The organism is Gemmatimonadaceae bacterium (genome assembly GCA_036504815.1).
Taxonomy (GTDB): Bacteria; Gemmatimonadota; Gemmatimonadetes; order Gemmatimonadales; family Gemmatimonadaceae; genus PNKL01.
The window spans coordinates 1-56,865 of sequence record DASXUN010000025.1 but is presented as its reverse complement, the minus strand read 5'-3'; the positions used below and the strand labels follow the sequence as shown (position 1 = coordinate 56,865).

Sequence of the window (56,865 nt, the reverse complement as noted above, 5' to 3'; positions counted from 1 at the left end):
ACAACAATCCGGTGATGATGCCGCGCTCCTCGCGGGCCGACCTGCTCACCGTGCAGGTGGGGATCGCTTACAAGCGGCGTTAGCGCGTCGCGTCAGGCCTTGGGGATGGCGTGGCCGCCGGTGGTGCGCATCGCGATCATCTCGCGCGCGCGCCGCACGGCGGCTTCGACGGTCGGCACCAGGTTGTCGTCGCCGATCTCGTCGAGCAGGTCGCTCTTGCCGAGCGCGATCATCGGCTGCGAATGCACCCCGCTCAGGATGAGCGACGTCCGGTCGTGCCGCCCCTTCTTGACGAGGTCGCGGATGACGCCCAGCCCCGTCGCGTCGAGCACGTTCACCCGCGCCACGTCGAGCACCAGCACCTTGGGCGCCCGTTCGATCTCCGCCATCGTGTCGCGGAACTTCTCGGCCGCGCCGAAGAAGAACGGTCCGTCGATCTCGTAGATCAGCACGCCGGGCGGCACGTCGAGGGCTCGCAGGGCGCGATCGGCGTCATCGTCCGTCACCGACCGCACGGTGGTGGCCTCGCCCATCTGGCGGATGAACAGGAACGACGCGAGCACCATGCCCACGCCGAGCGCCACCGTGAGGTCGACGAAGACCGTCAGGAAGAACGTGGTCAGCAGCACCGCCACGTCGCCGCGCGGCGCGTTCAGCAGGCCGCGGAAGGTCCGCCACTCGCTCATGTTGTACGCGACGACCATCAGGATGCCCGCGAGCGTCGGCATCGGGATGTAGGCCGCCCACTTCCCCGCGAAGAGCGTGATGAGCAGTAGGGTGACGGAATGCACGATCCCCGCCACCGGCGTCCGTCCGCCAGCGCGAATGTTCGTGGCGGTGCGCGCGATGGCGCCGGTCGCCGGGATGCCGCCGAAGAACGGCGTGACGACGTTCGCCACGCCTTGGGCGACGAGTTCCATGTTCGAGCGATGCCGGCTGCCGATCATGCCGTCGGCCACGACGGCGGAGAGGAGCGACTCGATGCCGCCAAGGGCGGCGATGGCGAAGGCCGCACCAACGAGCGACAGGATCGTCGACAGCGAGACCGACGGGATGTGCGGCGCGGGGAAGGACGCGTCGATGGTCCCGAACCGGCTGCCGATCGTCGCGACGTCCAGCGGCAGCAGCTGGGCGGCGGCCGTCGTGAGCACCAGCGCGATGAACGGCGACGGGATGCGCGTCGTGAACCGGTGCGCCGTCTGCACGATGGCCACGGTGACCACCGCGAGCGCCACGGCAGTGACGTTCGCCGTCGACGCATGCTCGGCGAGCGCCTCGATCTTGAGCACGAACTCCGCCGGCACCCGCTCGAGCGCCAGCCCGAAGAAATCGCGGACCTGTCCGCTGGCGATCACGACGGCGATGCCGCTCGTGAAGCCGACCGTCACCGGATGGGGGATGTACTTGATGACGCCCCCCATCTTCGCCAGGCCCAGCGCGATCAGGATCACCCCGGCCATGATCGTCGCCACCGTCAGGCCGCCGACGCCGTGCTGCTGCACGATGCCGTAGACGATGACGATGAAGGCGCCGGTGGGACCGCCGATCTGCACGCGGGAACCGCCGAACGCGGAGATCAGGAAGCCCGCGATGATGGCCGTGTAAAGCCCCGCTTGCGGGCCGACGCCGCTGGCGATGGCAAAGGCGATGGCGAGCGGCAGCGCCACGATGCCGACAATCACGCCGGCGGCGAGATCCTTGGAGAATTGCGCACGATCATAGCCGCGCAGGGTGGTGACCAGCTTCGGAAGTATCATCAGTCGTCGCCGCGGTAACGCCGGTCGCGCTTCTTCGCGCCCGCGATCCGCTTGGTGGTAAGCCGGCGTTCCACCGAGGAACGCGTCGGACGCGTCTTCTTGCGGGCGCGCTTCACGACCAGTGCGCGTCGCACGAGCGCGGCGAGGCGCTCTTCGGCCAGCTCGCGGTTCTGCCGCTGGCTCCTGGTGTCGCTCGCCACCACGCGCAGCGCGCCGCTGGCGTCGAGGCGCGTGGCGAGCGCCACCAGCACGCGCGCCTTCTGTTCGTCGCCGAGTGCGGCCGTGGTTCGGACGTTCCACGTGACCTCGATCCGCGTCGATGAGGTGTTCACGTGCTGTCCCCCCGGGCCGCCCGCTCGCGAGGCGCGCACGTCCAACTCCGTGCGCGGTATGGCCACGGTTTCATTCACGGCGAGCGGGTCGTCAGGTGCCATGACGGCGACTCAGGGCGGGAGAGAGGGGGCGGCGTCGCCCAGCCACGTAATCTAATAGTGGCGCGACCGAGACTGTTCTTGCATAATGCGTCGAGCTTCCCCATCCTGAATTTCTTGCATCCTGCAACAGTCCCCGGCCCGGAGGACGATGCGCGCGAATTTCTTCCAGACCGCTGACGACAAGGTTCGGGGACTGCTCGATCCTCGCCGGGTGGTGCGTTGGCTCTATCTGGCGCGCTTCACGCTGGCCACGTCCATCTATGTGGCAGCCATTCGGGTCTGGCAGATCACGGATCCGGAGAACACGCTCGTCGCGTCGCTGGCCTTTGCGCTGACGATGGTGGTGACGGTCCCGTCGGCCATCTGGACCGGCGTCCAGCGCAAGTCGCCGACGATCGCCTTCATGTACGGCCAGTTCGTCTTCGACGTGCTGATCGTGACGTCGGTCGTGCACGTGACTGGCGGCTTGGCCTCCGGATTTGCCGCGCTCTACATCCTCGTGAATGCCGCCGCCGCGCTGCTCCTTCCCACTCGCGGTGCGCTGCTCGTCGCCGGGCTTGGAAGCACGTTCTATGTCGCCGACGTCATCGTCGTCGGGGCAGGTCCGCTTTCGCTCGCCCTCACGCTGCAACTGGTGGTCTTCGTCACCGTGGCGTTCGGCACCAGTTCCATCGCCGCGCGGCTGCGCGAACGCGGGCAGGGGACGGAGCGGCTGGAGGCGGAACTCGCCAGTGCCCGGCTGCGCGCCGCCGACATCCTCGCAAACATCCGCTCCGGCATCCTGACCGTCGATGAGTTCGGCGCGCTCCAGTACGCCAACCCGATGGCCAACGAGCTGCTGGGACTCCCGCTCGACCTGGCCATCGGCCGTCCGGTGCTCGCCGACCTGCGCCGGGTGGCGCCGGTGGTGGGGAACGCCCTCGACCACGCGCTGCGCGACCACGTGCATCTCAGCCGGGCCGAGGGATTCCTCACGCGCGGCGGCGCGGTCTTCCCGGTGGGCGTGACGACGACCTCCGATGCGGGCGACGGACAGCACGTGCCGCGCTCGGCAACGGCCATCTTCCAGGACATCAGCGACCAGAAGCGGCTCGAACAGCTCAACCTGCGCGCGCAGCGGCTCGAGGCGGTGGCCGAATTGTCGGCCTCGCTGGCCCACGAGATCCGCAACCCGCTCGCGTCGATCCAGAGCGCGGTCGAGCAGATGTCGCGCCGGCCCGCGGCCACCGAGGACGAACGCATTCTCGGCAACCTGATCGTCCGCGAGTCCGGACGGCTCTCGCGCGTCCTGACCGAGTTCCTCGACTTCGCGCGCGTGCGCGTGACGCGCATGGAAAACGTCGACCTGGGCCAGATCGCGCGCGGTGCGGCCACGCTGGCGCTCGCCCATCCGCATCACGCCGAGAACGTCCGGCTCGACGTCGAGGTCGATGGCGACGCGCTCTCCTTCCTCGGGGATGAGGACCTCCTGCACCGCGCCATCTTCAACCTCATCCTCAACGCGCTCCAGGCGTCGCCCGCGGGCAGCACCGTGCGTGTCACGGCCCGCGCGGTGGAACGCCGCCAACTGCCGTCGGGAGTTTCGTTCGACGGCGGCGCCTTCGAAATCGCCGTCACCGACGAGGGGCCTGGGATCGCCCCCGAGATCGCCGAGCGGCTGTTCGAACCGTTCAGCACCACCAAGGTCGGCGGCACCGGCCTCGGCCTCGCCGTGACGCATCGCGCCGTCGAGGCGCACAAGGGCTACGTGCTCGTCGACACGGCCGCCGCCGGCACGCGCTTCTCGGTGCTGCTGCCGCGCACGCCCCACTCATCTGGAGATTCCGCGTGAACGCCATCGGCCGGCCCACGGTCCTCATTGTCGATGATGAGACGGGCATTTTGGAAACACTCGAGATCCTGCTGCGCAGCGAGGGCTTCGCACCGCAGGTCGCGCAAGGCGGACGCGCCGGTCTCGAGGCATTGGAGCGGGGCGCGCACGACATCGTCCTGACCGACGTGCGGATGCCGCAGGTCACCGGCGTGGAGATCCTTGCCGCCGCGCGTCGCAAGGATCCGGACGTGCCGGTCATCCTCATGACCGCGCAGGCGACGCTGCAGACGGCGGTGCAGGCCGTCAACGAGGGCGCCTTCTACTACATCCAGAAGCCGTTCCGCAACGATGAACTCATCGCCATCCTGCGGCGCGCGGCGGAGCACCGGAACCTGCGCGTCGAGAACACGACGCTGAAGAAGGAGATTCGCCGGCGCGACCGCGCCACTGAGGGCGCGCCGATCGGCGGCAGCAAGAAGTGGCTGGAAGTGATGCGCATGGCCGAGGCGGTCGCGGGGACGGAGTCGACGGTGCTGATCACCGGCGAGTCCGGCACCGGCAAGGAAGTGGTGGCCCGCTACCTGCACGACCTGTCGGCGCGGGCGGATGGGCCGTTCCTCTCCATCAACTGTGGCGCGCTCCCCGAAGGGCTGCTCGAGAGCGAACTGTTCGGTCACGTGAAGGGGTCCTTCACCGGCGCGGTGAAGGACAAGTCGGGGCTCTTCACGGCCGCCGCGGCCGGCACGTTCTTCCTCGATGAGATTGGCGAGACGACGCAGGCCACGCAGGTCAAGCTCCTGCGCGTGCTGCAGCAGCGCGAGATCATCCCGGTGGGCGCCACCGACGCCGAGCCGATCGACGTGCGCATCATCGCGGCCACCAACCGCGATCTCGAGGAGGAGATCAAGCGCGGTGCGTTCCGGCGCGATCTCTTCTACCGGCTCAACGTCATCGCCATTCACCTGCCGCCGCTGCGCGATCGGCGCGACGACATCCCGCTGCTGGCCGAGGCCTTCCTGCAGGCCGCCGCCGTCCAGCGGGGCGAGCCGCCCAAGCGTCTCAGCGAGGATGCGCTGGAGATGCTCGGCGAGTACGCGTGGCCCGGCAACGTGCGCGAACTGGAGAACGCGCTCGAACGCGCGGTGATCCTGAGCACCGGGCCGGTCATCGGGGTGATGGCGCTGCCGGAGCGGCTCGCCGAGCGCCGGGCGGAACCGCTGGTCGCGGAGCGCCCGACGCCCAATCCCACGCTCGACACGATTGAACGCGCGTACATCCTGTGGGTCCTGCAGAGCGAGCAGGGCAACAAGACGCGCGCCGCCGAGACGCTCGGCATCGATCCCTCCACGCTGCACCGCAAGCTGGCGCGCTACGGGGTGGAGACGTGACGGACACCGCGGCGCGCCGCGGCGCGCCGCAGTGGGCGTCCGTTCGTCCGCCATGGCTGGCGGCGGGAATCGCCGCGCTCGTGGTGCTCGCGTGTGCGATCGCGAACGTCACGCCCAGCCCCATCGGCGTCTTCTGGGACGACGGCGTCTACCTGCTGTCTGCCAAGGCGATCGCGGCGGGTGACGGTTATCGCTACACGTACCTGCCGGGCGCGCCGCCGGCCATTCACTACCCGCCGCTCTTCCCGCTGGTGCTCGCGGCGCTGCTCAAGGTGACGCCCGAGTTTCCCGCGAACGTCGCGATCCTGAAGCTGCTGAACCCGGTCTTCCTCGCGGCCGGGGTGTACGGCGCGGCGCGCCTCGCGACGCGGTACCTGTCAAACGGCGCCGGCCCCGCCGCGCTCGCGGTGGCCATCTGCGCGCTGACCGCGCCCGTGCTGGTGCTGTCCAATGTATTGCTGAGCGAGCCGTTCTTCCTCGCGGTCCTCGTGGGCAGCCTGTGGCTTGCCGAGGATGCCGTGGAACGCGGTGGCACGCAGCCGGCCATCCTCGCCGGCCTCGCGATCGCCGCGCTCACGCTGGTGCGCACGCTGGGCGGCGTCCTGCTCCCCGCAACGCTGCTCGCCCTCTGGTGGCGACACCGACGCCGCGAAGCTGCGGTCGTGGCCGCCTGCGCCGTCGTCGCGCTCGCGCCATGGCAATGGTGGGTATGGCAGGCGTCGCGGGGCTTTCCGGATGAGCTGCGTGGCAGCTACGGCCCGTACCTCGAGTGGGTGATTGCCGGCTACCAACGGGAGCCGGCGCTCGCCTGGGACGTCCTCGTGCGCAACGCGAGCGATCTCTGGCGCGCGTTTGGGCTGGTCTTCGCGCCCGGTCTTCCCCGCCTGGTGCAATGGCTCGCTGCCTCGACGGTCGTCCTGACGCTTGGCGCGGGGCTCGCGGCGCTGTCGCGTCGAGCGAGCGTCATCGCCGCGTTCCTGCTGGCGTACGGTGCGGTCGTCTTGCTCTGGCCGTACAATCCCGAGCGCTTCGTGTGGGCCGTCTGGCCGATGGCCGGCATCGTGCTCGTCGCGGGCGCGCGTGCCGTGGGCCACGCGTTCGCGGGGCGATGGCCGGTCGCTCCAAGGGCGGCGGTGCTCGTGGTCGCCCTGCTGCTCGTTGGACAGGGCGGTTACGCACTGCGCGGACTGGCGCGCGGATGGGCGGGAGCGCCGCAGGCGGAGATGACCCGCCGCCTCTGGCCGCTCGTCGAGTGGACCGCCACGCATGCGGCGCCAACCGACCTCGTGGCCAGCGATGGCCACGTGATGATTGCGCTTTACACCGGACGCCGAACGATGCCGGTGTCGATGCTGACTCCCGCCGAGCATGTGCGGGACAAGCCGTTGCCGCAGTACGCGCGCGAGTTCGGCGCGCTCGCGGCGCGCTTTCACCCCCACCTGCTCGTGCTGTCGCGCGGCACGGCGGAAATTGACGCCGTGCCGCTCTGGGCCGCGCGTTCCGATGCGCCGGCGGTCACCGCACTGCCGGCGGTTCCGGGCGGCGGATCGGCCTTCGCCCTGCGGGAGCGCCCATGAACGACGACCCCCTCGCCCTCGAGCGCCGCGCCGCGATGGCCACGGCGGCCATCGCCCTGCTGCTCGGCCTCTTTGCGATGAATGCGCTGCCGGTCGGCTTCTTTCAGGACGATGGCCACTACCTGATCCTCGCACGGGCCCTCGCGCACGGCGATGGCTACCGGTACATGAACCTGCCGGGGGCACCGGCCGCCGCGCATTTCCCGCCCGGATACCCCCTGCTGCTTGCACCGATCTGGTGGATGGCGCCGAGCTTCCCGGCCAATGTCGTGTACTTCAAGCTCGTCAACATCGTCCTTCTGCCAGTGGTCGCGCTCGCGATCCGCGCCCTCGGGCGTCGCTCCGGCGGGCTCGGTCCGATTGCCGCGTCGGTCGTGGCCATCGCGAGCGTCGCGAGTGTCCCGGTGCTCTTCCTCAACGGCCTGCTCTTTTCGGAGACGGCCTTCATGGCGGCGCTGTTCGGGCTGCTGCCCGTCGTTGATCGTTCGCTCGAGGCCAACGCGCGCCCTTCGCCGCGTCTGCTCCTCTCGCTGGGGCTCGCCACGGGCGCGCTCGCCCTGCTGCGCACGGTCGGCATCGCCCTGCTGCCCGCGGCACTCGTGATGCTCGGCCTCCGCCGTCGCTGGCGCGACGCGGCGCTGCTGCTCGCGGGCGCGCTCATCGTCCTCGTCCCGTGGCAGCTCTGGGCCTCCGCGCATGCACGCGCCGTTCCGGATGCCGTGGCCGGTGCCTACGGCGCGTACGGGCCCTGGCTGGGCGATGCGTGGCGCACCGGCGGCGTAGCGTTCGTGCGCGAGGTGATCGCCGTGAACCTGCGCGGCCTGCTGATCCCGCTCACGCTCTTCGGCCTGTCCGGCAGCCACTGGCTGGTGCAGGCCACTGCGATCGTCGTGCTCGTCGCGCTGGCGCGTGTTGGCGCGCGCCGCCTCTGGCCGCGCGCATCCGCGACACTGCTTCTCCTGATTCCGTACGGGGCGCTGCTCCTCGTCTGGCCGTTCCCGCCGGATCGCTTCCTCTGGCCGCTGTGGCCCATCGTCCTGATCGCCGTCGCCGCTGGGGCTGGCCACGTGAGCAGTGGCGACCGTTCCGCCTCGGTCCGCCACATCGGACGCGCCACCACCGCCGCGCTCTCGCTGCTGTTCGTTGTCTGGCACGTTCGCACCTGGCCCACGCGCATGTGGGAATCAGGCGAACAGGCCAATGCGCACATGGGCGTGTCGGCGGCCAAGGTGGCCGCGGCCCTGCCGCGCGATGGTCTCGTCGCCTCCGATCAGGACGCGATGGTGCACCTGTATGCGGGACGTCCGGCGGTTCCGCTCCTCGCCCTCACCGCCGTGCAGCACGTGCGCGAACGGACCGATGCCGAGGTGGCGGCACAGATGCAGAGTGTGCTGGATGCGTATCACCCCCGCTGGGTGCTCGTGGCGGAGCGTGAGTCGCTCCGCGCCGCCCATCAACTGGTGCAGCGCGGCCGCCTGAAGCTCGTCGCCGCCGACACGTCGGGTGTGATAGTGTATGATGTAGTCCGCTAGGACCTGTCGGCCCGCCCACCGCCTTCGACAACCCATGCCTGCCACCCCGACCCACGTTCCCTCCATTCCCCGCATGCGAGGCCGCACGCCGATCAATGAAGGCGACCTCGTCCTGTCGGTCCTCATCCCGGTCTACAACGAGCAGTCAACCATCGAGCTCATCCTCGATCAGGTGCATGCCGTCAGCGTCCGCAAGCAGGTGGTGTGCGTGGATGACTGCTCGACCGATGGCACGTGGGCGAAGCTCGGGGAGCTCAAGGAGGCGGGACGCATCGACGTGCTCCTCCGCCACGAGGTCAACCGGGGGAAAGGGGCGGCGATCCGGACGGCGCTGGCCGCGAGCACGGGCAACGTGGTCATCGTGCAGGACGCCGACCTGGAGTACGACCCGGCCGACTGGCCGACGCTGCTCGGCCCGATCGTCGACGGGCGCGCCGACGCGGTCTTCGGCTCGCGGTTCCTCAGCGGCCCGCATCGCGTGCTCTACTACTGGCATTCGGTGGGCAACTGGCTGCTCACCCTCCTCAGCAACATGGCGACGAACCTGAACCTCACCGACATGGAGACGTGCTACAAGGCGATCCGTGGCGACCTGGCGCGCTCGCTGCGCCTCACGAGCGACCGGTTCGGGTTCGAGCCCGAGGTGACGGCGCGCCTCGCGCAGGCCAACGTCCGCATCTTCGAGGTGCCGATCAGCTATTCGGGACGCACCTACGCCGAGGGCAAGAAGATCGGCTGGCGTGACGGCGTGGCGGCGTTCTGGCACATCGTGCGCTTCAACTTCTTCTCGTGACGGCACCGTCGGCGAACGCGTCCGCGAGCGGCGCGGCACGCGCCGGCGCGGGTCCCACCCGACCCGCGCCACTCCCGGATCCACGATGGGGACTGCTGGCGCTGCTGGTGGCGGTGCTCGCGCTCGCGGCCGCGGCGACGAGCCTGCGCAACGGCTTCACGTACGACGACCGTTGGATCATCGCCGAGAACGGCCGGGTGCACGCCCTCCGTCCGCTCTGGCGGTACTTCGAGGAGTCGTACTGGCCCATGCAGAACGGAGCGGGGCTCTACCGTCCCTTCGTCATCTTCGCCTACTCGCTGCAATGGGCCATCGGCGGCGGATCGCCGTTCGTCTTCCATCTCGTCAACGTGGTGCTGTCGGCCGCCGGCGCGGTGGCACTGTTCTGGACGCTCGGCTTCCTCGTCCCGACGCGCGTGGCGTGGCTCGCGGCGGCACTGTTCGCGGTGCATCCCGTGCACGTCGAGGCGGTCGCGAACGTCGTGGGCCAGGCCGAGCTCTGGGCCGCCCTGTTCATCCTCGGGGCCGTCGGCTGCTACGCGCGCGACCGCCGCACGGGACCGCTGCGACGTGAAACCGGCCTGGGAATCATCGCCCTCTTCCTCGGCGGCATCTTCACCAAGGAACACGTCATTGTCCTCCCCGCGCTGCTGATCGCGGCCGAGCTGCTGCTCTATCGCGACGCGCCTGTCATGCCGCGCCTTCGTCGATTGCGCCTGCTGCTCTGGCCGATGGTGATCATTGCGGGCGCCTTCCTCGTCGTGCGCGTGCGCGTGCTGGGCGCCATCGGGGGCGACGTGCCGCATCCGTCGCTGCTGCATCAGGGCGTGATCGAGCGCGCGTTCATCATGCTCAACGTCCTGCCCGAGTACGGGCGGCTCATGCTCGCGCCGCTGCGCCTGTACGCGGACTACTCGCCACGCCAGCTCGAGGTGCACCACACCCTCGACGCGTCGCATCTGGGCGGCATCCTCCTGTTGGTGAGCACCACGGCGCTGTTCCTCCTCACCATGCGGCGCCGGCCGGCGGTGGCCTTCGGCATCGCCTGGTTTGTGCTCCTCGTGGCCCCGGTGAGCAACGTGTTGCTTGCGACGGGCATCTTGCTGGCCGAGCGCACGCTCTATCTGCCGAGCGCGGGGGCGATGCTTGTGGTGGCCTGCGGCGTGGACGCGGTGCGTGAGCGGTTGCGCGCCCTGCGCTCGCCGCTGCGTCCGCTGGTGCCGGCGGCGTGCGTTGCGGCCCTCGTGTTCGGCGTGACGCGCAGCACGCAGCGGAATCCGTTCTGGCACGACACCGACTCGGCGTTCGAGCTGATGGCCGCCGAGTCGCCGCTCAACTTCAAGGCGCACTACGCGCTGGGTGGCCAGTATTTCCTGAAGAACAGGTACCGCGACGGCGAACGCGAGTGGCAGATGGCCATCGCACTGATGCCGGACTACCACGCGCCGTACATGGATCTTGCGCACCGGTATCGGCAGGCCCACCTCTGCGAGGCGGCCATTCCGCTGTACCGGAAGGCGCTGTCGCTCGAGCCCGAACTGGCCCTGGCGACGGTCTCGATTGCCGCCTGCCAGCTTGAACTGGCGCAGTGGCGGCGTGCCCGCACGACGTCACGCGTGGCCATCGCGGACGGGATGTACCGGCGGGCGTTTCAGTACATCATTGAGCGGGCGGACAGCGCGTTGGTTGCCAATGACAGCCTGGACCCCACCATCGGGGCCAAATGGCTGGCTCGGCGGGGCTCCGGTGCACGCTAGCTGGCTCAGGTGCAAGCGAGCTGTGCAGTTGTGTGACAACGAGACAACTGTAAAAAAACACGACGAACAGGATCTTTCATCCCTCTGGCGATCTGCGTTTTCGAGAGGCAAAGCGCGCCGAGTGCAAACGGTAACGGAATCAGTTGATGATGTGTAACTTGTTATATATCATTATCTTATGCACATAGAATCGCTCTGGCAAGGCAATTGCATTGTTACGGCACGCGAATCCGAACGTCCGTTCGATGCGCTGTTTCAGGCGCCGAACCTCACCCCACACGCGTTGGAGACCAAACGAATGCTTTCGAACAAGAAAGGCTTCACCCTGATTGAGCTCCTGATCGTCGTCGTGATCATCGGCATTCTGGCCGCCATCGCGATCCCGAAGTTTGCGAACACGAAGGAAAAGGCCTATGTGGCCTCGATGAAGTCGGACCTTCGTAACCTCGTGACGGCTCAGGAAGCGTACTTCTCGGACAACAACAGCACGTACGCGGCGTCGATCACCGCCATGGGCACGAACTACAAGGCCTCGAGCGGCGTGACGGTCACGATGGGCACGGTGACGGCGACGGGCTGGTCCGCGACGGCCGGCCATGCGTCGACGACGAAGACCTGCGCCATCTCGGTGGGCGGCACGGCGACGAACGAAGGCGAGCCGGTCTGCAACTGATTTCGCTGCAGCGAGCGTAACGTAGCTTGACCTGGCGCGCTGGGGCCTCCCGGCGCGCCGGTGTTCTTTAGGAGGGGTTACCTGTCACTCCTCCGCAGCCAGCACCGCAGCACGACAGTTGCGAAGCACCGCCGCGTGGCGTGGTGCCAGACGATGCACGGCATCGCCTGCACCCGCGCCACGCGGCGTCACTTTTTCCGGAGCTGCACATGTTGTCACATCGCAAGGGCTTCACGCTCATTGAACTCCTGATCGTGGTTGTGATCATCGGCATCCTGGCCGCGATCGCGATTCCGAAGTTCGCGAACACGAAGGAAAAGGCCTATGTGGCCTCGATGAAGTCGGACCTCCGCAATCTCGTCACCGCGCAGGAGGCATACTTCTCGGACAACAACAGCAGCTATGCCTCGTCGATCACCGCCATGGGCACCAACTACAAGGCGTCGAGCGGCGTGACGGTCACCATGGGCGCCGTGACGGCGACGGGCTGGAGCGCGACGGCCGGCCACGCGTCGACCGCACGCACGTGCGCCATCTCGGTGGGCGGCACCGCCACCAACGAAGGCGAGCCGGTCTGCAACTGACCTGATTGCGCTGTGGGGCACGATGGGCCGGGAGCGATCCCGGCCCATCGTCGTTGCGGGCCCCGCGGGCGCATTCGATGCGCGGCGTGATGGAACGGTGATGCTCCGCCGCGAAGGCACGGTACGCTGGGCGCATGACCAATCGCCGAGCCTTCTCCGTCGTTGAGCTCCTCACGGCGCTCGTGCTCCTCACCGTCGGACTCGCCGCCTACGTGCGCGCCGCCGGCGCGCTGGCGCGGCTCGAAGGGGACGCACGCCTGCGACATCGCGTGGCGGCCGCCATCATCGCGCGTCTCGATTCGCTGCAGGGCCGATCCTGCGGCGCCGCCCTGTCCGGGGTGGCGCAGGGGGACGGGATCCGGGAGCGGTGGACCGTGGCGACGGCCAATGGGCAGTTCGCGTTTCGCGACACGATCGAAGTCCCGGCGCGCCCCGCGCTCGCGCGCGGCCTGCAGGCGACCATCGGCTGCGAACCATGAGATCACGACGGGGGATGGGACTTGCGGAGCTGCTGGTCTCCCTCGCGCTGGGAGCCGTGATTTTGGCGGCCGTGACGCGCGGCCTCGTGCAGCAGGTTCGTCTGCAGCGTGACCGCACAGCGCAGGCGCGGGCCGACGAGATCGTCCGGGAGGTCCACGAGGTGCTGCGTGCCGAGGTGAACCATGCCGCGGGGACCGTCGCGGTGCTGGGCGACACCGCGCTGGACCTGGCGTCGCTGCGCCTGTTCGCCCGCGCGTGCGATCACGATGCCGCGCGCCTGATTGTGTCGGCGTCGGAGGCATGGTGGAGTCCCGCCCGGGCCGGTGATTCCCTCGCGCTGGTGGATACCAGCCTGCACGCGGAGTGGCGCGCCACGATCGCGGCCGTGGGCACCCAGCAGGCCTCGGCCTCCTGCCCGGCCGGTGGGACGCGGCTCCTGCTAGGCGCCGTGGTCCCGACGACCGTCCCGGCGCTTGCGGTTCCCGTGCGCGTCTGGCGCGTGGTCCGGTACACGCAGTACCGGGCGGGCGACGGAACCTGGTGGTTCGGGGAGCGCTCGTGCACGCCCACCTGCGGGGCGGCGCAACCCATCGCCGGGCCGCTCGCCCCGCCCGTGCAGCGCGGCCTGGAACTCCGCATCGTCCCGCGCGCCGATGGACGAACACTCGCCGTGGACGTCGCCGTTCGGACCAGCGTGGCCGGGCGGAAATCGGAGCGCGCGGCACGCCTTCCCGTGGGCCCCGCGCCGTGAGCCGCGCCCACGGGTTTGCGCTCCCCGTGGTGCTGGCCGCCCTGCTCGTCATGGCGATGTCTGTGGCCGTCAGCGCCCAGCGCGCCCTGCTGGCCACCCGCCAAGCGGCGCTGGACGTCGCGCGCGCCGAGTTGGCGGTGGCGGCGGCGAGCGGCGGCGCCGCGGCGCTGGCGTTCGCACCGGACAGCACCTGCTGCGACGGGATGATTCCGGGTGCGCTCATTGGAAGCGGGACCAGCCGCGCCGGGCGAGCGCAGGCGTCGTGGCGCCTGATCGGCGCGGCGGCGCCCTACGCCCTTGTCGAATTGGAGGCGGGGGCACCGCTGGTCCAGGGGACCGCACGTGCGTCGTATCGGCTGCTCGTGAGGTGGATTCCCGACTCGGTCGGCCGCGGTCGCTGGGCCTCCGCCACGGCGGCCGGATGGATCCGGTTGCCATCAAGGTGACGCCCGGGCTGTTACCTATATCCACCCCCGCTCGTGATAATGGGGCGGAACCCTCGCCGTACCCGACTGTCAGGTCAGGGGTTGGGGGTGATGCCGCGGATTGCTGAGTTGGCGTAACTGCAAGCCAAGCCAGCAATTTGCGCGTGTTACAACTATTGACCGCGTGCGGTAACCGTCTGCAACTTTGCGGTTCCAGCACGCGAACACGTGGTCCATCGTCGGGATGCCGCGCGGTGCGCGGTTGCCTGATCGCACTCCTCGCCTGAGGGCCGGTTCGCAGATGGCGCTCTTCGGTCGCAAGAAGACCTCAGTAGGGCTCGATGTCGGATCCGGCCTCGTCAAGGTGGCCGTGATTGACCATTCCCGCACCGAGCCTGAGCTGATGAAGGTGGCCATCACTCCCCTCCTCGCCGACGCGATCGTCGAGGGAGAGGTGATGGATCCCCAGATCGTCGCCGACGCGATTCAGGCCACGATGCAGGCGGCCGGCGTCACGGCCAAGGACGTCGTCGCCGCCGTGGGCGGCCGCGACGTCATCATCAAGAAGATCCAGATCGAACGCGTGAAGGAGCAGCAGGCGCGCGAGCTGATGCGCTGGGAGGCGGAACAGCACGTGCCGTTCGACATGGAATCGGTGGAACTGGACTTCCAGATCCTCGATCCGGCCGGCGACGGCCCCGAGATGAGCGTGCTGCTGGTGGCCGCCAAGCGCGAGCTGGTCGAGGCCAAGCTGCGGCTGCTCGCCGATGCGGGGCTCAACCCGGCGGTCGTGGACGTCGACGCCTTCGCGCTGCACAACGCGTTCGAGCTGAGCTATCCCGACGCGATGCAGGGGGTCGTCGGCCTGGTCAACATCGGGCACGAAGTCACGAACATCAACATCCTCGACGAGGGCGTGCCGATCCTCACCCGTGACCTGTCGGTCGGCACGCGCCGGTTCCGCGAGGACCTGCAGCGCGAGCGCGGACTGGGGGCGGATGAGGCGTCGCAACTCCTCGAGGGCTACGACCGCTCGCCGCACCTCGACGCGGTGCTCGAAGGGCGCGGCGAGGAAATCGCCGTCGGCATCGAGCGCGCCGCCGCCTTCCTGGCGTCGTCGTCGCGCAATGCCGCGCCGATGCGCGCGGTCTACATGTGCGGCGGCGGTTCGCGCATTCCTGGGCTCTCCGACGTGCTTGCGGCGCGCCTGCGCGTGCAAGTCGAGCACGCCAATCCTCTGGCCAACCTGCGGGTCCGCGACGGGGCCTTTGATCCCCTCGTCACGGACGAAGTAGCGCCCCTGCTGATGCTCCCTATCGGTCTGGCGCTGCGCCAGCCCGCCTGACCCGGGCCCAGAGCGCATCATGATTGAAATCAATCTCCTACCCGGCGCGCGCAAGAAGACGCGGAGCGGGGGTTCCTCGTTCAACCTCGGCAGCGTCGGCGAGGTGTTCAAGGATTTCTCGTCGCGCGTGCGCGATCCGTGGCTCATGGCCGCCATCGGCGGCGTGGCGGTGGGCCTCCTCGCCATCGGCGCCATGTGGTTCTACCAGTCCAACCGCGAGTCGTCGCTCACCGAGCGTGAGCAGAAGGCGGTGCAGGACTCCACGCGCTATGCGTCGGTCATCGCCGAACGGTCGAAGGCCGAGGCGCAGCGTGACTCGGTGCAGCGCCAGATCGCCGTCATCTCGGCGATCGACGGCACGCGCCTCATCTGGCCGCACATCCTCGACGAAATCAGCCGGGCCATGCCGCCGTACGTGTGGCTGCGCTCGGTCGTGCAGACCAGCACCGTGTCGACCGATCCGCCCGAGGTGCAGGCCGGCGTGTCGAAGGCCGCGCCCAAGAAGGGGCCCGGCGGCGCGCCGGTGCCGGCGTCGGAGGACGACAACGTGCTGCGGCTGCAGGTGGTCGGCAACACGGTCGACATCCAGGCGCTGACGCGGTTCATGAAGGCGCTCGAGGCGTCGCCGTTCCTGATGAACGTGACGCTCGTGCGCAGCGACGTGATCATGCAGCAGGGCAAGGAAGCGACCGAGTTCCGCCTCGACCTGCAGTACGAGAAGCCCGATCCCACGGTGCTGCGTACGGTGCCGTTCACCGTGTCGGTGAGGTAGCCCATGGCCGGACTCCCAACGAACCAACGCGACCAGCTGCTCTTCCTCCTCGCCTTCCTCGGCGTGATCGGGGCGGGCGCGTACTGGTATTTTGTCTTTTCGCCCAAGCAGGAGTCGCTCGCGACGATCGCCACGCACGTCGATTCGCTCGACGCGGGCAACCAGCGCGCCAAGGCGCAGCTCGCGCGCGGCTCGGTCGCGACCATTCGCGCCGAATCGCAGCGCCTCCGCGCCAACCTCGAGCTGATGCGCACGCTGGTGCCGGCGGGCAACGAAGTGCCGGCCCTGCTCGAGCAGGTCTCGACGGCGGCGCGCCGCGTCGGTCTCGAGATTGGCTACATCGAGCCGGAGCCCGTGATCCAGGGCGAGCAGTTCGACACCTATCGCTACAAGCTGCGCGCCATCGGCGACTACCACGAAATCGGCGAGCTGCTCACGAGCATCGCGTCCATGACGCGGATCGTCGCGCCGCTCGGCCTGACGCTGCAGATCTCGGGGGTTGCCGGCGGCGCCGGGGCCAAGATGCAGGCGTCGCCCGACCGCGTGCCGCTGCAGGCGAACTTCATCATCCAGGCGTACGCGGTGAAGACGTCGCTGACGGACGACAACGGCAACGGCGCTCCTCCCAAACCGGGGAGGAAGGGATGATGCGACGCGCGAGCGTGTTCCTCGCGGTGCTGGCCGGCGCGTCCATCGCGTCGGCGCAGCTGCCGCCGTCCATCAAGAAGCCCATTGAGCAGGCCCGGAAGAACGTCGCGGCGACCAACGCGCAGACGGCCGCGGCCAGCCCGGGGACGCAAGCGGCCAAGCCGGCGGCCAAGCCGGCGGCCAAGCCGGCGGTCAAGGCGCCCGCGAAGCCGACGCCCGGCTCGGTGGGGCCGGTCGCGGCCGCCAAGGACTCCAACCGCATCACTTTCGAGCGCGAGGTCTTCGCCTACGTGAGCGAAGGGCGGCGCGATCCATTCTCGTCGCCCATCGAAACCGGCGAGATCCGGCCGCTGGTCGCCGACCTCAAGCTCGTCGGCGTCATCTATGATCCGGCGGGGCGCAACTCGGTGGCGGTGATGCGGGACGTCACCACCAGTCAGCAGTATCGCGCCAAGCCCGGGCAGAAGCTCGGCCGGGCGCGGGTGTCGCAGATCCGGCCGCAGGAAGTCGTACTGACCATCGAAGAGTATGGGTTCAGCCGTCAGGAAGTCCTGAAGCTGAACACTACGCAGCAGACCCAGCAGACCAAGGGGAAGCCATGAGGCGAGTCTTCCAGCTGGCCGCGATCGCGGCCGCGCTGACCGTCGGCGCGCGAAGCGCCACCGCCGCGTCGGAGACGCCGCGTGCACCTTCGTCGGTGACGGCGCTCAGCGTCGTGCCTGCCGCCGGGCGCGCCGAAGTGGTGGTGGCCATCGAGGGAGCGGTGGACGTCGTCGACTTCACGCTCAATAACCCGCGGCGCATCGTCGTCGACTTCCGCGGCGCCACGCTGACCGCCCCCGCGCGCTTCTACGACAAGGTCTCGCGCGGCGGCATCATCAACGTCCGCGTGGCCCAGACCAAGCCGGACGTCGTGCGGCTCGTGCTCGACATCGACGGGCCACGCGACTACTCGGTGATCCGCGGCGAGCACGACGTGCGCATCGCGGTCAGCGGGCCGGACCAGTTTGCCGCGTGGCACCTGGGCGGCAACGCGGCCACGCCAGCGCCGGCCGCCGCGCCGCGCGCGGTCGAGGCCCAGCCGCAGGCCGGGCCGGTGAAGCCCGCGGCGCCCGCCGCGTCGTCGGCGTACGAGCAGCCGCGCATCACGGTGACGTACGAGAAGGACACCGAAATCCGCGACGTCATTGGATCGTTCGCGACCTTTGCCAACAAGACGATCGTCGCTGGCGCCGGCGTGGCCAACACGAAAATCGGTTTCATGGAGATCAAGGACAAGCCGTGGGATGTGGCGCTCGCCGCCATCCTCTCGTCGGCCGGCCTGACCGCCATCGAAGACACGTCGGGCATCATCACGGTCGACAGCTACAAGAACATTTCCGACCGTCAGGGGCAGGAACCGCTGGTCAGCCAGATCGTCCAGGTGAACTATGCCAAGGCGGGAACGCTGGCCACGACCATCATGGGCCTGCTGAATGCAGGGTGCAGCAAGGGCGGCGCGCCGGCGCCGGCGCCGGCCGCGGCGGGTGCCGATGCCGCGGCGGCGGGTGCCGCCGGTGCCGCTCCGGGCGCGACGTCCATCTCCACCGCTGGCTGCGGCCGCGGTTCGGTGACCACCGACGAGAAGACCAACTCGCTGATCATCACCGAGACCCAGGCGCGCCTCAGTGACGTCATGGGCTTCATCAAGGACCTCGATGTCCGCACGCCGCTCGTCGCCATCAAGGCGAAGATCATCGCGGTGGACCGCACGGGGACGGAGAAGCTCGGCATCAGCTACGACCTCGGCACGAGCACCACGTTCCAGAACAAGCTCGTTCCGCGCATCGTGAACAACACCGTGGTCCCCGGCGACTTCCGCGTGGACCTCACCGGTGACGCGTTCACCGGCATCGCCAACGCCGGGCGCCAGTACAAGACCGACGCCGCCGTCAGCCTCATCTACAACATGGCGATCGGCGGGTTCAACCTGACGTCCTTCCTCGACGCACTGTCGCAGGAGCAGCTCTCCGACATCCAGGCGGAGCCGAGCATCACGACCCTCGACAACACCGAGGCGACGCTCTTCTCCGGCTCGACCCTGTCGTACCTGCTCACGCCGCCGGTGCCGGCCGGACAGATCAACTCGGTGGCGCCGCAGATCCAGACGAAGGAGATCGGCATCACCCTGACGGTGACGCCGCGCGTCACCGCCAACCGCCAGCTCAACCTGATCGTGACGGCGTCGCAGGAGCAGCTTGTCCAGATCACGTCGGCGGGGCCAAACACGAACAAGCGCAACTCGAAGAATGAGGTGCTCGTCGGCGACGGCGAGACCGCGGTGATCGGTGGCCTGACCCAGACGTCGGTCTCCAAGAACCGCACCGGCATTCCGATCCTCAGCTCGCTCCCGCTGATCGGCCGGCTGTTCAGCGAGACTGACACGGTCGAGCGCAAGCAGGACCTCATCATCCTGATCACGCCGCACATCCTCGATGACGGCGAGATCGTCCGGCCCCAACGGGACACCAGGAAGCCGTAACGGGATCGGGTCTGGGTTGTTAGTTTGAGCGGGGGCGGCCGGTGGCCGCCCCCGCTCTGCCATCGGCCATCCGCCATCCGCCATCCGCCATCCCTACCGTGACAATCCGCTTCACCACAGCCGGCGAATCCCACGGCCCCGCGCTGGTCTCGATTGTTGAAGGCGTTCCCGCCGGCCTCTCCCTCCTCGCCGAGCAGGTCAACATCGATCTTGCGCGACGGCAGCAAGGCTACGGCCGCGGGCGCCGCATGCAGATCGAGCGCGACGAGGTCGAATTCCTCTCGGGCGTGCGGGCCGGTGAAACGCTGGGTTCACCCGTCGCCATGCTCATTCGCAATCGCGACTGGAAGAACTGGCAGGAGATCATGGACCCGGCGCCGCGTGACGAGGACTCGGCCGGCGCGCGCAAGCGCGCCGTGCACCGCCCGCGCCCCGGGCACGCCGACCTGTCCGGCCTGCTGAAGTACGACCGCGACGACGCGCGTGACATCCTGGAGCGCGCGTCCGCGCGCGAGACGACCGCGCGCGTCGCCGCGGGCGCCATCGCGCGCCGCCTGCTCGCCGAATGCGACGTCACCGTCGGCTCGCACCTGGTGCATCTCGGCGGCATCGATGCCCAGCGCCCCGACGTTCTCCCCGTCGACCTGAACGCCGCCGCCGATGCCTCGCCCCTGCGCACGCTCGACCCGCAGGCCGAGCAGCAGATGATTGCGCGCATCGATGCGGCCAAGAAGGACGGGAACACCCTGGGCGGCATCTGCGAAGTGGTGGTGGACGGGCTCCCGGTGGGGCTAGGGTCGCACGTGAGCTGGGATCGGCGCCTCGACGGCCGGTTGGGGCAGGCCATGCTTTCGATCCCCGCGGTGAAGGGCGTGGAGCTCGGGCTGGGCTTCGAAACGGCGCGTCGTACCGGCGCCGAGGTGCACGACGAGATCGAGATGGCCCCGGGGCGCACGCGCAGCGGCAACGTGCGGCGCAAGACCAACCGGGCCGGCGGCACCGAGGGCGGCATGACGACTGGCGAACCCCTCGTCATTCGGGTCGCCATGAAGCCGATCAGCACGCTGATGCGTCCCCTCGGCACGGTCGACACGACGACGGGCGCGAGCGCCGAGGCGGTGGCCGAGCGCAGCGACGTCACGGCCGTCCCGGCGATGGGCGTGATTGCCGAGGCGATGGCCGCGCTTGTGCTCGCGGACGCGATGGTCGAGAAGTTCGGCGGCGACTCGATGGCCGAATTGCGGCGCAATCTCGAGACGTACCTGGCGCACGTGGCAAGCCGGCTGGGCTGACGTGGCGACGGCCGCACATCTCGTTCTCGTCGGCATTCCGGGGGCGGGGAAGTCCACGGTCGGCCGCGAGCTGGCCCGCCGGCTGCGGTGGCCATTCGTTGACCTCGACGACGAGATCACGAGGCAGGCGGGGATGAGCGTGCGCGAGATCTTCACTCGCCACGGCGAGACGCAATTCCGTGCGCTGGAGCGCGCGGCGACGGAACGTCTCGCGCGGACCGAAACGCCCGCGGTGGTCGCGCCCGGCGGCGGCTGGATCACCGTGTCCGGGCTCGTTGAACTGGTCCGCCCCCCCTCGCAGCTCATCTGGCTGCAGCTTTCTCCGGCTCGCGCGCTGGAGCGCCTCGGGGCCGGGATCAAGCATCGTCCGTTGCTTGCGGGGGACGATGCGCTGGCCGCGCTGACTACGTTATTGACAGCGCGTGAGGCCTACTATCTGCAAGCAGATCATACGCTTAGCGTCGAATCGATGACGCCAGCGGAGGCGGCCGAGGCGATATTGGCGCTTGCCGGCCGTTGAGGACGACACTAGGATTGAGGCCCGACGGTCGGTAGACTGTCGGAACGACCTCTATAGTTGTCTACTACCATAAACGATGACCTTTCGCGTCCTTGGTCCGCACGAACGCGGCCGCTTCGCGCCTGAAGCGTGGGGCCACCTGCTCGCCCTCAGTGGAGCGGGGATTCTCAATGCGGCGGAGCTCGAGCAGGTGATCGAGCGCGCCCTGCTGCAACTCGAAGGACGCATCGCCCTCGACGACCTGCGCGCCCTGATGGAGAGCGCCGGGCTCGCTGATTCAGGTACACTCCCGGAACCCGGGACCTTGCACTAGACCGATGGCCGCCAAGAAGAAGACCACCACCCGCAAGAAGACCGCCGCGCGCAAGAGCGCGCCGCGCTCTGCCGCGAGCGAAGAGCTCCACGACGCGGAGAGCGAGGCGCACGCCGCCGGTCGGGCGCTCGTCATCGTCGAGTCGCCCGCCAAGGCCAAGACCATTGGCAAGTATCTCGGCAGCGCGTATGCCGTGAAGGCCACGGTGGGCCACGTCCGCGACCTCCCCGAACGCACCCTCGGCATCGACGTCGAACGCGGCTTCGAGCCGGAATACGTGACGATCCCCGGCAAGGAGAAGACGCTCGCCGAACTCAAGAGTGCCGCGAAGAATGCGCGCTCCGTCTTCATCGCGACCGACCCTGACCGCGAGGGCGAGGCGATTGCCTGGCATGTGCGCGGGCAGGTGGCCCGCCGGAACGGCCCGCCGATCCGGCGCGTGCTGTTCCACGAGATCACCAAGGAGGCGGTGACCAAGGCCATCGACTCGGCCGGCGAGATCGACCAGCGCAAGGTGGACGCGCAGCAGGCGCGCCGCGTCCTCGACCGCCTGGTCGGCTACAAGGCGAGCCCGCTCCTGTGGAAGACCGTCAAGAAGGGGCTCTCCGCGGGGCGCGTGCAAACCGTGGCGCTGCGCATGCTCGTGGAGCGTGAGCGGGAGATTCGCGCGTTCCGGCCGACGGAATACTGGACGATTGCCGCCACGCTCGAGCATGACGGCCAGGCATTCACCGCCAAGCTGCATCACATCGACGGCCACAAGCCGGAGATCGCCACCGAGGCGGCCGCGCAGGCGATCCTGCGCGACCTCGCCGGCCGCAAGACGTTCGACGTCACCGACATCAAGCGGCGCGAGCGCCGCAAGAATCCGGCGGCGCCGTTCACCACGTCCACGCTGCAGCAGGAAGCGGCCAAGAAGCTCGGCTTCGGCTCCAAGCGCACCATGCGCCTGGCGCAGAACCTCTACGAGGGCATCGAGCTCGGAAAGGCCGAGGGCGCGGTGGGCATGATCACGTACATGCGCACCGACTCGAGCCGCGTGGCAGAGAGCGCGGCGCTGGCGGCGCGCGACTACCTGCGCCAGCACTACGCCGAGGAGTTCCTCGCCAAGGGACCGCAGCTGTACGGGGCGGGGAAGGACAGCAACGCGCAGGACGCGCACGAAGGCATCCGGCCGACGGATCCGTCGCGCACGCCCGAGCACGTGGCCAAGCACCTGACGCCCGACCAGCTCAAGCTCTACACGCTCGTCTGGCAGCGCTTCATGGCGTCGCAGATGTCGCCGGCGATCTTCGACACGACGACGGTGGACTTCGATCTTGGGCGGTACCTGTTCCGCGCCACCGGGTCGGTCATCAAGTTCAAGGGCTTCCTGTCGCTCTACAAGGAGGCCCGCGAGGAGGGCGAGGGGAAGGCGCTCGAGGACGAGCAGGCCCTGCCCGCCATCGAGCCGGGCGAGCACGCGCCGGTGCGCGAGATCGTTCCCAGCCAGCACTTCACCGAGCCGCCGCCGCGCTACTCCGAGGCGTCGCTGGTGAAGGAGCTCGAGAAGCTCGGCATCGGGCGGCCGTCCACGTACGCGAGCATCATCTCGACGCTCACCGACCGGCACTACGCCGAGCTCGAGCAGCGCCGCTTCTTCCCCACGCCGCTCGGCGAGAGCGTGGAGAAGGTGATGGTGAAGCAGTTCCCCGACGTCTTTAACGTGGGCTTCACGTCGGAGATGGAGGGCGAACTCGACAAGGTGGAAGAGGGCAACCTCGAGTGGCACGAGGTGCTCCGCGATTTCTACGGCCCCTTCGAGCAGTCGCTCAACGACGTGAACGTCGAGGCGCTCATCCGCGAGGCGCACGACCTCGGCGCGCTCGAGTCGGAGAAGTGTCCGCAGTGCGGCGGCAAGCTCCTGCCGAAGGGCGGATTCTTCGGGCCGTTCGTCGCCTGCGAGAATCATCCCAAGACGTGCAAGTACACGCGTCCGCTCAAGGGCGAACGCGTGGCGCCGGTCATGACCGACTACCCGTGTCCGCTCTGCAGCAAGCCGATGGTCATTCGGCGCGGCCGGTCGGGGGAGTTCCTCGGCTGCTCGACGTTTCCCAAGTGCCGCGGCACGCGTTCCATGCCGACCGGAGTGAAGTGCCCCAAGGACGGCGGCGACATTGCCGCGCGGCGCAGCAAGAAGCGCGGCAAGGCGTTCTACGGGTGCGAGAACTATCCCACGTGCGACTTTGTCTGCTGGGACAAGCCGGTGCTCGAGGTCTGCCCGGAGTGCGGCTTCACCGGCGCCGAGGCGAAGAGCAACAAGACGCGCGGCCACTTCCGGAAGTGCCTCAAGTGCGCCAACGAATGGGCCGTCGAGGCGCCGCAGGACGCCGAGGGCGAGGCCGTGGGAGCGGCGTGACGCGAGACGTCCATGTGGTTGGAGGCGGCCTCGCCGGCAGCGAGGCCGCCTTTCAGTTGGCGGAGCGCGGGCATCGCGTGGTGCTTCACGAGATGCGCGGCGTGCGCGGCACGCCTGCGCACCAGACCGATCGCCTGGCCGAGCTGGTGTGCAGCAACACCTTCAAGAGCACCGAGCTGACCAACGCGCACGGCCTGCTGAAGGCGGAGATGCGGCTGCTCGGTTCGATCGTCCTCGCGGCGGCCGACACGGCGCGCGTGGCGGCGGGGAGCGCGCTGGCGGTGGACCGCGACCTCTTCTCGGCGGCCGTGCACGATCGCGTCGTCTCGCATCCTCGCATCACCGTGACGCGCGAGGAGGTGACCGCGCTGCCCGCGGCGCCGTGCCTGGTGGCCACGGGGCCGCTCACCAGCGACGCGCTGGCCCAGAGCATTGCGGCGCGGCTCGGGCTACAGTCGCTGGCATTCTACGATGCCATCGCGCCGATCATCGCCATCGAGTCGATCGACACGACAGTGGCGTTTCGGGCGGCGCGGTGGAATAAGGAAACAATGCCTGAGTCCGAGGCAGGGGCACAGGCACAGTGGGGTGCAGGGGCACAGGCACAGGGGAGTGCCGGGGAAGGGGACGGCGCACCGGCGATCCCGGCGCCGGAGGGGGCGTACCTCAACTGCCCGATGGACAAGGGGCAGTATGAGGCATTCATGGATGCGCTCGCGGAAGCCGATCAATTCACCGCCCACGAGTTCGACAAGGTGCCGTACTTCGAGGGGTGCATGCCCGTCGAGGAGATGGCGCGGCGCGGGCGGGAGTCGCTGCGGTTCGGGCCGATGAAGCCGGTGGGACTGCGCGACCCGCGCACGGGTAAGCGCCCGTGGGCGGTGGTGCAGCTGCGCGCGGAGGACCGGGCCGGGCGGATGTGGAACATCGTCGGGTGCCAGACGCGGCTTCGCATTCCCGAACAGCAGCGCGTCTTCCGGATGATCCCCGGGCTCGAGCACGCGGAGTTCCTGCGCTTCGGCTCGATTCATCGCAACACATATCTCAACGCCCCGGCCGCGCTCACGCCGCACCTCTCGCTGCGCGACGACCCGCAGGTGCTGTTCGCGGGGCAGCTCACCGGCGTCGAGGGCTACACCGAGAGCACCGCGACCGGACTGCTGGCGGCCATCAACCTGTCACGTATGCTGACGGGGGAGGAGCCCGTTATTCCGCCGCCGGTCACGATGCTGGGGGCGTTGTATCGCCACCTGCGTGAGGCCGACGCTGCGCACTTCCAGCCGATGAACGCGAACTTCGGTCTTCTCGAAGAGCTCGCCGATCCGCCGCGCGACAAGCAGAAGAAGCGCGCGTTGTACGCGGAGCGGTCGCTGGCGGCGATGCAGACGTGGATGACGGAGCACGGGCTGGCGTAGCGCACGCGCGCGTGGGTCGCTAGACGTCGCCGCGGTCGACGCGCACCGCGAGCCGGCCGAGCGCGAACAGGTTGCCGCTCCAGCTGACGATCATCCCGCTGAGGAGGAGGATCTCGCCAAGCTCCGGATCGGTGACGGCAAATCCGGCGCCCGCGATGATGCAGCCAATGAGCGTTGCCGTGAAGCACTGCAGGAGGGCGAAGCCCCACAATTTCCATTCGCCGTGCCGCGCTTCGCGCTCGGCCCGCTGAAGTTCCGCGGCGCGCGCTTCGGGCGACGGCGGGGTCCACTTGTACAAGGACGGAGGCGAGAGGGCGCGCATTGGGACTGCTACCCCGCGAGGCTCACTCCGGTTCGCGATGCAGGTGCCGCCGCGCACGGACCGCGACGGGTGCACTGCCGTGCACGAGCAACGAACATCCGTTCAGGGAGCGCTGGTCACGGAGCGGAAGCCGAGGCTCGACACGCGTTCGATCAGTTCGCTCGGAGGCGCGGTGAGTGTGACGGCCCAGACAGGCCAGTCGCGCCGCAGCGGATGCGCCGTGCGCTGCTCTTCGAACGTCTCGGGTGACGCGCGCAGCGCCCGGTCATCCCCCAGCGGATCATAGGTCGCGAGCATCAGGCTGCAGAGCACGTCTTCCGGCTCCCGCCCGCGGCAGTCCTCGTGCAAGGCGAGCGAGGGAGGGGCGGGCAGGTCCGGCGGCGTCCATGCGTTCAGCGGGAGGCCAAAGGCGCGGCTGATCGCCTGCACGCTCATCGCCGTGCCGTTGGCCTTGCCGTCGGCGGAATATCCGGCGATGTGCGGTGTGGCGAGGGAGACGAGTCGCATCAGCTCCCGGTCTATAGCGGGCTCGTTTTCCCAAACGTCCAGGACGATGGCGGCGAGCGGACGCCGCTTCAGGGTCGCCGCGAGCGCGGTGGTGTCGACGACCTCGCCGCGCGACGTGTTGATGAGCACCTGGTCCGGCCGAAGCTGCCCGAGCCGCGCGGCGTCGGCGAGGTGCACGGTGGCATCGCGGCCGGTGCGGGTCAGCGGCACATGCAGGGTGATGACGTCCGCCGTCTCCCACAGTTCATCGAGGGAGACGAAGCCCTCGTCGCCTTCGTCGCGCTCGCGCGGCGGATCGTTGCGCAGCACGCGCATGCCAAGCGCGCGGGCCAGTTGCTCCACCCGACGGCCGACGTGCCCGACGCCGACAATGCCCATGGTCCGTCCGCGCAACCGGAGCCCGTGCGCGCGATGCCGGTGTGCCAGCACCGATCCCATGTATTGCTGGACGGAGGCGGCGTTGCAGCCGGCCGCGTTGGTCCACGCAATGCCGCGCGCGGCGCAGAAGGCGGTGTCGATGTGATCGTGCCCGATGGTCGCGCTGGCGATGAACCGGACGCGCGAGTCGGCCAGCAGGGCCGGCCCGCAAACGGTGCGGGTGCGGACGATCAGCGCATCCGCGTCGCGGACGTCGTCGGGAGCGATGCGACGTCCGTCGCGGTAGACCACCGTCGCGTACGGCTCGAGCACGCCCCGCAGGAACGGAATCTTGTCGTCGACGACGATCGTGAGTGCGCGCGGGGTGGTCATCCCGGAGCGAACGGTTCCTTGCGGCGCTTCAGCGCCGGCCACAGCTCGGTCTGCGGGAGTTCCTTCTCGAGCTCGAGGCGCACGCGGGTCGCGATGTCATCCACGGCGCCCGGGTCGGCGAAGAGGTCGTAGTCGCGGACGTCGATGCGCAGCACCTTGCAGCGGCGGAATCCCTCGATCCACCGGTCGTAGCGGGTGTGCAGCGAGGCGAAGTACTCCGGATCGGTGTCCTTCTCCTTGGGCCGGCCGCGCGTCAGGATCCGGTCCATGATGGTGTCGAACGGACCGTAGAGGTAAACGAGCAGCCGCGGCGGCCGCGCCGCCGGCGCGTGCAGCAGTTCGGCGTACAGGCGCTGGTACAGCTCCCAGTCGTTGGAGTTCATGTACCCCTGCTCGTACAGCCCGCGCGCGAAGATCTCCGCGTCCTCGTACCACGTGCGGTCGAGCACCCAACTGCCGCCCATCGCGCGCATCTTGCGCAGGCTCTCAAAGCGCGTCGCCAGGAAGTGGAGCTGCAGGTGCAGCCCGAACGTGCGCATCCCCTGCTCGCCGTCGTAGAACAGGTCGAGCCAGGGATTCTCCGCGTCGACGCTTTCCAGCGCGAGCTGGAGACCGAAGCGTTTTGCGAGGGCGTTGGCGAGCGTCGATTTCCCGCAGCCAATCATGCCGGCGACACCAAGAAGCATACGCCAATTGTAGCGTGCCGCCGCGATGAGGTAAGCGTGAGGGCAAGCAAACGCGGCGCCGTCCCCCTCTGGACAGCGCCGCGCGAATTTGCTATGCGACGCCGGCGCGCTCAGCGCGCGGCGGCGAGCCAGAGGACGAAGTCCGTGCTCCGCGCGGTCCCACCGAGCTGTCGGACCATCTGCATCACCTGGCCCCGGTGGTACGTCGCGTGGTTCGAGACGTGGAAGAGCAGGTCGCCCAGCGGCCACGCGAACGCTTCGCCCTTCAGGTTGCGGTAGGCGAGAGGAGCCGCCGTTTGCGCCGGGTCGATCGTGTCGAGCATGCGCGAGCGCTCGGCGGCGAGCCGGCCCCAGGCCTCGCGCAATGCCGGCACGGAGGTGAGCGCGTCCAGCGCGGGCCCCGCGGTGGGCGAACGGCCCAGAAACCGCTCCGACCAGACCCAGTCGGCGCCGTAGAGGTGCTGGAGCGTGCCGAGCACCGAACCGAAGCTCGTTCCCATCTCGCGCGTCAGCGCGGCCGGGTCGAGTGTGTCGCAGGCGTCGAGCATGTGGGCGTTGGCCCAGTCGGCGTAGGCGTACCAGCGACGAATCTCGTGCAGCAGGGCTGCGTCAGGCATCGGGGAGCGCTCCAGGCGGGTTTCGCCGGAATCTCGCCGCCGTGGCCGTGCTTGCCAATCCCACTCCCGTGCGCGCACCGCTACGATGCGCCACGCGATGGCGACTCCCGCGCTGGTGGCCGCGGAGCAGGGAGCGGGACATCTTTGGTCGTCCAGATCGTGCGATCAGACCCTTCGCCGCCAGGCCCGACATGAGCAACCAGTCCCCGAGCGCCGGCGCCGCCGCCGCGCAGGTGCCGATCCCGTTCCAGATCCGGTACATCATCGGCAACGAGGGATGCGAGCGCTTCTCCTTCTACGGAATGCGCAACATCCTGACCGTCTTCCTCGTGTCGTCGCTCCTGGCGTACCTGCCCGAGGCGGACCGCGCCGGCGCGGCCAAGGACGTGTTCCACACCTTCGTCATCGGCGTCTACTTCTTCCCGCTCCTCGGCGGCTGGATCGCCGACCGCCTGTGGGGGAAGTACAACACGATTCTCTGGCTGAGCCTCGTCTACTGCGTCGGACAGCTCTGCCTTGCGCTGTTCGTGGACAACAAGGCGGGATTCTACACGGGGCTCGGCCTGATTGCGCTCGGCTCGGGCGGCATCAAGCCGTGCGTGTCGTCCTTCGTGGGCGATCAGTTCGACCAGACGAACAAGCACCGCGCCAAGGTGGTGTTCGACGCGTTCTACTGGATCATCAACTTCGGCTCGTTCTTCGCGTCGCTGCTGATGCCCATCTTCCTCAAGCAACTCGGGCCGGCCATCGCCTTCGGTGTCCCCGGGCTGCTGATGTTCATTTCCACCGTCGTGCTGTGGCTGGGGCGCAGGCACTACGTGATGGTCCCCCCGGCGCCGCCGGATCCGCACTCATTCCTGCGCGTGTCGCGGACCGCGCTCGCATCGGGTGGAACGGGCCTCGCGCTGGCGGTCTTCGGCGGGCTGCTCGCCGTCGGGGCGCTGATCCTCATTCCGACGTTTGGTGTGGTGATCTCGCTCTGCGCGGCACTCGTCGCCGTCATCGCCTTTGGCGGGCTCGGCGTGCAGTGGCAGCTCGAGCGCGCGCGCGGACAGCACCCGGACGAAGCCGTGGAGGGCGTGCGCGCGGTGCTGCGCGTCCTGGTGCTGTTCGCGCTGGTGACTCCCTTCTGGTCGCTCTTCGACCAGAAGGCGTCGACATGGGTGCTGCAGGCGGACCTGATGAGCAAGCCGAGCTGGTTCCAGTCGTCGCAGATGCAGGCGCTGAATCCGGCGCTCGTGATGCTACTGATCCCGTTCAACAACCTGGTGCTCTTTCCCGCGTTCAAGCGCTTCGGCTACGAGATGACGGCGCTGCGGCGCATGACCATCGGCATCGTCTCATCCGGCCTCTCGTGGGTGGTCGTGGGCTTCATGCAGGTGGTGCTCGACGGCGGCACGGCATTCTCGATTGCGTGGCAGGTGCTGCCGTACGCGCTGCTCACCCTCGGCGAGGTGCTGGTGTCGGCCACCGGACTGGAGTTCGCGTACAGCCAGGCGCCGCAGTCAATGAAGGGGACGCTGATGAGCTTCTGGCTGCTCGCGGTGACGGTTGGCAACCTGTGGGTGCTGGTCGTGAATGCCGGCGTCAAGAATGCGACGGTCACGAACCTCATCGCCTCCACCGGCTTCGGCGTCACGGCCTTCCAGATGTTCTTCTTCGCCGCGTTCGCGTTTGCGGCGGCGCTGGTCTTCGGTCTGCGCGCCCGCTCGTACAAGGTGGTCGACCACTACCGGGCCACGGCCTGAGCGCGAGTCGATTCCGCTCCGCCGCCCTCGACGGGGCGGCGGACGTTGGTGTCGGCCGGGGCGCCGCCGCGGTCCACACGGGCCGTGGGCGGCGCGACGCGCAGCGCGGCCGCGCTGAGGACGAGCGCCACCGCCCATTCAGCGTCGGTCATGGCTGCCGTTCGTGCCGTTCGTACGGGAGGCCACCCACTCGAGCAGCAACAGGGTGGGGACGATGTATGGGAAGACGCCATAGAGCGTGTCCGAGACGGAATGAGACCGCCGGTCCACGGCGGCGAAGACCTGCACGCAGAACGCGAGCGCGCCACCCGCGATGACGAAGCCGGCGAGGGACACCGGGAGATGAATCCAGCCAACGCGACGGAACCAGGGCATGAGGGCAGACGGGAGACGGAAGAGGGGAGGCTGGCAATGGGTGCTGAGCGGGGGCCGGTCAGGGTGGCGGGAGGATTTCGTCGAGATACCAGTAGGTCTCGAGGAGGACCGCGAACAGCGTGCCGGCAATCCAGATGGTCCAGCGCCAACCGGTCCGCGCGCCTGGCGCGCGCACGGTCTGCAGGGCGAGGTCGGCGGGATAGGCCGTGGAGTAGCAGAGATTGGCGAGCAGGGCGAGCGCGCCGAGGCGAAGGATGTTCCCCGGGGTGAGTTCCGGCGCGATGCGAGCCCACGTGCGCAGGAGGAGGGCCACGAAGACGGCGAGAAGGATCGCGTTGTAGGCCACGCGCCGCGGCTCCCACCATCGCGCCGCCACGCGCCACGAGCCGACGTCATCGTCGGGCCCGTAGACGTCGTCGTACGGCCGTGGGAACTTGCGGATGCGGGGCCGCCAGTGCGCGTCGGGCATAGCCGGTTCTCGAGAAGGGGAGGCGTCGTCGAAAGACACTTTATGATACAAAGTACTTGTAGAATGCGCAAGCGAAGGGATTGAGCGACCGTCTTCCGTCCTCCGTCTCCCGTCTGCCGTCTCTCATCGCCGTGCCGCACCTCGGCTCCCGTTCGTCTATTGTTCGCCATGGCCGACCTGCTCGCCGACTTCCTCACCCATCTCGCCAAGGAGCGCGACGTCTCGCCCCATACGGTCGCGGCCTACGAGCGCGACCTCGGCGAACTGCGCGAATTCCTGGGGCGGCACTACGGCGATCCCGACTGGACATGGGGGCAGGTCGACCGGCTCGCCCTGCGCGCCTGGATGGCGCACCTCGCGCGCCGCGGACTCGCCAAGCGCTCCATCGCCCGCGCGCTCAGCGCGGCTCGCACCTTCTACCGCTTTCTGCACGCCAACGACCTCGTCGCCAGCAATCCGGCGCGCGCCGTTGGCTCACCGAAGATCGAGAAGTACCTGCCGGGGCATCTCGACCGACGGCAGGTGGACACGCTGCTGCAGGCGCTGCAGACGCGGGCACAAGAAGGCCGCCACCGCGACGTCATGGCGCTGGCGATGATCGAGCTGCTCTACTCCTGCGGCCTCCGCCTCAGCGAGCTCCGCGGCATCAACCGGTCGGACCTCGACCTCCTCGCCGGGCAGGTGAAGGTGCGCGGCAAGGGGCGCAAGGAGCGCATCATCCCCGTGGGAACGCACGCGCAGCGCGCCCTGCGCGAGTTCGAGCGCAAGCGCGACGAGGTGATCGCGCGGGTCGGTCCCGCTGCCGATCGCCAGGCCTTCTTCCTCTCCGATCGGGGCAGGCGCGCGAGCCTGTCCACGATCCAGAAGGCGATCACCGGATGGCTCGCCCAGGTGGATGAAGGGGCGGGGCTCAGCACGCATTCGTTGCGCCATACCTTCGCGACGCACCTGCTGGATGCCGGCGCCGACCTGCGTGCCGTGCAGGAGCTTCTGGGGCACGCCTCGGTGAGCACGACGCAGATCTACACGCACACGAGCGTCGAGCGACTCAAGCAGGTGCACCGGCAGGCGCACCCGCGCGCCTAGCGCGAGCGCCGAGCGCCGGCCGCCATCGTGCGGTCCGGCTGACGACCGAATTCAGCGTTCGCAACACGCCGCAAATCGCAGGTTGCGCGGAATTCGCGCGCTCGTCTCTTGGGCGTGATCAAATACCTCGGCTCCAAGCGCACCCTGCTGCCGCTCATCGTCGATGCCGTGCGGGCTGATGCGCGTGCGCGGTCCGTGCTCGACCTCTTCAGCGGCACCGCGCGCGTGGGTCACGCCCTGAAGCTCGCGGGCTACCGCGTCGTCTCCAACGACCACAACGCCTACGCGCATACGCTGTCGCGCTGCTACGTCGAGGCCGACTACGACGACGTGGTGCGCGACGCCGAGGTGCTGATCGGCGAGTTCAACGCGATGCCGGGACGGCCCGGCTACTTCACCGAGACGTTCTGCGAGCGCTCACGCTTCTTCCATCCGAAGAACGGCGCGCGCGTGGACGCCATCCGCGAGCGCATTGCGGCGCTCGCCCTGCCGCCCGAGCTCGAGGCGGTGCTGCTCGTCTCGCTGATGGAGGCGGCCGACCGCGTGGACAGCACCACCGGCGTGCAGATGGCGTATCTCAAGCAATGGGCGCCGCGGGCGCACAACGACCTCGAGCTGCGCCTCCCGGCGGTCCTCCCGCGCGCCCGCGCGGGGAAGGGGCGCGCCCTCGCGCTCGACGCGCTCGACGCCGCGCGCGGTGTCGAGACCGACGTCGCCTATCTCGATCCGCCGTACAACCAGCACTCGTACCTCGGCAACTACCACATCTGGGAGTCGCTGGTGCGGTGGGACAAGCCCGCCTGCTACGGCGTGGCCTGCAAGCGCGAAGATGTGCGCGACCGGACGAGCCGCTTCAACAGCAAGCGCCAGTTCGAAGAGGCGCTGGCCGGCGTGCTCCGGGCCGTGCGCGCCCGCACGATGGTGGTGTCGTTCAGCGACGAGGGGTTTGTCACGCGCCAGTGGCTGGAGGCACGGCTCGCCGAGCGCGGGGCGGTGGCGACCATCGAGCGGCCGTACAAGCGCTACGTCGGCGCGCAGATCGGCATCTACAGCCCGCGCGGCGAACGCGTCGGCGAGGTCAGCCACCTCCGCAACTGCGAGTACGTCTTCGTGTGCGGATCGGAGGCGACGGTCGCGCGGGTGACGGAGAGGGCGCGGAAGGCTTCCTGACGACTCAGGATCGGGAATCCGGAACGGGATCAGGGATTTTGATCGCGGACCGCGACCCGCGACGGGTGTCGACCGTCGCGAATCGCCGTCCTGGTTCGCAACCCGCGTTCCATTTCCGAATTCCAAGTCCTCAATCAAGCGGTTGGCACGCGCGCCCACCGCCGCAGCGTCGCCGCGGTCTGGTGCAGGCGCCGCGCGATGCCCCGCACGCCGGGGCGGTCGGCAAGCGACGGACGCCCCCAGCCGGCCTGCGACCGGAACTGGCGGATGTCGCGCTCGGCCTTGTGCTTCACGTCGCGCACGTCCGCCTCGGTGAACCGGTGGAACGGCTTGAAGGCAAAAGGGTGCCCGCGCGTGGTCGCCCGAAACTCCTGGATGCGTCCCCACTCGTCGCCGAGCAGCGGCATCAGCTCGAGCGTGGTGCGCATCAGGTTGCGGTAGCTCAGTTCGTCCCCGTAGGAGTACGCGAGATACCGTTCCTCGACGAGCCGCCAGAAGGTGGACGTCGCCTCGTTGAGGTCCACCGCATCATACTCCATGGCCGTGCAAAGCAGTCCCCAGACCACGTGCCGCTCGCGCCCGCACATGTTGCGCGTCGGTGACGAGGGCGCGGATTCCCAGTGGCGCAGGAACGCGCCGTCCATCACGAAGCCGGTCGGATAGCCCAGCCGCCAGAGGCGGGTGTTCAACTCGGTCCACTCTCCCCAGAAGCGGCGGCGCGGATTGAATCCGCCCGCCTGGCGGAGCAGGTTCGTGTAGCTCGCCGCCAGCATCCCCTGCACCGGCATGTAGCGCACGCCGTCCGCCGTCACGGATGGCGTCTCATCACGCGGCTTGAATCGCACGTCGGTGTCTTCGACCAGCGACGGGACGCCCACGAGGCCGAGCGGGACGGTGCGCATAGCCGACTCGAGCGTCCCGAGCAGGTCGCCGTGCACGGTCGTGTCGTCGTCCACGAAACAGATGAGGGGCGTCTTGCAGACGCCCAGCTGCATGGCGCGCCCGCCCGCGATCGTCGGGTCGTGGCCGTTGAAGACCACGGAGATCGGGACGCGCGGGGAGTAGCGCGTGATGTGCGTCTCGATGGCGTGCCGGTCGCCGCGCGCGTCGTGGTTGTAGATGATCACGATCTCGGCGCGCTCCGCCCCCGGCATTTCCTGGAGAGAGCGCAGCAGTTCACGCAGGTATCGCTCGCGGTCGGGAATCGTCAGCGCGGTGATCGTCCAGATGGGAGCGGGTGGCATGGTTACCTCACGGCGGGCGGGAGGTGCTCCAGCAATTCAGGCCACGCTTGCGGGCCGGGTGAAGCGAGGATGGTGGCCGGTGGCGCCAGGCGGGAGAGGGCAGGGTCAACCGTGCCGTTGCGATGGCGCACGATGAACGCGCGGTCGGCGGTCTCCAGCAGGCTCCGGTCGTTGGCGGCGTCGCCGACGCCGATCATTGCACCGGAGCGCGAAGAGAGCGTGGCGAGCAGGCGAGCGGCCGCTCCCTTGCCGGCGCCCAGCGTGACGCACGTCCAGCGCCCGCCCGGCTCCGCGTCGAGTCCGGATTGCCGCAACGCCCGGACGACTGCGGGCGAGGCATCGCGCAACAGCACGCTGCCGCGCCGGAGTCGTGCCCGCTTTGCCTCCTCCAGTGTCTGGCCGGTCTCGGCAATCCAGGTGGTATGCGACCACTCATCGGTGAAGTCGACGGTCACGCCGTGCGCCGTCGCCACATCGAGCACGGCTTGTCGCACCTCACGGCGCGGCGCTCCGACGCGCCGAATCCACCAGGCGCGCCCCGCCAGGCACACAGACTCGCTCCGAGGGGTCGGCGCGGTGCGCCCGATCCACGCGCCGTTCTCCGCGATCAGGTCTGCGGAGATGTTCCAGGCGGCCGTGAACGCCGCCAGTTCGTCGAGTGTGCGACTGGACGTGAGCACCAGATGGACACGCGTCGCGACCTCGCGAAGCGTAGTGACGGCGAACGCCAACCGGCCATCGTCGTCCAGTAGCGTGCCGTCAACGTCGGTATAGACGGACGGAAGGCGCATCCAGCGCTATACACGACGGTCGGGCTGGGGTTCCTTCAAACGAACGATTGAGGATATGGAATTCGGAATTGGATTGATGACCTCGACGTAGGACCGCGACTGACGATTGACCGGGGCGATCGCTAATCGCTGTCCAGAATCGCGATCCGTGAACGAATTCCGGATTCCATACCCTCAATCCGCCGCCAATATCCTCGCGAGCGCCTCAACGCCGATATTTCCGCCGCACATCACGATTGCGGCCTTCTGGCCCGCGTAACTCGCGGCGACCTTGCGCAGCCCGGCCAGGCCACCGGCGGCCGCCCCTTCGGGCAAGTTGTGCGTGGTGCGAATCAACTCGCGCAGCGAATCGGCGAGTTCGGCTTCGCTGACGGTGATGAAGTCGGCCAGGCCTTCCTTGAGCGCGGGGAACGTCATCTCATACGCCTGACCGGTGGCGATTCCCTCGGCGAAGGTGCGCACCGGAGCGCCCCGCACCATCTCGCCGCGTTTCCAGCTCTGGTACTGTGCCGGCGCCGCCTCGCTCTGCACCGCCACGACCTTCACCGACGGCCGGAGCGCGCGCGTGACCGTCATCGCCCCCACCGCCTGCGAACCGCCGCCGAGCGCGATGAAGATGACGTCGAGGTCGGGCTGCTGCTCGAGGATCTCGAGCGTCATGGTCGCCGCGCCGGCGATCACCGTGCGGTCGTTGATGCCATGCACGAGCCACAGTCCACGCTCGGCGGAGAGTTCGGCGCACCGCCGGGCCGACTCGTCGTAGGTGGCGCCATGCTCGATGAGTTCGGCGCCGAGGGCGCGAATGGCGGCGTTCTTGTCGGGGTTGTTGCCCTCGGGCACGACGATGGTGCAAGGAATGCCCAGCAGCTGCGCGGCGTACGCCATGCCCTGGCCGTGATTCCCGGTGCTCGCGCCGATGATGCCGCGCTGGCGGGCCGCGGCGTCGAGCGCGGTGACGGCGGAAAGGCCGTTGCGCACCTTGAACGTCTGCACGGGCAGGTGGTTCTCGTGTTTCACGAACACCTGGATGCCATGTCCCACCAACTGGTCCAGTTGCGGGTACCGGCGCAGCGGTGACGGCGAGAGGTACGGACGCAGGCGCTCACGCGCGGCGAGGACATCGTCGAAAGTGATCGGCCAGGGGGAGGTCATGCGCGAAATCTAGCCATCATTGGCAGCGGGCGGCGCCGGATGCACATTCTTCAGGCCCCCATTCTCCGGAGCCGGCCCATGGGAATCGTGAAGAAACTCCTCATTGTCGTGGTCGTGCTGGTGGCCTGCGTCTACGGCGCCGGCCTGTCGATGCCGCGCGAGCACAAGGTGTCCAGCCGCGTCCAGCTCACGGCCCCTCGCGACTCCGTCTGGGCGGTGCTGCGCGCCTTCGGCGACTACCCCAAGTGGCATCCCGATTTCAAGTCGTCGGTGAAAGGCGAGCGGGTCAACGGTCATGAAGTGTGGGTACAGGACGTCGGCGGGATGACGATGAGCGTCGAGTTTCTCGAGATCCATCCGCCGGCGAATCTCGTCACCGAGATCATTACCGACGAGAAGTCGCAGTGGGGAGGCATCTGGACGTACGATCTCGCCGCCAACGGCACCGGCACGGAGGTCACCATCACGGAGGAAGGGTGGGTGAAGTCGCCGTTCTTCCGGGTGCTGATGAAGATGCGCGGATCGCACGCGACCATGGATGGCGTGCTCAAGCACCTGGGCGCGAAGTTCGGGGAGCAGGTGACCCCGGAGCATGTGACGGTGGAGACACGCGGATAGACGATGCACGGAACGGGGAGGGGGTAGAGGCTCGGCGAGGGGGGAGCGGGAGTCGGAACGAGGAGGGAGACCGCCCGGCGTCCCAGTGAACGCCCTCCTCGTTCCGAATCTCATTCCCCCTCGCCGGGCCTCTACCCCCTCCCTGTTCCGTCTAGGACACTATCTTCACTCTATGACTCTGCTTCCCATCCACTCGACTACCATCCTTGCCGTGCGTCGCGACGGGAAGGTTGCCATCGGCGGCGACGGTCAGGTGTCCGTCGGCGAGACGGTGATGAAGGCGCGTGCCGTGAAGGTCCGCGCGCTGCGCGGCGGTCGCGTGCTGGCCGGTTTTGCCGGGGCCGCGGCCGATGCGTTCACCCTCTTCGAGAAGTTCGAGGAAAAGCTCGAGCGGCACCCGGGCAACCTCCCCCGCGCGGCGGTGGAGCTCGCCAAGGAATGGCGCAGCGACCGGGTGCTGCGTCGCCTCGAAGCCCTGCTGGCCGTCTGCGACCGTGACCACGGCTTCGTGATCTCGGGGAACGGCGAGCTGATTGAGCCGGACGACGGTATTCTCGCCATCGGGTCGGGCGGGCCCTATGCCCTGGCCGCGGCGCGGGCGATGCTGGCCGAGACCTCGCTCACCGCGTCGGAGATCGTGCGCAAGGCGCTCTCCATTGCCGGCGAGATCTGCATCTTTACCAACCAGAACATCACGGTCATCGAGCCGGAGTGAGCGACGCGGGGCGCCAGTCGGCGCCCCGCAGTCGTTAGAAGCTCACTTCGCGGCTGTTCGTGCGCTTGTACCCGTTGGGGAGGGCGAGCGCGCTCTCATCGACGCCGCCGACGGTGATCTTCGTGACCTCGTACCGCAGGTGCGTCGCGTCGTCACTGTCCTTGCCGCTCATGCGCAGGCGAATGTCGGCCTTCAGGGGTGAGCCGCGGAAGAAGGCGGCGCGGGCGCCTTCAGCCTGCGCCATGAAATCGGCGTCGGCGCTCGCCAGCGCCAGGTGCGCGGCGCTGACGAGCTCGAAGAGCGGATTGCGCATGAGGGGCATGGACGGATCGCTCCAATACTCGGCCACCGACGATCCCGTCATGTCTTCCTTCACGAATCCGAGGACACGCATGCTCATGGTCCAGCGCTGCCGCAGTTGCATCCGCTGCGTTGGCCGACCCGCCACCGGCTCGCCGGCGCCAAGCCGCGCCGTGCCCAGCCGCACATCACGCACGTCGATCTTCATCACCGGACCCGCCGCGCGCATCGCCGTTCCCACGACATGCACGAACTCATCGGCGTCGTGCGCCTCGTACATCTGGCGATCGGGGCGCACGACGTAGACCGTGCGTCCTTCATTGCCGATCAGGAGATACGACTTCTCCCCGCGCGGCTTTTCCTCGTCGGTGTCCAGGCGCGCGCGGGTGCCCGAAACCCGGACCGTCCCGTGAATCACGCGATGCGATTTCTCGTCGCCGGGATCGAGCAGGAAGTCGTAGGAGTAGGTGCGGGGCGCCTGGGCGCTGAGCGGGGTCCGGCCGCCAGCCGCGGTCAGTGACAGGGCCAGCACCAGCGCGACGTTGGGGCGCATGCGAAGCTCCACGGGGGATCGGTCTCCCCCTTTACGCGCGTGGCGGGGCGGCAGTTTCGCCTCCACCTGCTACAATTGAAGGATGCCCGCCAATCGCACCGAACAGGTTCTCGCCCGCCTCGCCGACCTCACGCCGCGCAAGATCGTCGCCGAGCTCGACCGCTACATCGTGGGGCAGGGGGACGCCAAGAAGGCCGTGGCCATCGCGCTCCGCAACCGGTGGCGCCGCCAGCGCGCCCCCGAGGGAATTCGCGAGGAGATCGCGCCCAATAACATCATTCTCATCGGCCCCACCGGCGTCGGCAAGACGGAGATCGCGCGCCGCCTCGCCAAGCTGACGGGCGCGCCGTTCATCAAGGTGGAGGCGTCGAAGTTCACCGAGGTGGGGTACGTCGGGCGCGACGTCGAGGGGATGGTGCGCGACCTCGCCGAAAGCGCCATCGACATGGTGCGGCACGAGCGCGAGCACGACGTGGAGGACCTCGCCAACGACAAGGTGGACGAGCGGATCCTCGATCTGCTCCTGCCCGCGCCGACGGAGCCGGCCGCGCCCGCGCCGAGTGACGAGGCATCGAGCGTTTTCGTGGTCTCCGCGTCGGGGGGCGTGACGCAGGAGCACGACCTGGCGCGCGAACGGCACAAGCGCACCCGCGACAAGCTCAAGCAACTGCTGCTCGACGGCCAGCTGGAGACGCGGGAGATCGAGATCGAGGTCGCCGCGGCCTCGATGCCGACCTTCGACATGGCGCAGGGCGGCGTCCCCGAAGGCATGGGGAACTTCACCGAGATGCTCGAGCAGTTCATGCCGAAGCGCAAGAAGAAGCGCACGGTGACGGTGGCGGAGGCGCGCCGCATCCTCCTCGACGAGGAGTTCGACAAGCTCATCAACCACGATGACGTCGTGGCCGACGCGCTCGATCGCGTGGAGAAGCTCGGCATCATCTTCCTCGACGAGATCGACAAGATTGCCGGCGCCAAGGGCGAGATGGGCGGCCCCGACGTGTCGCGCGAAGGCGTCCAGCGCGACCTGCTGCCGATCGTCGAGGGGTCGAACGTGCAGACCAAGTACGGAATGGTGAAGACCGACCACGTGCTCTTCATCGCCGCCGGCGCGTTCCACGTGAGCAAGCCGAGCGACCTGATTCCGGAACTGCAGGGGCGCTTCCCGATCCGGGTGGAGCTGAAGTCGCTCACCGAGGCCGACTTCGTGCGCATCATGACCGAGCCCGAGAACGCGCTCACCAAGCAGTACGCGGCGCTCGTCGCGGCAGAGGGGACGGAACTCTCCTTCACCGAGGATGGAATCGCCGAGGTGGCGCGCACCGCCGCGCACGTGAACGCCCGGATGGAGAACATCGGTGCGCGCCGCCTGCACACCGTGATGACCACCCTGCTCGAGGACGTGCTGTACGACCTGCCCGAGCGGGGGACCGATCCGGTCAAGGTCGATGGGAAGGTGGTACGGGAGCGGTTGAAGGCGATTGCGGAGGATGAAGACTTGAGAAAGTACATTCTTTGACGGAACGGGGAGGAGATAGAGGCTCAGCGAGGAGGGACAGGAGTCGGAACGAGGAGGGAGATCGCTGGCGCACCAGTGGTCTCCCTCCTCGTTCCGCATCGCCTCGCCCCTCGCCTGGCCTCTACCCCCTCCCCGTTCCACCCCTCATCCCCCTTATCTCCTCCCCCGCAATGCGGCAAATTGCAGTCCCCTCTGCGAGACCCCCGTGACCGCCCATCGCGACTTCCTTTCCATCCTCGACTTTTCCAGTGCCGAACTCCCGGCGCTCTTTCGATTGGCCGAGGAGATTCGCCACAAGCGCTATGTGAAGAAACCGCTCGCCGGGAAGGTGCTGGCGATGATCTTCCAGAAGTCGTCCACGCGCACGCGCGTCTCGTTCGAAGTCGGCGCGTTCGACCTCGGCGGACACGCGCTCTTCCTGTCGCAGCGTGACATCCAGCTTGGCCGCGGCGAGCCCATCAAGGACATGGCGCGCGTACTGTCGCGGATGACCGATGGCATCATGATTCGCGCCTACGAGCATGCGCACGCCGAGGAGCTGGCCGAGTATGCCGATGTCCCCGTGATCAACGGGCTCACCGACCTGTCGCATCCGTGCCAGATCCTGGCCGACTTGCTGACGGTGCGGCAGTTCCTCGGCACCTTCGAGGGCAAGCGCATTGCCTGGATCGGCGACGGCAACAACATGGCGCACTCGTGGATCGAGGCGGCGCAGCGGCTCAAGTTCTCGCTCCGCCTCGCCTGTCCCGATCGCTATGAGCCCGATCCCGTGCTCATCGCCACCGCGCGCGCCGAAGGGGCCGACGTCACGCTGGTGCGCGATCCGCGCGAGGCGGCCGAAGGCGCGCACGTCATCAACACCGACGTGTGGGCGTCGATGGGGCAGGAAGACGAGTCGAACGAGCGCATCCAGGTGTTCAACGGCTACATGGTGGACGATGCGCTGATGGCGCGCGCCGCCAGGGACGCGATCTTCCTGCATTGCCTCCCGGCGCATCGCGGCGAGGAAGTGAGCGAGTCGGTGCTCGAGGGACCGCAGAGCCGCGTCTGGGCGGAGGCGGAGAACCGCCTGCACATCCAGAAGGCGATCATGGCGGTGCTCATCGGCCACGAGTCGCTGGCGCCCTATATGCGCACCAGGCCCGCGGCCAGGAAGCGCTCGGCAAAAGCGAAGCCCTCGGTAGCGACGGCGCGGAAGGGCGCACCCAAGGCCGGTGCGAAGCGTGCGAGTTCGAAGACGCCCGCGCGCCGAAAGCGTCGCTAGGGGGCGGCACATGGCGGAGTATCCACTTCCGCACGGCGTCGCCGAGCGCTCATTGGTGTTGCGCGCCAGCGGGTTGGCGATCCCCGCGGCGTTCACCACACCAACGGCGCGTCCAGCGACGGCGGCGCTGCTGCTCATCCCGGGCTCGCTGTTCTGCGACGTCAACGGTGACTTCCCCTCGTGGAATTCGTATCCGGGGACGAACGCCTACCTCGCGCATCAGCTGGCCGAGCGAGGCATCGCCGTCCTGCGATACGCCAAGGCCGGACCGGGGACGGGGAGCGTGGTCGAGGACCAGGGCGAGTGGGACCGGCACCGCACGTGGGACGGTCGCGTGACGATCGCCCGCGCGGCCCTGACGCTGCTGCGGTCCGTGCTGGATGACGGCGGGCTCGATGTGCCGGTGATCGTGAGCGGGCACAGCGAGGGCGCGGTGGTCGCAAGCCGACTGGTCGCGGAGCATCCCGACGAGGCGCGCGCCGCCGGCCTGGCACTGCTGGCCGGTCCGGCGGTCGGCATCCTCGGCGTGATGCGCGAGCGCATCGAGCGTGAGGCGCCGGCCGATCAGCGCGAGGCTCGGCTCGAGGCAATGGACACCGTCATCGCGGCCATTCGCGCGGGCCAAGCCATTCCGGAGCGGTACAAGAATCCGAGGGAGCCGTACGGGGTTGGCGGCCTCGCGATGATGCCCGCCGAAGGGCTCAAGTATCTCGCCGACAGTGACGCCACCGATCCCTGCGCGACAATCGCCGATGTCGGCGTGCCCGTTCTCATCGTGCAGGGGAGCGACGACGCGAACGTGACGGTGCAGGACGCCGAGCGGCTGCACGCGGCGCGCGCGGCTCGCCCGAGCACCCTGCTGGTCCTCGACGGGCTGAGCCACATGTTCAAGCGGGTGCCGGCGGGCACCGACCCGATGGCCACCTTCGGCTGGCCCGGTCCGTGCGACGAGCGGGTGGCGGACGGCGTCGTCCGGTGGTACCAATCGATAGCGCATCGCGTTGATCCCAGCAGCCTCCCGCTCACCGTTCGACCCGAGCATCCCATGCCAGTCATCGACTTCACGCTGCAGACCGACACCGGCGACCTGCTGACCCTCTCGTCGCTTCGCGGCAAGACGGTCATCTTGTACTTTTACCCCAAGGACGACACCAGCGGCTGCACGATGGAATCGTGCGAGTTCCGCGACCTCTTCCCCCGGTTCAGCGCGGGTGACGCGGTCATCCTCGGCATTTCGCCCGACGGCGTGGCGTCCCACCAGAAGTTCAAGGCCAAGTACAACCTGCCCTTCACGCTGCTCGTCGACGAGCAGCACGCGCTCGCCGAGCAGCTCGGCATCTGGGTGGAGAAGCAGCTGTACGGGCAGAAGTACATGGGGGTGCAGCGCACCACGTACATCATCGGCGCCGACGGCGCCGTGCAGCACGTCTTCGAGAAGGTGAACCCGGCCGGCCACGCCGAAGAAGTGATGGCCTTCCTGCAGGGTGGGGTCGAGGCGGCGCAGGCCGCGCGTGCCGCGTTTGATGCCGCGGCCAGGCAGCAGGCGGCGGTGGCCAAGGTCGCCGCGCCCGCGGCAAAGACGCCCGTGAAGAAGAACGTTGCGAAGAAACCGGCGAAGAAGGTGACCAAGAGGCCGGCGAAGAAGGCGACCAAGAAGCCCGCGACGAAGCCCGCGAAGAAGAAGGTCGCAAAGAAGCCGGCGAAGACGGTGACCAGAAAGCCGGCCAAGAAGGTCGCAAAGCGAGTTGCGAAGAAGTCGGCGAGAAGGCCGGTGAAGAAGCCGACCAGGAAGCCGGCCCGGAAAGCCGCGCGGAAACCCGCCGCCAAGAAATAGACGTCAGCAAGGAAAGAGGGGCCCGGAAATCCGGGCCCCTCTGGTGTTTCTCTGTTGTCTCTCCGTTGTTTCTCTCTCTACATCTTTCCGCTCATCATCACGTGCGCTTTCGGAGTTCCCGGAAACATCAGCCACGGCCCGGAGTCCCGCGGCGTCGCCGTGATGCCGATGCTCTCCGGTGTCGCGTATGGCATGTACAGCACCGTCAGCAGCCCGGCATCCTTCACGGCATCGGTCGCGGGATCGAAGTCGGCTTTCTTCGCGGTCACGGTGTAGAGCGAGCCCTGCACCGGCATCTTGAGCTTGCCACGCTTGATCTCCGAAAAGCGCACACTGTCCACCTTCGCCCCCGTCACGCCCTGGGCACGCAGTTCACGCCCGCGGGCCATGAACGGTTCGAGGCTCTTGTGATAGCACGCGACGTGGAAGTCGGGGCGCGTCACGTAGAGCGCGAGGCAGTGCATCGCGTTCTTCCCCTCGCGCAGCACGACGAGCTTGCCCGGCTCCTTGTAGCCCATCACCATGGCGCCGTCACGCATTTCGGCGGGGAGGGGGAGCACGGCGGCCGCGATCTGCTGGGCGGCGGGCGGAACGGGCGTCTGCGCGCCAGCGGCGGCGGCAGTCAACGCAATCAGAACCAGGGGGCGCATCGTTCGTCCTGTAGGGGGGAGCGAACACGATACCAGTCGCCCTAGCTGAGGGCAAGCGCCCCCTGCCGCGCAATGCGCCGCACCCGCTTCCACAGCCGCCCCGCCGCGAACCCCGCAATCGTCGCGATTTCCGCGACGCTCGGCGCCGGAGTCTCGCCCAGCGAACGCAGGATGCGCGAGCGCATGCGCAGCACGATCGGCGACGCCACCGGAATCGCCTGGAAGTACGGGTCGTAGCGCGTGCCGAGCCCTTCGATCAATGACGCCGTGCGCGCGAAGTAGACCATGTCGCGCGGCAACACGATGGGGAAATCGTAGAGCGCGTGCATCACGCGGTCAGCCAGCATCATCTTGATGCGATCCTGCGTCGTCGTGTCCTGCCGATAGGCCGTGTCGAGCAGGAGGTTGACCAGCCGGTTGATCTCGTCCATGTCGGCGTTCGGCGCGATCAGTCCCATCGCGTTGAAGCCGCCGACGATGCCGTCGGCATCCTGCCGCACCGCGGCGAGCACCGTGCGAATGAGCTGCAGCCGGGTCTCCGGCGCGACGCGCACCACCATGCCGAAGTCGAGCAGCACCAGCTTGCCGTCGGTGGTGACGAGCAGGTTGCCGGGATGCGGATCGGCGTGGAACAGCCCGTCGATCAGCATCATCTGGATGTACATCTCGATCAGCACGGCGGTGATGCGCTTGGCCTCGTCCTCGCTCACCTCCAGCCGGTCGATGCGGCGACCCTCCACGAAATCGAGCACCAGCACGCGCTGTCGCGTGAGGTCGTGCACGATCTCGGGAACGATCACGTCCTCCTCGCCCGCGAAGTTGTGACGGATCTCCGTGGCGTACTCCGCCTCGAGGCGAAAGTCCATCTCCTCGGCGATGCGCGCCGAGAACTCGTCGATGACCGCCACCACGCCGCGCACGTGCGGGTTGGGCCACTGCCACTCCACCCACGCCATGATGCGCCGCGCGATGGCGAGATCCTGGTCGATCAGGTGCTCGACCCCGGGGCGCAACACTTTCACGGCCACGTCACGTCCCTTGTACAAGGCGCGGTGCACCTGGCCCAGCGACGCCGCGGCCACGGGCGTGCGGTCGAACCGTTCGAAGATGGCCTCGGGCGGCTTGCCGTAGGCGGCGATGATCTCGCGGTCGATCTCCGTGGTCGGGACCGGCGGCACCTGGTCGTGCAGCGTGCTGAGCACGCTGATGTAGGGCTCGCCGATCAGGTCGGCGCGCGCCGCAAAGACCTGGGCCAGCTTCACGAAGGTGGGGCCGAGCGAGGCAATGGCCGCCACGATCCCCTCGGCGCGCCGCCGGTGGAACTCGAGCGGCCGCTGCAGCGGGGCGCCCCAGAACACCCAGCGCCGGCGGTCGCGCAGCAGCGAGACCGTCCACGGGAGCAGGGTGAGGATGATGCGGAGGGAGCGCATACTCCCAACCTAACGCGTCCGGTGCGGCAGAAGTTCGGGTCGAGCGGCCTCAACGCGCGGAGCTGAGGGCGTGCCCGAGGCTCCGCCGGAGGGTGCCGTGCTGGCATGCGGGGTCCCCGGTCCTTACAATAGAGCCTTCCGCGACCGAGGCCCCCCCCTTAGTTGCCAGCACCCCCCGCGCCGGAGATGGCGCTGCTGGAGGATCAGTCGTGACTACAGACCTCGCGCATCGGCTCACCGCCGCGCTCGCCGGTCGTTATTGCATCGAGCGAGAGTTAGGCACCGGTGGCATGGCCACCGTCTTCCTCGCCGACGACCTCAAGCACGATCGCAAGGTCGCCTTGAAGGTCCTGAAGCCCGAACTGGCCGCGGTGCTCGGCGCCGAGCGGTTCGTGGTCGAGATCAAGACGACCGCGAGCCTGCAGCATCCGCATATCCTGCCGCTGTTTGACAGCGGTACCGCGGACGGCTTCCTGTTCTATGTCATGCCCTATATCGAGGGCGAGACGATTCGCGAGAAGCTGAACCGCGAGACACAGTGCGGCGTGGATGAAGCGGTGCGCATCGCGCGCGAGGTGGCTGACGCGCTCGACTACGCGCACCGGCACGGCGTGATCCACCGCGACATCAAGCCCGAGAACATCCTGCTGCACGACGGGCGCGCGATGGTGATGGACTTCGGCATCGCGCTGGCGGTGAGCGCGGCGGCCGGCGGGCGCATGACCGAGACGGGCCTCAGCCTCGGCACGCCGCACTACATGAGCCCCGAGCAGGCGACAGCCGAGAAGGACCTGACGCCGCGGGCCGACGTGTACTCGCTGGCGACGGTGCTCTACGAAATGCTGACCGGCAATCCGCCGCATACGGGCGCGACGGTGCAGCAGATCATCATGAAGATCATCACCGAGGCTGTTGAGCCGGTGACGAAATACCGGAAGACGGTGCCTCCCCACGTGGTGGGAGCGGTGGCGCGCGCGCTCGAGAAGCTGCCGGCCGACCGGTTCGAGAGCGCCAAGGCGTTTCGCGATGCGCTGGGGACCGAAGGCTACTCGTACGCGATCGCGGCGGCGGGAGTCACGTCGGCGACGCCTGCAGGAACTGCGGTTGGGCGCTGGGGCGGACGACGGATGATGCTCGCGGCCTGGGCCGTGGCGGCCGTGGCGGTCGTCGGAGCAGCCGCGGGATGGCTGCGCCGCGCGCCGGAACCGCCAGCACGGCGCTTCGATCTCGATCTCGGCGCCCTCACGCCGAATCCGAACAGCGAAGTCGTGGTCTCTCCGAACGGGACGATGATCGCGCTGTCCGGCGACCTCGGCGGTGAGCGCGCGATCTACCTGCGTCATCTCGACGGCGATCCGGAGTTCCGCAAGATCGCCGGCACAGAAACTGGAGTTGCGCCGTCCTTCTCGCCGGACAACCAGTGGATCGTCTTTCGCAGGAACAGCGATCGTTCGCTGGTGAAGATCTCCGTGGGCGGCGGTGGCGCGGTCACGCTGGTGCCGGGGGGCAAGTTCGATCCCTTCTGGCCGCACTGGGGCACGGCCGACCAGATCGTCTTCGTCGGGCCTACCGGCGCGCAGCGCGTCTCGGCGTCGGGCGGCGCGCCCGTCCCCATGCCGAAGGTGCAAAGCCGAAGGATCTTCCTGTTGCCCGACGGCAGCGGCGTGCTGCACTCGGTCTCCGGTGAGGTCTCGCTGTACGATTTCAAGACCGACTCGTCGGTGATGCTGATCCCGAGTGGATCGGGGGCCGCCTACGTACCGACCGGACACCTCCTGTACAACACCACCGATGGCGGAACCTTCGCGGTCAAGTTCGACCTGGCGAAGCACCGCGTCGACGGCGCGCCGGTGCGCGTGCTGGAGCGGGTGGGAGGAACCGTCAATGTACGCGGGTACTCGGTGTCTGCCGCCGGCGTGCTCGTGCAGCACGACGCGGAGGGAACGGGCAACTCGTCCGTCAATCGCCTCGTCATCGTCGATCCCGGGAAGGGGGCCGACACCGTGCGGCTGCCGCCCGGACGGCGTGCGAAACCGCGATTCTCCCGCGACGGCCGCTCAATCGCGACGGAGGTGTTTGCCGACGCCCGCAGTGGGGAGACGGACATCTACACGCTTGACCTGGTGACGAGCACGTACACCCAGCTCACGTTCGACGGAGACAACGACGAGCCGGCCTGGTCGCCGGATGGCAAGCACATCCTGTTCGACAAGCGCTCCACTAATTCGTCGGAGGATCTCTACATCAAGCCGGCCGACAACAGCGGTCCCGAGCGACGTCTGACCACTCTTGGTTCGAGAGAAATCGGGGCGCAACAGTGGATTGATGACAAGACCCTGCTGTTCGATGCCATCACCCCAGATCGTGGGTACGACGCGTTCACGATCGGCGCGGATGCCGGCAGCGTTCCCGTCCCGTACCTGAAGTCGCCCTTCAACGAGATGGAACCGCATCTCTCTCCCGACCGCAAGATGATCGCCTTCACGTCGGACGAAAGCGGCGGTCAGCAGGTGTGGATGCGGGACTTTCCCGTGCCGCAGGGGAAATGGAACATCTCGCGCGGCGATGCGCGGACACCACGCTGGTCACCGGACGGCAAGTTTGTCTACTTCTGGCGGAGTGGCGCCCCGCTCGACACGCTCTTCCGGTCGCGCATTGACCGCACGCCAACCGTGGTTGTGCACGCACCGGAAGTGGTGGCCGTGATGGATGCTGACGGCACCAATAACTGGGACCTCCACCCCGATGGACGGCGGTTCATCGTGGCGGTGGCTGGCGGAGGAGCGGCGCCGACCGCTTCGAGCGCAAAGCCCTCGCGATACCTGATCCTGGACAACTGGTTCAGCGAGCTGCGCCGGCTGACGTCGCCGAGGTCGAAATGACGGAGGTGATGCCGCGACTCTCAGCGGCCCTCGCCGACCGCTACCGCATCGAGCGCGAGCTCGGTGCGGGCGGCATGGCCACCGTCTATCTGGCGCACGACCGCAAGCACGACCGCGATGTCGCCATCAAGGTGCTGCATCCCGATCTTGGCGCGGCGCTCGGCGGCGAACGATTCCTGAGCGAGATCCGCACGACGGCGCGGCTGCAGCACCCTCATATCCTCCCGCTCCTCGACAGCGGCGAGGCGGATGGGCTTCTCTACTACGTGATGCCGGTGGTCACGGGCGAGACGCTGCGTGCACGCCTTGAGCGTGAGCATCAACTCCCCATTGCCGACGCCGTGCGCATTGCGCGCGAGGTAGCGAGCGCGCTCGACTATGCGCACCGCCAGGGCGTGGTGCATCGCGACATCAAACCCGAGAACATCCTGCTGCATGACAGCAGCGCGCTCGTGGCCGACTTCGGCATCGCGCTCGCCGTGCAGACCGCCGGCGGCCAGCGGATGACGCAGACGGGGCTCAGCCTCGGCACGCCGTCGTACATGAGTCCCGAGCAGGCGATGGGTGAGAAGACCATCGACGCGCGCAGCGACGTGTACGCGCTCGGCGCCGTGGCGTATGAGATGCTCACCGGCGACGCGCCGTTCACGGGCTCGACGGTACAGGCGATCGTGGCGAAGGTGCTGAACGCCGACGCCGAGCGTCCGTCGATGATGCGCAAGACGATCCCGTTGCACGTGGAAGCGGCGGTGATGACGGCGCTGGCCAAGCTGCCGGCCGATCGCTTCGCGTCGGCGGCCGCATTCGCTGAGGCGCTCGACGGGCGCGGCGACGCGCGGCTCGCGGCACCGGCTGCGGGCCGCGCCACACCGACCAACATGTGGCGTCGCGTGGCAATCGCGGGCGTAGCCGCCGCCGTCGTGTTTGCGGTGGTCGCGGCGTGGGCGCTAAGCAGGCCGCAGTCCATCGGCACTGGACGAGTCGAGTTCAGCTTGCGACTTGCGCCGGGCGGGTTGCAGACGGCAGTGGTCGCCATCTCGCCCGACGGGCGGAAGATCGCCCAGATCGCCGCCGACTCGGCTGGCGTCGATCACGTGGTCGTGCGCGACCTCGCGTCATCCGCCGTTGCCGTCGTGGAGGGGACCGAGGGCGCGGGCACCCCCGAGTTCTCGCTGGATGGTCAGTGGATCGCCTTCGGGGCGCGCGGCAAGTTGTGGAAGGTGCCAACGGCAGGGGGGCCGGCCACGCTGGTCGCCGACTCGTCCAACGCCAGCGTGGCCTGGTGTGCCAACGGCACGATCGTCTTCCTGAAACCGGGCCTCGGGTTGTGGCGCGTAAGCGCCTCGGGCGGCAAGACAGAGCGCCTCACCTCGCTCGACACGCTGCGCCGCGAGTTCGCGCACTGGAATCCGCAGGAACTGCCGGGAGGGAAGGCGATCCTGTTCAACGCCTTCTCCACGCCGCTCAGCCGCTCGCGCATCGAAGCGGTAGAGTACGGCAGCGGCAAGCGCACCGTGCTGGTGGAAGGCGCGATCTACGCACGGTACGTGGCCAGTGGCCACCTGCTGTATACACGCGAGGGCGCGGTGTTCGCGGTCCCCTTTGACCCGAAGGCGCTCCGCGTCACGGGTCCCGAAGTGCCGGTGCTCTCCGATGTCGTCTGGTCGGCGACGAACGGATCGGCCGCATATGCAGTGTCCCAGACCGGCACGCTCGTCTATCTCAAGGCCTCCGAGTCTACGGTCAATCGTCGCGTCCTCTGGGTGGATCGCGCCGGCAACGAGCAGTCCGCGTTGCCGGAGGCTGGGCAGTGGGCCGAGCCGCGGCTCTCGCCGGACGGTCGCTGGATCGCCGTCACCAAGATTGAGCCGGGATGGCAAATCTGGCTCTATGATCGCACGCGCAGCGCGCTGTCGCAGCTGACCAACGACAAGGGCGTCGCGTTCAGCCCGGTCTGGATGCCCGACGGACGCTCGCTGATCCACTCCGTGGAGACGCCGGTTTATGATCTGCGCCGCCTGCCGGTTGATGGGGGCAAGGCGGATACGCTGCGCGTCTCGAAGTATGACAAGATGCCGACTGCCGTTTCACCGGACGGACGGACGATGCTGTACACCGAGTCGCGAGATCGCAACGTGCTCATGCGTGCGCCGCTTGGCCCCGGAGCGGCCACGCCCTTTGATCCGAGCGAGTCATCGCAGGTCAGTGCCTCCATCTCCCCGGACGGCGGCTGGGTGGCGTATGAATCGCAGAACCCGCAGGGGGCGAGCGAGGTGTACCTGAAGGCGTTCGATGGCGAGGGCGGGCGGCGCCAGGTGTCCACGGGCGGCGGCAGCCAGCCGCGCTTTACGCGCGGCGGGCGCGAGATCGTCTTCCGCAACGGCGCCGACGTGCTTGCCGCGTCCTTCAACTCGTCCACCGGCGACGTCGGAACCCCCACAGTGCTGTTCCGCCGCAAGGACGTTGGCCGCCTGAGCGGCGGGCGCAGCACGGGTTATGACGCGCTCCCCGACGGGTCGCGCTTCCTGGTGGTCGTGCCGATTGATCGTCCCGACGCGCTGCCGACCACGGTCGTGCTCAACTGGCTCGACGAACTCAAGACGAAGGTGAAGCCATGAGCGTGTTGGACCGTTTGACCGCGGCGCTCGCCGACCGCTACCGCATCGAGCGCGAGCTCGGGGCGGGCGGGATGGCCACCGTGTACCTGGCGCACGATGTGAAGCACGACCGCAAGGTGGCGCTCAAGGTGCTGAAGCCCGAACTCGCTGCCGTGCTCGGGGCCGAGCGGTTCCTTGCCGAGATCAAGCTGACGGCGAACCTGCAGCATCCGCACATCCTCGCGCTGTTCGATTCGGGAGAGGTCGGGGGGGCGGTCTACTACGTCATGCCCTACGTGGAGGGCGAGACGCTGCGCGATCGGCTCGCCCGCGAGAAGCAGCTGCCCGTCGACGAGGCACTGCGCATCGCGCGCGAGGTGGGTGACGCCTTGCAGCACGCCCACTCGCATGACGTGATCCATCGTGACATCAAGCCGGAGAACATCCTGCTGCAGGGTGGGCATGCGTTGGTCGCCGATTTTGGCATCGCGCTGGCGGCGGCGCGCACCGGTGGATCGCGGATGACCGAGACGGGGATGTCGCTCGGGACCCCGACGTACATGAGCCCGGAACAGGCGATGGGCGAACGCACCCTCGATGCGCGCACCGACGTGTACGCGCTGGGGTGTGTGCTCTACGAGATGCTCACCGGCGACGCGCCGTTCACCGGTTCGACGGCCCAGGCGATCGTCGCCAAGGTGCTGACCGAACGGCCCGCGCCGATTCGCGCGCGCCGCGAGCGCGTTGCCGCCGAGGTGGAGGAGGCGATCCTCACGGCGCTGGAGAAACTGCCGGCCGACCGCTTTGGCAGCGCGGCGGAATTCGTGTCGGCGCTGCAGGGCGAGGGCGTTGCCACCGCTGCCGGCCGCGGGGCACGTCGGTCGGCGCATGCGCGCGGCGCGCGCACGGGAACCCGCGTTGCTGCGCTGGCAGTCGGTGTAGGCGTGCTCAGCGGCGCGGCGGGCTGGCTGATCTCGACGCGCTCGAGGCCGGCCGACGCACCGCCCTCGCGCCTCGCACTCGTCGAGAAGGACATCCGGCCTACGTTCAGCGGCACCGTGCGCATGATCGAACTGTCGGCCGATGGGCAGACGCTGATCTTCAGTGGAAACCGGGAACTCGGCGTGTCGCAACTGTTCCTGCGCCGCCTCGACGGCGCCAAGGCGACGCCGATTCCGGGCACGCTCACCGCGGGCAATCCGCGTCTCACGCCTGATGGCAAGACGCTCTATCACTCCGGCGGTGGTGGCAGCATGGCGCGGATGTCGCTCGCAGGCGGCGCCGCCGAGATGATCGATGGGCTGCCACCGACTGCGTTCCTCGGATTCGGTGACGACGGGAGCTTCTACTGGAGCGACGGGTTGGCGAACGGCCTGCACCACGGCATACCGGGTAAGGGCGATTCGCTGCTCGTAGACAGGGTGACGTTCGGGCAGCTGCTGCCTGGGGGCCGGCTGGCGCTTGGCGTGGCGATCGGCACGGTGAACAACGGCGGCACGCCCGTGCTCCTCGACCTGCGTTCGAAGACGAAAACGCAGCTTCTCGACATCACTATCGTCGAAGCGCGCTATGCCGGCGGCTTCCTCTTCTGCGTGCGTCCCGACAACGTGCTGATTGCCGTTCCGCTCGACCTCGATGCGCGCCGGGTGACGGGCACGCCGGTGGAGCTCGCCGAGGACGTCGGCGTTGCCGGCGCGGGCTTCGCGCACTTTGCCGTGGCGGCAAACGGAACGCTGGCCTACATCGCGGACGTCAACAACGATCTCGTGCGCGTCGCTCGCAACGGCACAGTGCAGGTGTTGAACGCGGAGCGGGGTCGGTACCACAGCCCGCGCATCGCCCCCGACGGTCAACGGATCGCCTTCGACAACTCGACGGCGGCCGGACGGGACGTCTACATCCTCTCAGTAGGCACCAAGCAGGCGACGCGGGCGACATTCCAGAAGGATGCGCATGACCCGGTCTGGTCCGGCGATGGACGCGGCCTCTATTTCCTCGGCGGGTCGAACGGGCGGCTTGATGTCTTCTATGCGGCGCCGGGCACGACGACGCCACCGAAGGCCGAGGGCTTTCCGATCGCTCCGGAGTACACCGGAGTCCCGCTGGGTGATGGCTCCTTCCTCACCACGGTGCCTGGACGGGGCACGCGGGGTGGTGACATTGCGCGCATCTCCGGACGGCGGGCCACCGTGGACACGCTGGCCAACAGCATGGCCGACGAGACCTACCCGGTTCCCTCGCCTGATCGCCGCTGGTTCGCCTTCGTCTCCGATCAATCCGGTCGCCCCGAGGTGTACGTGCGGTCTCTGACCGGCGGCACCGTGCAGTTGCAGATCTCGCTGGACGGGGGAACGGAGCCCGTGTGGTCGCGGAGTGGTGGCGAGTTGTTCTATCGCCGGCCCACGGCCAAGGGCGGGGAACTCGTGGCGGCGAAGGTTGCGATGGGAGCCGAGCCGACCGTTACGGCGCGCCAGAGCCTGTTCGACGTCTCGGAGTTCGACACGTCGACGCCGCATGCGAACTACGACGTCTCGCCCGACGGTTCGTGGTTTGTCTTCTCGCGCCGCGCCGCCGCGAACACGATCGTCGTCCTGCAGAACGCGCCGGAGCTCGCCCGTCGCGCCCTGCGAAATACGGCGCCGACGCCATGACCAAGCCAACCTCCCCCGCCCGCACTCCCCGCGACGACGAAGTCGACGTCTATGGCGTCTCGCACCAGGGGAAGGTGCGCAAGGACAACCAGGATCGCTTCCTGGTGGCGACCTTCCATCGGAACATCCAGGTCATCGCGAGCAACCTCGACGATCCGGAACACCGCCTGCCGTCGGACGCGCACCGGGTGGCGTTCGTCGCGATGGTTGCCGACGGCGTCGGGGGCGGGGTCGGCGGCGCCGAGGCGAGCGCCACGGCGCTCGAAGCGGCGATGCGCTACGTGCACGAGAGCGTCACCGTGTACTACGGCGCCAAGGCCGACGAGTCGGAGTTCACGGAACTTCTGCAGCACGCGGCCATGCAGGCGCACGAGGCGGTGCGCGCGCGCCGCGAGTCGCAGGGCGTGCGCGGCACGATGGCCACCACGCTCACGCTCTACTTCGGCGTCTGGCCCACCTATTACCTGCTGCAGGTGGGCGACTCGCGCTACTACGTCTGGCGCGACGGCGTGCTGCGTCAGGTGACGCGCGACCAGACGATGGCGCAGGACCTCGTGGACGAGGGGGCGCTGACGCGCGACGTCGCCGCGCGCACGCCCATGGCGCACGTGCTCTCCAGCGCCCTGGGCGCCGACACCACCATCCCTGTCGTCACCAAGCACGACTCGCACTGGGACAACGTGCACCTGCTCTGTTCGGACGGCCTCACCAAGCACGTGAGCGATGAACGGATTGCCGAGGTGCTTGGCTCGATGAGCAACTCACGGCAGGCTGCGGAGCAGTTGCTGCAGGACGCCCTCGACGGCGGTGGGGCGGACAACATCACCATCCTCGTGGCGCGGACCGTGCCGACAGCGGAGGCCTAAGGCCTGACGCGTGTGGATCCAACGGCGCGACGCCGGAGCGTCGCGCTCCTACGCCCGCTGCCCCGCCGGCTCGATCTTGATCTCCCGCCACTTCCCCAGCCGGAAGCGCCAGATGCTCAGCACGGCGCGCGTGAAGTGCCCGATGACGATCGCCATCCAGATGTGGTGCGGGGCCAGCGTCGTGGTGGCGCTGAGGATCTCGAGCAGGCCGATGGGGAGCACGACCTGCGAGATGATGGAGATGTAGAGCGGCCCCTTGGTGTCGCCCGTCCCCGTCAGGCCGCCGGTGTACGTCAGCGCGGTGGTGATGAAGAGCCCGCTGACCGCGAGCCAGCGCAGCAGCTCCACGCCGCGCTCGAGGCTGGCGTAGTCGCGCATGCCGAAGATGCGGAACAGGAACTCCGGCATCACGAGGAAGAGCGTGCCGACGAAGATCGCGATGCCGAGCCCCAGGCGATTGGCGGCGTGCACCGCCTGCACGCTGCGCTCGGGTTTGCCGGCCCCGAGGTTCTGCCCGGCCACCGCCGCGGCGGCGCCCATCAGCCCCACCGACGTCCACGTGATGAACGAGAAGAGCTCGCTGTAGCCCACGGCGTAGACGGCCTGCACATGCCCGGCTTCGGGGAGCGAGCCCATGAACCGCAGCAGCATCACGCCGCCGAGATTCATCACGATCCCCTGCACGCCGGCGGGGAGGCCGAACTTGAAGAGCTGCCGGATGACCGGCCAGTCGATGGACTTGTCCATGTCGGCATGCCAGTGGATCACCAGCCCGCCGCGTGACATCAGGAAGAAGCCATACCCTGCCGCGCAGGTCATGGCGATCACCATCCCCAGCGCAGCCCCCATCGTGCCGAACGAGGGAATGGGACCCAGCCCGCGGATGAAGGTGATGTTGAGCACCAGGTTCAGCACGGTCAGCACGATGCCCAGCCGCAGGCCGGTCTTGGCGTCGCCCGCGGCGCGCAGCGCGCCATTCAGCATGAAGAAGATCATCATGCCGAAGCCGCCCACGAACAGCGTGCGCAGGTACGGCAGCGCCTGCGCGCGCACTTCGGGCGCGGCGTGCACCAGCTCGAGCAGCGAAGGAGCGAGCACCCAGCCCAGCGGCGCGATGATGAACAGCGCCATCCCCATCGACGCGAGGAAGGCCTGGTACGAGACGTGATTCACCGCTTCGGCGTCGCCCGCTCCCGCATGCCGCGCCACGAGCACGCCCATCCCGGTGAAGATGGACATGATGAACGTGATGACGACGAGGAAGATCTGGAACGCGACGCCGACGGCGGCGTTCCCCGCGTACCCCACGAGATGGCCGACGAGGGCGTGATCGATGACGCCCTGCATTCCGCCAATGAGGTTCTGCAGCACGCTGGGCCACGCCACCAGCCAGACGGCGGCCACGATGGGACCCTCGACGATGCTGCGGTCGAAAGGCTTCGTCTTCGAAGCGGAGGGGGGACTCTGCGTCATCGCGGGTAGGGAACTATCGCACCGGCGCTAGATTTCAGCCATCCCTTGACCTCTCCGAGATTCATATGGCTGATCAGATCGCATTCCTCGGCACGGGCCGCCTGGGCGCGGGCTTCGTCGAAGCCGCGCTGGGCCGCGGTGACCGTGTGACCGTCTGGAACCGCACCCCGGAAAAGGCGCAGGCGCTGGCTTCCTTCGGCGCCACCGTCGCGACCACCCCCGCCGAGGCCGTACGCGGCGCGGTGCGGGTGCACCTCGTGCTCAAGGATGACGCCGCCGTCGAGCAGGTGATCGCCGACTGCCGCAGCGGCTTGGGCAGAGAAGCGATCATTTTGGATCACACGACGACGCAGCCGGCGCTGACGGCGGAACGCGCCACCCGGTTGAACGCCGAGGGCGTGAAGTACCTGCATTGCCCCGTCTTCATCGGTCCGGCGGCGGCGCGGCAGGCGCGCGGCAATATCCTCGTCTCGGGACCGCAGGCGCTGTTCGACGCGGTGAAGCCGGCGCTGGAGCGACAGGCTGCTCGGGTGGTGTACTACGGCCCTCGCCCCGACTTTGCCGCCGTCATCAAGCTCATCGGCAACGCCTACCTCATTGGCACCGGCGCGGTGATGGCCGACTTCATGAGCATCGCGCGCAGCGCCGGCGTGAGCGCCGAGCAGGCGATGTCGCTGTTCGACTTCTTCGATCCCGCCAACATCGTGCAGACACGCGGCGTGAGCATGATGCAGGGCGACTTCACGCCGAGCTTCGAGCTCGCGATGGCGCGCAAGGACGTGAAACTGATGATCGAGACCGCGGGCGACCGTCCGCTGGCGGCGCTGCCGAGTCTCGCGGCGCGGATGGATGCGCTCATTGCGGCCGGCCACGGCGGTGAGGATTTCGCCGTGCTGGCGATTGACGCAATGCGCTAGCCGGCCTCCTGCCACTTCGGCATATTGCAGTGATGCGCGAGGGACGAACCTCGCGCCCTTTCCGACCCATACCGCGGGCTCTCCGCCTGCTGCGAGCGACCAGCCGTGTCTGCCGAAAACGCCACCCTGCTGAAGACCCCGTTCCACGCCATGCATGTGGCGCTGGGCGCCAAGATGGTCCCCTTTGCCGGGTTCGAGATGCCGGTGCAGTACCCGACCGGCATCACCAATGAACACAACATCGTCCGCAACGAGTGCGGCCTGTTCGACGTGAGCCACATGGGCGAGTTCAAGATCACCGGGCCCCAGGCCATGGAGTTCGTGAACTACGTCACCAGCAACAACGTGGCCTCGCTGGTGAGCGGCCAGGTGCACTACTCGGGCATCCTCTACGAGAACGGCACCTTCGTGGACGACTGCCTGGTGTACTATCGCAGCAACGACCACGTGATGATGGTCGTGAACGCGTCGAACAAGGACAAGGACTTCGC

At 68.4% G+C, this 56,865-nt stretch carries 52 protein-coding genes (1 of these 52 only partly in view); 36 read left to right on the top strand and 16 right to left on the bottom strand.

The window, feature by feature from the left end; translation table 11 throughout:
* Nucleotides 1–83, top strand: the 3' end of a protein-coding gene (locus tag VGJ96_13420; GenBank protein HEY3288112.1) for a hypothetical protein. Its footprint begins 199 nt before the window's first position; only the last 83 of its 282 coding nucleotides appear in the window; the start codon falls outside the window, past its left edge; it ends in the stop codon at nt 81–83.
* Between the two features lie 9 nt (nt 84–92).
* Here the strand turns inward: VGJ96_13420 and VGJ96_13415 are convergent, their stop codons facing one another.
* Nucleotides 93–1,757, bottom strand: coding sequence for a SulP family inorganic anion transporter (locus VGJ96_13415; GenBank protein ID HEY3288111.1), 1,665 nt, complete (start codon nt 1,755–1,757; stop codon nt 93–95).
* Complete coding sequence (arfB, locus tag VGJ96_13410; protein HEY3288110.1) at nt 1,757–2,191, bottom strand: alternative ribosome rescue aminoacyl-tRNA hydrolase ArfB; 435 nt, start codon at nt 2,189–2,191, stop codon at nt 1,757–1,759. Before arfB ends, VGJ96_13415 begins: the two co-directional genes overlap by 1 nt.
* Nucleotides 2,192–2,339: 148 nt before the next feature.
* On the opposite strand from arfB, the gene VGJ96_13405 reads away from it, so the two are divergent.
* The 21 genes from VGJ96_13405 to trmFO all read left to right on the top strand — a co-directional run bounded on the left by VGJ96_13405 (nt 2,340) and on the right by trmFO (nt 25,188).
* The gene (locus VGJ96_13405; GenBank protein ID HEY3288109.1) at nt 2,340–4,022 is read left to right on the top strand and encodes an ATP-binding protein; all 1,683 of its coding nucleotides are present in this window, start codon (nt 2,340–2,342) and stop codon (nt 4,020–4,022) included.
* Complete coding sequence (locus VGJ96_13400) at nt 4,019–5,392, top strand: sigma-54 dependent transcriptional regulator (GenBank protein HEY3288108.1); 1,374 nt, start codon at nt 4,019–4,021, stop codon at nt 5,390–5,392. Before VGJ96_13405 ends, VGJ96_13400 begins: the two co-directional genes overlap by 4 nt.
* Nucleotides 5,389–6,969 (top strand): glycosyltransferase family 39 protein, encoded by a 1,581-nt coding sequence (locus VGJ96_13395; GenBank protein ID HEY3288107.1) that lies wholly within the window; start codon nt 5,389–5,391, stop codon nt 6,967–6,969. The genes VGJ96_13400 and VGJ96_13395 overlap by 4 nt, the downstream gene beginning before the upstream one ends.
* The gene (locus tag VGJ96_13390; GenBank protein HEY3288106.1) at nt 6,966–8,501 is read left to right on the top strand and encodes a hypothetical protein; all 1,536 of its coding nucleotides are present in this window, start codon (nt 6,966–6,968) and stop codon (nt 8,499–8,501) included. The genes VGJ96_13395 and VGJ96_13390 overlap by 4 nt, the downstream gene beginning before the upstream one ends.
* Before the next feature lie 73 nt (nt 8,502–8,574).
* Complete coding sequence (locus tag VGJ96_13385) at nt 8,575–9,294, top strand: glycosyltransferase family 2 protein (protein HEY3288105.1); 720 nt, start codon at nt 8,575–8,577, stop codon at nt 9,292–9,294.
* Entirely contained in the window at nt 9,291–11,051 is a 1,761-nt protein-coding gene (locus VGJ96_13380; protein ID HEY3288104.1) for a tetratricopeptide repeat protein, read from the top strand. Before VGJ96_13385 ends, VGJ96_13380 begins: the two co-directional genes overlap by 4 nt.
* A gap of 298 nt (nt 11,052–11,349) precedes the next feature.
* On the top strand, nt 11,350–11,724 hold the full coding sequence (locus tag VGJ96_13375) for a prepilin-type N-terminal cleavage/methylation domain-containing protein (protein HEY3288103.1): 375 nt from the start codon (nt 11,350–11,352) through the stop codon (nt 11,722–11,724).
* A 209-nt stretch (nt 11,725–11,933) separates the two neighbouring features.
* On the top strand, nt 11,934–12,308 hold the full coding sequence (locus tag VGJ96_13370; GenBank protein HEY3288102.1) for a prepilin-type N-terminal cleavage/methylation domain-containing protein: 375 nt from the start codon (nt 11,934–11,936) through the stop codon (nt 12,306–12,308).
* 134 nt (nt 12,309–12,442) lie between these two features.
* A complete protein-coding gene (locus VGJ96_13365; protein ID HEY3288101.1) occupies nt 12,443–12,787 on the top strand; it encodes a hypothetical protein in 345 nt (114 codons plus the stop codon).
* A complete protein-coding gene (locus VGJ96_13360; GenBank protein HEY3288100.1) occupies nt 12,784–13,539 on the top strand; it encodes a prepilin-type N-terminal cleavage/methylation domain-containing protein in 756 nt (251 codons plus the stop codon). The genes VGJ96_13365 and VGJ96_13360 overlap by 4 nt, the downstream gene beginning before the upstream one ends.
* A complete protein-coding gene (locus VGJ96_13355) occupies nt 13,536–13,985 on the top strand; it encodes a hypothetical protein (GenBank protein ID HEY3288099.1) in 450 nt (149 codons plus the stop codon). Before VGJ96_13360 ends, VGJ96_13355 begins: the two co-directional genes overlap by 4 nt.
* Nucleotides 13,986–14,265: 280 nt before the next feature.
* Nucleotides 14,266–15,309 (top strand): type IV pilus assembly protein PilM, encoded by a 1,044-nt coding sequence (pilM, locus tag VGJ96_13350; protein HEY3288098.1) that lies wholly within the window; start codon nt 14,266–14,268, stop codon nt 15,307–15,309.
* A gap of 19 nt (nt 15,310–15,328) precedes the next feature.
* Nucleotides 15,329–16,081 (top strand): PilN domain-containing protein, encoded by a 753-nt coding sequence (locus VGJ96_13345; protein ID HEY3288097.1) that lies wholly within the window; start codon nt 15,329–15,331, stop codon nt 16,079–16,081.
* A 3-nt stretch (nt 16,082–16,084) separates the two neighbouring features.
* Nucleotides 16,085–16,729 carry a type 4a pilus biogenesis protein PilO gene (pilO, locus tag VGJ96_13340; GenBank protein ID HEY3288096.1) on the top strand — a complete coding sequence of 215 codons (645 nt, stop codon included), beginning with the start codon at nt 16,085–16,087 and terminating at the stop codon, nt 16,727–16,729.
* Nucleotides 16,729–17,331: a hypothetical protein gene (locus VGJ96_13335; GenBank protein HEY3288095.1), complete on the top strand. Its 603-nt coding sequence runs from the start codon at nt 16,729–16,731 to the stop codon at nt 17,329–17,331. The genes pilO and VGJ96_13335 overlap by 1 nt, the downstream gene beginning before the upstream one ends.
* Nucleotides 17,328–19,250 carry an AMIN domain-containing protein gene (locus VGJ96_13330; protein ID HEY3288094.1) on the top strand — a complete coding sequence of 641 codons (1,923 nt, stop codon included), beginning with the start codon at nt 17,328–17,330 and terminating at the stop codon, nt 19,248–19,250. The genes VGJ96_13335 and VGJ96_13330 overlap by 4 nt, the downstream gene beginning before the upstream one ends.
* A gap of 98 nt (nt 19,251–19,348) precedes the next feature.
* Nucleotides 19,349–20,542, top strand: a complete 1,194-nt coding sequence (aroC, locus tag VGJ96_13325; protein ID HEY3288093.1) for a chorismate synthase — start codon at nt 19,349–19,351, stop codon at nt 20,540–20,542.
* A 1-nt stretch (nt 20,543) separates the two neighbouring features.
* The gene (locus tag VGJ96_13320) at nt 20,544–21,062 is read left to right on the top strand and encodes a shikimate kinase (protein ID HEY3288092.1); all 519 of its coding nucleotides are present in this window, start codon (nt 20,544–20,546) and stop codon (nt 21,060–21,062) included.
* 76 nt (nt 21,063–21,138) lie between these two features.
* Nucleotides 21,139–21,375, top strand: coding sequence for a DUF494 family protein (locus VGJ96_13315; protein HEY3288091.1), 237 nt, complete (start codon nt 21,139–21,141; stop codon nt 21,373–21,375).
* A 4-nt stretch (nt 21,376–21,379) separates the two neighbouring features.
* Nucleotides 21,380–23,773: a type I DNA topoisomerase gene (gene topA, locus VGJ96_13310; GenBank protein ID HEY3288090.1), complete on the top strand. Its 2,394-nt coding sequence runs from the start codon at nt 21,380–21,382 to the stop codon at nt 23,771–23,773.
* Nucleotides 23,770–25,188: a methylenetetrahydrofolate--tRNA-(uracil(54)-C(5))-methyltransferase (FADH(2)-oxidizing) TrmFO gene (gene trmFO, locus VGJ96_13305; protein HEY3288089.1), complete on the top strand. Its 1,419-nt coding sequence runs from the start codon at nt 23,770–23,772 to the stop codon at nt 25,186–25,188. Before topA ends, trmFO begins: the two co-directional genes overlap by 4 nt.
* Nucleotides 25,189–25,207: 19 nt before the next feature.
* On the opposite strand, the gene VGJ96_13300 is transcribed toward trmFO, so the two are convergent.
* The 4 genes from VGJ96_13300 to VGJ96_13285 form a co-directional block, all read right to left on the bottom strand.
* Complete coding sequence (locus VGJ96_13300) at nt 25,208–25,510, bottom strand: hypothetical protein (protein HEY3288088.1); 303 nt, start codon at nt 25,508–25,510, stop codon at nt 25,208–25,210.
* A 102-nt stretch (nt 25,511–25,612) separates the two neighbouring features.
* Nucleotides 25,613–26,767 (bottom strand): 4-phosphoerythronate dehydrogenase PdxB, encoded by a 1,155-nt coding sequence (gene pdxB, locus VGJ96_13295; protein HEY3288087.1) that lies wholly within the window; start codon nt 26,765–26,767, stop codon nt 25,613–25,615.
* Complete coding sequence (locus VGJ96_13290) at nt 26,764–27,453, bottom strand: deoxynucleoside kinase (protein ID HEY3288086.1); 690 nt, start codon at nt 27,451–27,453, stop codon at nt 26,764–26,766. Before VGJ96_13290 ends, pdxB begins: the two co-directional genes overlap by 4 nt.
* Nucleotides 27,454–27,563: 110 nt before the next feature.
* Nucleotides 27,564–28,070 (bottom strand): DinB family protein, encoded by a 507-nt coding sequence (locus VGJ96_13285; GenBank protein HEY3288085.1) that lies wholly within the window; start codon nt 28,068–28,070, stop codon nt 27,564–27,566.
* Between the two features lie 191 nt (nt 28,071–28,261).
* On the opposite strand from VGJ96_13285, the gene VGJ96_13280 reads away from it, so the two are divergent.
* Nucleotides 28,262–29,818 carry an oligopeptide:H+ symporter gene (locus tag VGJ96_13280; GenBank protein HEY3288084.1) on the top strand — a complete coding sequence of 519 codons (1,557 nt, stop codon included), beginning with the start codon at nt 28,262–28,264 and terminating at the stop codon, nt 29,816–29,818.
* On the opposite strand, the gene VGJ96_13275 is transcribed toward VGJ96_13280, so the two are convergent.
* Genes VGJ96_13275 through VGJ96_13265 form a run of 3 tightly spaced genes read right to left on the bottom strand, consistent with a single transcriptional unit; the run spans nt 29,800 to nt 30,662 of the window.
* Complete coding sequence (locus tag VGJ96_13275) at nt 29,800–29,970, bottom strand: hypothetical protein (GenBank protein HEY3288083.1); 171 nt, start codon at nt 29,968–29,970, stop codon at nt 29,800–29,802. The two genes, VGJ96_13280 and VGJ96_13275, sit on opposite strands and share 19 nt — an antisense overlap.
* A complete protein-coding gene (locus VGJ96_13270; GenBank protein HEY3288082.1) occupies nt 29,957–30,193 on the bottom strand; it encodes a hypothetical protein in 237 nt (78 codons plus the stop codon). Before VGJ96_13270 ends, VGJ96_13275 begins: the two co-directional genes overlap by 14 nt.
* A gap of 58 nt (nt 30,194–30,251) precedes the next feature.
* A complete protein-coding gene (locus VGJ96_13265) occupies nt 30,252–30,662 on the bottom strand; it encodes a hypothetical protein (GenBank protein ID HEY3288081.1) in 411 nt (136 codons plus the stop codon).
* Nucleotides 30,663–30,830: 168 nt separating this feature from the next.
* Between VGJ96_13265 and VGJ96_13260 the strand changes: the two genes are divergently transcribed.
* Nucleotides 30,831–31,748 (top strand): tyrosine recombinase, encoded by a 918-nt coding sequence (locus tag VGJ96_13260; GenBank protein ID HEY3288080.1) that lies wholly within the window; start codon nt 30,831–30,833, stop codon nt 31,746–31,748.
* Between the two features lie 114 nt (nt 31,749–31,862).
* The gene (locus VGJ96_13255) at nt 31,863–32,918 is read left to right on the top strand and encodes a DNA adenine methylase (GenBank protein ID HEY3288079.1); all 1,056 of its coding nucleotides are present in this window, start codon (nt 31,863–31,865) and stop codon (nt 32,916–32,918) included.
* Nucleotides 32,919–33,052: 134 nt separating this feature from the next.
* Here the strand turns inward: VGJ96_13255 and VGJ96_13250 are convergent, their stop codons facing one another.
* The 3 genes from VGJ96_13250 to VGJ96_13240 form a co-directional block, all read right to left on the bottom strand.
* Entirely contained in the window at nt 33,053–34,162 is a 1,110-nt protein-coding gene (locus tag VGJ96_13250) for a glycosyltransferase family A protein (GenBank protein HEY3288078.1), read from the bottom strand.
* Between the two features lie 2 nt (nt 34,163–34,164).
* Nucleotides 34,165–34,953: an HAD-IIB family hydrolase gene (locus tag VGJ96_13245; protein HEY3288077.1), complete on the bottom strand. Its 789-nt coding sequence runs from the start codon at nt 34,951–34,953 to the stop codon at nt 34,165–34,167.
* Between the two features lie 174 nt (nt 34,954–35,127).
* On the bottom strand, nt 35,128–36,105 hold the full coding sequence (locus VGJ96_13240) for a threonine/serine dehydratase (GenBank protein ID HEY3288076.1): 978 nt from the start codon (nt 36,103–36,105) through the stop codon (nt 35,128–35,130).
* Nucleotides 36,106–36,183: 78 nt separating this feature from the next.
* Here VGJ96_13240 and VGJ96_13235 point away from each other — a divergent pair, with 78 nt between their 5' ends.
* Both VGJ96_13235 and hslV read left to right on the top strand, forming a co-directional pair.
* Nucleotides 36,184–36,723, top strand: a complete 540-nt coding sequence (locus VGJ96_13235; GenBank protein ID HEY3288075.1) for an SRPBCC family protein — start codon at nt 36,184–36,186, stop codon at nt 36,721–36,723.
* Nucleotides 36,724–36,895: 172 nt separating this feature from the next.
* Nucleotides 36,896–37,438 carry an ATP-dependent protease subunit HslV gene (gene hslV / locus VGJ96_13230; protein ID HEY3288074.1) on the top strand — a complete coding sequence of 181 codons (543 nt, stop codon included), beginning with the start codon at nt 36,896–36,898 and terminating at the stop codon, nt 37,436–37,438.
* A gap of 34 nt (nt 37,439–37,472) precedes the next feature.
* Here hslV and VGJ96_13225 read toward each other — a convergent pair whose 3' ends face one another.
* Entirely contained in the window at nt 37,473–38,291 is an 819-nt protein-coding gene (locus VGJ96_13225) for a hypothetical protein (GenBank protein HEY3288073.1), read from the bottom strand.
* An 82-nt stretch (nt 38,292–38,373) separates the two neighbouring features.
* Between VGJ96_13225 and hslU the strand changes: the two genes are divergently transcribed.
* The 3 genes from hslU to VGJ96_13210 all read left to right on the top strand — a co-directional run bounded on the left by hslU (nt 38,374) and on the right by VGJ96_13210 (nt 42,908).
* Complete coding sequence (hslU, locus tag VGJ96_13220; protein ID HEY3288072.1) at nt 38,374–39,810, top strand: ATP-dependent protease ATPase subunit HslU; 1,437 nt, start codon at nt 38,374–38,376, stop codon at nt 39,808–39,810.
* 205 nt (nt 39,811–40,015) lie between these two features.
* Entirely contained in the window at nt 40,016–41,074 is a 1,059-nt protein-coding gene (gene argF, locus VGJ96_13215) for an ornithine carbamoyltransferase (protein ID HEY3288071.1), read from the top strand.
* Nucleotides 41,075–41,084: 10 nt separating this feature from the next.
* A complete protein-coding gene (locus VGJ96_13210) occupies nt 41,085–42,908 on the top strand; it encodes a redoxin domain-containing protein (GenBank protein ID HEY3288070.1) in 1,824 nt (607 codons plus the stop codon).
* Between the two features lie 77 nt (nt 42,909–42,985).
* Here the strand turns inward: VGJ96_13210 and VGJ96_13205 are convergent, their stop codons facing one another.
* Nucleotides 42,986–43,558, bottom strand: coding sequence for a hypothetical protein (locus VGJ96_13205; GenBank protein ID HEY3288069.1), 573 nt, complete (start codon nt 43,556–43,558; stop codon nt 42,986–42,988).
* 41 nt (nt 43,559–43,599) lie between these two features.
* Complete coding sequence (locus VGJ96_13200) at nt 43,600–44,988, bottom strand: AarF/UbiB family protein (protein ID HEY3288068.1); 1,389 nt, start codon at nt 44,986–44,988, stop codon at nt 43,600–43,602.
* Between the two features lie 209 nt (nt 44,989–45,197).
* On the opposite strand from VGJ96_13200, the gene VGJ96_13195 reads away from it, so the two are divergent.
* From VGJ96_13195 to VGJ96_13180, 4 genes are read left to right on the top strand one after another with little or no spacing between them, the layout of a single operon-like run.
* Nucleotides 45,198–47,870: a protein kinase gene (locus VGJ96_13195; GenBank protein HEY3288067.1), complete on the top strand. Its 2,673-nt coding sequence runs from the start codon at nt 45,198–45,200 to the stop codon at nt 47,868–47,870.
* Nucleotides 47,871–47,878: 8 nt separating this feature from the next.
* Nucleotides 47,879–50,488, top strand: a complete 2,610-nt coding sequence (locus VGJ96_13190; protein HEY3288066.1) for a protein kinase — start codon at nt 47,879–47,881, stop codon at nt 50,486–50,488.
* Entirely contained in the window at nt 50,485–53,118 is a 2,634-nt protein-coding gene (locus tag VGJ96_13185) for a protein kinase (protein ID HEY3288065.1), read from the top strand. Before VGJ96_13190 ends, VGJ96_13185 begins: the two co-directional genes overlap by 4 nt.
* Nucleotides 53,115–53,984, top strand: coding sequence for a protein phosphatase 2C domain-containing protein (locus tag VGJ96_13180; GenBank protein HEY3288064.1), 870 nt, complete (start codon nt 53,115–53,117; stop codon nt 53,982–53,984). The genes VGJ96_13185 and VGJ96_13180 overlap by 4 nt, the downstream gene beginning before the upstream one ends.
* Nucleotides 53,985–54,032: 48 nt before the next feature.
* Here the strand turns inward: VGJ96_13180 and VGJ96_13175 are convergent, their stop codons facing one another.
* Nucleotides 54,033–55,457 (bottom strand): MATE family efflux transporter, encoded by a 1,425-nt coding sequence (locus VGJ96_13175; protein HEY3288063.1) that lies wholly within the window; start codon nt 55,455–55,457, stop codon nt 54,033–54,035.
* A gap of 65 nt (nt 55,458–55,522) precedes the next feature.
* Here VGJ96_13175 and VGJ96_13170 point away from each other — a divergent pair, with 65 nt between their 5' ends.
* Together VGJ96_13170 and VGJ96_13165 are read left to right on the top strand one after the other, a co-directional pair.
* Complete coding sequence (locus tag VGJ96_13170) at nt 55,523–56,374, top strand: NAD(P)-dependent oxidoreductase (protein HEY3288062.1); 852 nt, start codon at nt 55,523–55,525, stop codon at nt 56,372–56,374.
* A 105-nt stretch (nt 56,375–56,479) separates the two neighbouring features.
* The coding region (locus VGJ96_13165; protein HEY3288061.1) for a glycine cleavage system aminomethyltransferase GcvT at nt 56,480–56,865 on the top strand (386 nt) is incomplete at its 3' end.

What these genes read in the sequence shown, in the direction of transcription:
- VGJ96_13415 (HEY3288111.1), bottom strand. Translation starts at nt 1,757, where the DNA reads ATGATACTTCCGAAGCTGGTCACCACCCTGCGCGGCTATGATCGTGCG.
- arfB (HEY3288110.1), bottom strand. Translation starts at nt 2,191, where the DNA reads ATGGCACCTGACGACCCGCTCGCCGTGAATGAAACCGTGGCCATACCG.
- VGJ96_13405 (HEY3288109.1), top strand. Translation starts at nt 2,340, where the DNA reads ATGCGCGCGAATTTCTTCCAGACCGCTGACGACAAGGTTCGGGGACTG.
- VGJ96_13390 (HEY3288106.1), top strand. Translation starts at nt 6,966, where the DNA reads ATGAACGACGACCCCCTCGCCCTCGAGCGCCGCGCCGCGATGGCCACG.
- VGJ96_13385 (HEY3288105.1), top strand. Translation starts at nt 8,575, where the DNA reads ATGCGAGGCCGCACGCCGATCAATGAAGGCGACCTCGTCCTGTCGGTC.
- VGJ96_13375 (HEY3288103.1), top strand. Translation starts at nt 11,350, where the DNA reads ATGCTTTCGAACAAGAAAGGCTTCACCCTGATTGAGCTCCTGATCGTC.
- VGJ96_13370 (HEY3288102.1), top strand. Translation starts at nt 11,934, where the DNA reads ATGTTGTCACATCGCAAGGGCTTCACGCTCATTGAACTCCTGATCGTG.
- VGJ96_13365 (HEY3288101.1), top strand. Translation starts at nt 12,443, where the DNA reads ATGACCAATCGCCGAGCCTTCTCCGTCGTTGAGCTCCTCACGGCGCTC.
- VGJ96_13360 (HEY3288100.1), top strand. Translation starts at nt 12,784, where the DNA reads ATGAGATCACGACGGGGGATGGGACTTGCGGAGCTGCTGGTCTCCCTC.
- pilM (HEY3288098.1), top strand. Translation starts at nt 14,266, where the DNA reads ATGGCGCTCTTCGGTCGCAAGAAGACCTCAGTAGGGCTCGATGTCGGA.
- VGJ96_13345 (HEY3288097.1), top strand. Translation starts at nt 15,329, where the DNA reads ATGATTGAAATCAATCTCCTACCCGGCGCGCGCAAGAAGACGCGGAGC.
- pilO (HEY3288096.1), top strand. Translation starts at nt 16,085, where the DNA reads ATGGCCGGACTCCCAACGAACCAACGCGACCAGCTGCTCTTCCTCCTC.
- VGJ96_13335 (HEY3288095.1), top strand. Translation starts at nt 16,729, where the DNA reads ATGCGACGCGCGAGCGTGTTCCTCGCGGTGCTGGCCGGCGCGTCCATC.
- VGJ96_13330 (HEY3288094.1), top strand. Translation starts at nt 17,328, where the DNA reads ATGAGGCGAGTCTTCCAGCTGGCCGCGATCGCGGCCGCGCTGACCGTC.
- VGJ96_13315 (HEY3288091.1), top strand. Translation starts at nt 21,139, where the DNA reads ATGACCTTTCGCGTCCTTGGTCCGCACGAACGCGGCCGCTTCGCGCCT.
- topA (HEY3288090.1), top strand. Translation starts at nt 21,380, where the DNA reads ATGGCCGCCAAGAAGAAGACCACCACCCGCAAGAAGACCGCCGCGCGC.
- VGJ96_13300 (HEY3288088.1), bottom strand. Translation starts at nt 25,510, where the DNA reads ATGCGCGCCCTCTCGCCTCCGTCCTTGTACAAGTGGACCCCGCCGTCG.
- pdxB (HEY3288087.1), bottom strand. Translation starts at nt 26,767, where the DNA reads ATGACCACCCCGCGCGCACTCACGATCGTCGTCGACGACAAGATTCCG.
- VGJ96_13290 (HEY3288086.1), bottom strand. Translation starts at nt 27,453, where the DNA reads ATGCTTCTTGGTGTCGCCGGCATGATTGGCTGCGGGAAATCGACGCTC.
- VGJ96_13285 (HEY3288085.1), bottom strand. Translation starts at nt 28,070, where the DNA reads ATGCCTGACGCAGCCCTGCTGCACGAGATTCGTCGCTGGTACGCCTAC.
- VGJ96_13280 (HEY3288084.1), top strand. Translation starts at nt 28,262, where the DNA reads ATGAGCAACCAGTCCCCGAGCGCCGGCGCCGCCGCCGCGCAGGTGCCG.
- VGJ96_13275 (HEY3288083.1), bottom strand. Translation starts at nt 29,970, where the DNA reads ATGACCGACGCTGAATGGGCGGTGGCGCTCGTCCTCAGCGCGGCCGCG.
- VGJ96_13270 (HEY3288082.1), bottom strand. Translation starts at nt 30,193, where the DNA reads ATGCCCTGGTTCCGTCGCGTTGGCTGGATTCATCTCCCGGTGTCCCTC.
- VGJ96_13265 (HEY3288081.1), bottom strand. Translation starts at nt 30,662, where the DNA reads ATGCCCGACGCGCACTGGCGGCCCCGCATCCGCAAGTTCCCACGGCCG.
- VGJ96_13260 (HEY3288080.1), top strand. Translation starts at nt 30,831, where the DNA reads ATGGCCGACCTGCTCGCCGACTTCCTCACCCATCTCGCCAAGGAGCGC.
- VGJ96_13250 (HEY3288078.1), bottom strand. Translation starts at nt 34,162, where the DNA reads ATGCCACCCGCTCCCATCTGGACGATCACCGCGCTGACGATTCCCGAC.
- VGJ96_13245 (HEY3288077.1), bottom strand. Translation starts at nt 34,953, where the DNA reads ATGCGCCTTCCGTCCGTCTATACCGACGTTGACGGCACGCTACTGGAC.
- VGJ96_13240 (HEY3288076.1), bottom strand. Translation starts at nt 36,105, where the DNA reads ATGACCTCCCCCTGGCCGATCACTTTCGACGATGTCCTCGCCGCGCGT.
- VGJ96_13235 (HEY3288075.1), top strand. Translation starts at nt 36,184, where the DNA reads ATGGGAATCGTGAAGAAACTCCTCATTGTCGTGGTCGTGCTGGTGGCC.
- hslV (HEY3288074.1), top strand. Translation starts at nt 36,896, where the DNA reads ATGACTCTGCTTCCCATCCACTCGACTACCATCCTTGCCGTGCGTCGC.
- VGJ96_13225 (HEY3288073.1), bottom strand. Translation starts at nt 38,291, where the DNA reads ATGCGCCCCAACGTCGCGCTGGTGCTGGCCCTGTCACTGACCGCGGCT.
- hslU (HEY3288072.1), top strand. Translation starts at nt 38,374, where the DNA reads ATGCCCGCCAATCGCACCGAACAGGTTCTCGCCCGCCTCGCCGACCTC.
- VGJ96_13210 (HEY3288070.1), top strand. Translation starts at nt 41,085, where the DNA reads ATGGCGGAGTATCCACTTCCGCACGGCGTCGCCGAGCGCTCATTGGTG.
- VGJ96_13205 (HEY3288069.1), bottom strand. Translation starts at nt 43,558, where the DNA reads ATGCGCCCCCTGGTTCTGATTGCGTTGACTGCCGCCGCCGCTGGCGCG.
- VGJ96_13200 (HEY3288068.1), bottom strand. Translation starts at nt 44,988, where the DNA reads ATGCGCTCCCTCCGCATCATCCTCACCCTGCTCCCGTGGACGGTCTCG.
- VGJ96_13190 (HEY3288066.1), top strand. Translation starts at nt 47,879, where the DNA reads ATGCCGCGACTCTCAGCGGCCCTCGCCGACCGCTACCGCATCGAGCGC.
- VGJ96_13185 (HEY3288065.1), top strand. Translation starts at nt 50,485, where the DNA reads ATGAGCGTGTTGGACCGTTTGACCGCGGCGCTCGCCGACCGCTACCGC.
- VGJ96_13180 (HEY3288064.1), top strand. Translation starts at nt 53,115, where the DNA reads ATGACCAAGCCAACCTCCCCCGCCCGCACTCCCCGCGACGACGAAGTC.
- VGJ96_13175 (HEY3288063.1), bottom strand. Translation starts at nt 55,457, where the DNA reads ATGACGCAGAGTCCCCCCTCCGCTTCGAAGACGAAGCCTTTCGACCGC.
- VGJ96_13170 (HEY3288062.1), top strand. Translation starts at nt 55,523, where the DNA reads ATGGCTGATCAGATCGCATTCCTCGGCACGGGCCGCCTGGGCGCGGGC.